The following is a 55,641-nucleotide window of genomic DNA, read 5'->3' as shown; positions in this document are numbered from 1 at the left end:
CGAGGACGACCGCCTCGACTGGCAGGCCAATGCCGAGGCGCGCCATGTCGGCATCCGCCTGCCGAACGGCGTGCGGCTGGAGAATGTCTATATCCCGGCTGGCGGCGACGTGCCCGACCGCGAGGTGAATCCGAAATTCGGCCAGAAGCTTGATTTCCTCGGCCGCATGATCGACTGGTCGGGCAAGCTCGACTGCCCCACCATCCTGACCGGCGACTTCAACATCGCGCCGCTCGAATCGGACGTGTGGAGCCACAAGCAGCTGCTCGACGTGGTCAGCCATACCCCCATCGAGGTCGAGACGCTGGCGCGGTTGCAGGCGTCGAACGACTGGGTCGATCTGGGCCGCCACTTCGTCCCCGCGCCCGAGCGGCTCTATACCTGGTGGAGCTACCGCGCGAAGGACTGGGCGGCGTCGGATCGCGGGCGGCGGCTGGACCATATGTGGGCGACACGCGACGTGGCCGAGAAGGCGGTGTCGCATCAGGTGTTCGAGGGGTGCCGCAGCTGGCTGAAACCCTCCGACCATATCCCGATCATGACGGAATTTGATTTTTGAGCGCTGATGCCAAGGCCGCCGCGCGCGCAATCGACGCGCTGCGCCGTGGCTGGCCGATCGCGATTGCGGGCCAGCCGCTGCTCGCGGTCGAGACGGCCGATCCGTTGCGGCTGGCCGCCTTCGATCCGGGGGCCCGTGCGCCGGTGCTGATCTCGGCGGGGCGCGCCGCGACGCTGAAGCTGACCAACCAACTCGACGCCGCCGATCCCGACGCCGCCGTGCTGGTCGAGCGCGCGCCGTGGATCGACTTCGCCGCCGCCACCGCGCTCGCCGATCCGCAGTTCGACCTCGCGACGCCGCTCAAGGGCCCCTATCGCGCGCTCCCCCTGCCCGATCCGGCGGTCGCGGCGGCGGCGGTGCGATTCGCGCGTATCGCAGGGATGCTGCCCGCCTTCTTCGTCGGCGGGACCGGCGTCGAGGCCGAGCTGTCGCTCGCCGATATCGCCGCGCATGAGAATGCCGAGGCGCTGGCCATCGCCACCCGCGCGCGGCTGCCCGTCGCGGGCGCCGAGAATGCCGAGATCGTCGCCTTCCGCTCGCCCCATGCGGCGGGCGAGCATGTCGCCTTGCAGATCGGCCAGCCCAATGGACAGCCGCCTTTGGTGCGGCTGCACAGCGAATGCCTGACCGGCGACGTGCTGGGCAGCCTGAAATGCGATTGCGGGCCGCAGCTCCATGCCGCGATCCAGGCCATTGCCGAGGCAGGCTGGGGCATCCTGCTCTATCTGCGGCAGGAAGGGCGCGGGATCGGTCTGGTCAATAAGCTGCGCGCCTATCAGCTTCAAGATCAGGGTTTCGACACGGTCGACGCCAATACCCGGCTGGGCTTCGCGATTGACGCGCGCGATTTCGGGGTGGCGGCGCGGATGCTGACCCTGATGGGGCAGGACCAGGTGCGGCTGCTGACCAACAACCCGGCCAAGGTCGCGGGGCTGGAAGCGGCGGGGGTACGCGTGGTCGAACGCGTTGCGCACAGCCTGCCGCCCAATCCGCACAACGAACGCTATCTGGCGACCAAGCGCGACCGGACCGGGCACCAGCTCTGATATGTGTCGCCCCGGCGCAGGCTGGGGCCTTTCGAGCAAGGTGGGTGCGGGGCGCGGACGATCCCAGCTTTTGCGGGGCTGATGTCACCAGCCTCCGTTCAGCCTGAGCGAAGTCGAAGGCCATGGGCTGACCTTATGGCACGGTGCAGGGCGTGCACTTCGACTTCGCTCAGTGCGAACGGAGGGCAGGAAAACGGGACGGCGGGTTCAGAACCCCAGTTCGCGCCGCACATCGGCATAATCCTGCGCGATCGCCGCGACGCCGATCTCGCGCAGCCGCTGGTCGTGGCCGATGCCGCAATGCGTCCCCATGCACATGCCGATGACATGGCCGCCGCTGGCCACCGCGCCGGTCGCGCCGACGGGGGAGTCCTCCAGGATCGCGCAATCCTCGATCCGCACGCCCAGCCGGTCGGCGGCAAAGAGATAGAGGTCGGGCGCGGGCTTGCCGCGCGTCACATGCTCCCGCCCGCTATAGACATGGTCGCCGAACGCCTCGCGCAAGCCCAGATGGCGCAAATGCCGGTCGAGCCAGACGGTCGGGCTGGACGACACCACCGCGCGTGGGAAATCGGCGGGCAGCAAGCGGACGAAATCGACCGCCCCCGCGATCGCCGCGACGCCCTCTTCCATCGCACGGACATCCTCGACGCGACGCGCCTCGTAAAAGGCCTCGGGCAGCGTGCGGCCGATCCGCGCCTCGATCGTCGCGACGAAGTCCTTCCCCGCCAGCCCCATATAATGGTGCATCGCCTCTTCGGGCGTATGCGGGTGGCCATTGGCGGTCAGCCATTGGGCGAGGTGGCGATTGCCCTCATATTCGCTGTCGATCAGGACGCCGTCGAAATCGAACAGCAGCGCGGCGAAGCGGCTCATCCGCGTACTCCGAACAGGGCGCTGCCGACGCGGACATGGGTGGCGCCCAGCATCGCGGCGACCTCATAATCCTCGGACATGCCCATGCTGAGCTTCGTCAGCCCCAGCTCGCGCGCCATCTTGGCGAGCAGTGCGAAATAGGGCGCGGCGTCCAGCCCGTGCGGCGGGATCGCCATCAACCCGACGATCGGCAGCCCGGCGGCGCGCGCTGTCTCCAGCATGGCTGGGGCCTCCGCGATGGCGCAGCCGCCTTTCTGCTCCTCCTCGCCGATATTGACCTGAAGGAAACAGTCGGGCCGCCGCCCGCTCTTTTCCATCGCCTCGGCCAGCGCGGCGATCAGCGAGGGGCGGTCGACGGTGTGGATCGCATCGAACAGCGCGACCGCGTCACCGGCCTTGTTCGACTGGAGCTGTCCGATCAGATGGAGTTCGACGCCCGCATAATCGTCGCGCAGCGCGGGCCATTTGGCCGCCGCCTCCTGCACGCGATTCTCACCGAAGACACGGTGGCCGGCATCCAGCAGCGGGCGGATCGTGTCGGCATCATGCGTCTTGGACACCGCGATCAGCGTCGGGCTGGGGTGATCGCCCAGCTTCGCAGCACGCTGGAGCTGGGTGGAGACGGTGGAGAGGCGGGAAACGCTGTCGTCGGTCATGCCCCGCGCTATAGTGCCCGCAATGGCCGACCGATACCCCGAGACATGGCTGATGACCGACGAGCGATTGGGGGACGGGCTGTGGTCCGCCTTGCGGCGACTGCCGCCGGGATCGGGGGTGGTCTTTCGCCACCATGCCACGCCCCCGGCCGCGCGGCGGGCGATTCACCAGCGGGTGTTCCGAGTCGCGCGCGCGCGGCGGCTGCTCCTGCTGGTGGCGGGCGGTGGCCTGCCCGGCGACGGAGTGCACAAGCGCGGCCGGGGTAAGGGTCTGCGGAGCTGGCCCGCACATGACCGGGCGGAGGCGGTCGCGGGATGGAAGGCCGGGGCCGACCTGCTGTTCGTATCGCCGCTATTCCCCACCCGCTCGCATCCCGGCGCGCCGAGTCTGGGTCTGCCACGCGCCGCGCGGATCGGGCGGGGGCTGGACCTTCCCCGAATCGCGCTGGGCGGGATGACCGCGAAACGCTTCCGCCGGTTGCGCGGGCGATTCGAGGGCTGGGCCGCGATCGACGCCTGGGCGGCGGTTTAACGCGGCGAGCCGCCTCGCCCTATGATCCGTTGCGGCTTTCAGATTCGGTTCGCGCGGAGGCGCAGAGGACGCGGAGAGAAGGGCATCCCCCTCATTCCCATTTGCAGGGCAGAGAATAACGCGTCGTCCGAAGCGTCGACGGGCCAGCCAATCTGAAGATCCCAGCCTTCGCTGGGATGACGAACAAGGGCCGATGACTATTCAGCGCTGCCTTTCCTTCCCTCGCCCCTCGCAGAGGGGAGAGGGTTGCGCAGACTTGGTCTTTGCGTAGCAAAGGCTTAGTCGGAGCTGGGTGAGGGGTGGGCGCTCGCGAAGCGAGCGCGCGAGCCGGTCAGATCTAGAGAGACGCCTCGGAACCGCTCGCTACCAAGCGGTTCGCGCTTAGAAGCGGAAGGCCGTTCCCAGATACACCGCCTGGCTGTTGCGGCGATCATCGTCGAGTCGCGCCAAGCGCTCACGGTCCGAGCGATAGCGAACACCCGCCGTCACATCGAGGTTGCGCGTCAGCGAATAGGACCCGCCCATGTCGAGCGAATAGCTGGACGGCATGTCGACCAGCTTGGCCGTCGCGTCGATCGGGCGATCGGTCGATGCCTTCACCCGGCCGGTGAAGCGATTCGCGGTATAGCTGACCGCGACATCGGCGCTCTCGCGGCTGCCCGGCATGCCCCCCAGGTCGACACGGGTCACGTCACCCGACACCGCCAGCCGCTTCCAGCCGACCGCGACGCCCAGATTGTAGGAGATCGGCGCCAGGCCGACCGTCGGCGCGGTGTTGGCGGCGATCCGCTCGTCATTGGTGCGGCTGGTCCGGGCACGCACCGCGACGGTCACCGCACGGCTGACGCCGCGCTGGCTTTCCGCCGGGGTGAAGCGCAGGTCGCCCGCGTCGAGCCCGCTCTTGGCGAACAGCGCCGCCAGCCGGGGATCGGCCGCCGCCGGCGTGAAGCCGCCGCTGGCGCGCAGCGACAGGCTGCGCTTGATGGGCTTGCCCCCCTGCTCCACCGCGCCGATGGCGGGCGCGACCAGAGCCGTCGTGGCGGCGAGCGCCCCGATAGCAATTCCGATCACCACACGCCCGAACGACACGGTCCACCCCTTTATGGAAACCCCTTTGTAGGGATCGTCCTAACATGAAAAGGCAGGTGAGCGATCCCATTGTTACGCCCCCATGGGCGAATCTTGTCCGACTGTTGCGCACGATCCACAGAATCGGGGAAACGCCGCCCATCGTCCGGGCGCTTGCCGGGGTGGCGGGGCCCCTGTAGAGGCTATAGCCAACCCTTATTCCCAGTCAGGACAATGCCGATGCTTCGCCGTTCCGCCACCGCGTTCGCGGTTATCGCCGCCCTGTCGCTCGGCGCCTGTGCCGGCAAGAAGGATCGCCCGCAGGCCGATCTGGCCGCGTCGAAGGTCACGACGATCGGCGTCAATTCCTATCTGTGGCGCGCCAGCCTCGACACACTCAGCTTCATGCCGCTGGCCGAAACCGACTCGAACGGCGGCGTGATCGTCACCGACTGGTATATCAACCCGCAGGTCCCGACCGAGCGGATGAAGGTCACCGTCACCATCCTCGACCAGGATCTGCGCGCCGACGCGCTGCGCGTCACCGCGCTGCGTGAGGTGAACCGTGGCGGCCAGTGGGTCGAGGCGCCCGTCCAGGCCGCGACCATCCAGAAGCTGGAAGACATCATCCTGACCAAGGCGCGCGACCTGCGCCGTGCGTCGATCACGAAGTAAAAGACGAGAAGAATGGCCTCGCGTTTCAACGCCCTGAAATCGGATTCGACCTGGCAGCGGATCTGGGAGGAGCGGCGCACCTTCGCCGCCGACGATCACAGCCCCAAGCCACGTAGCTATGTCCTTGAGATGTTTCCCTATCCTTCGGGGCGCATCCATATGGGGCATGTCCGCAACTACACGATGGGCGACGTGCTGGCGCGCTATCGGCGGATGATCGGGCATGAGGTGCTCCACCCGATGGGCTGGGACGCGTTCGGCATGCCCGCCGAGAATGCCGCGATGGAAAAGGGCGTCCATCCGGGCGGCTGGACCCGCGACAATATCGCGACGATGAAGGCACAGCTGAAGCGGCTGGGCTTCGCGCTCGACTGGACGCGCGAGATCGCGACCTGCGAGCCCGATTATTACGGGCATGAGCAGGCGCTGTTCCTCGACCTGTATGCGGGCGGTCTGGTCTATCGCAAGGAATCGGCGGTCAACTGGGACCCGGTCGACATGACCGTGCTCGCCAACGAGCAGGTGATCGACGGGCGCGGCTGGCGTTCGGGCGCGCTGGTCGAGAAGCGCAAGCTGAACCAGTGGTTCCTCAAGATCACCGACTTCGCCGACGATCTGCTGGAGGGTCTCACCACCCTCGAGCATTGGCCCGACAAGGTGAAGCTGATGCAGGAGAACTGGATCGGCCGCAGCCAGGGTCTCCAGTTCCGCTTTGCGCCGGTCGCCCCCTTCGCGACGCCGATCGAGGTCTATTCGACCCGCCCCGACACGATTTTCGGCGCCAGCTTCGTTGCGATCGCGGCCGATCACCCGATCGCGCGGCAGCTGGCCGAGACGAATGCCGATGGGGCGGCGTTCATCGAGCGTTGCAAGGCGGGCGGCACGACCGCGGCCGAGCTGGAAACGCAGGAAAAGCTGGGCTTCGACACCGGCTATCGGATGCAGCATCCGATGGACGAGAGCATCACCCTGCCCGTCTATATCGCGAACTTCGTGCTGATGGATTACGGCACCGGCGCGGTGATGGGCGTGCCGGCGCATGACCAGCGCGACCTCGACTTCGCGCGCAAATACGGCCTGTCCGTCACCCGCGTCGTCGCCGATGGCGATACGACCGCGCCGGTGTTCGAGGGCGACACCGCCTATACCGGCACGGGCCAGCTGGTGAACTCGGGTCCGCTCGACGGGCTGGATGTCGAGGCCGCCAAGGCCGCCGTCATCGCCGGCGCCGAGAGCGAAGGCTGGGGCCAGGGCCAGACCGTGTACCGCCTGCGCGACTGGGGCGTCAGCCGTCAGCGTTACTGGGGCACGCCGATCCCGATCATCCATTGCGAGGATTGCGGCGCGGTGCCGGTGCCCAAGGACCAGCTGCCGGTGACGCTGCCCGAGGACGTCACCTTCGACGTTCCCGGCAACCCGCTCGACCGGCATCCGACCTGGAAGCATGTCGACTGCCCCAATTGCGGCAAGCCCGCTCGGCGCGAGACCGACACGCTCGACACCTTCGTCGATTCGTCCTGGTATTTCATCCGCTTCGCCAGCCAGCCCAAGGATCGCCCGTTCGATCCCGAGGTCGTCAAGAAATGGCTGCCGGTCGGGCAATATATCGGCGGCGTCGAGCATGCGATCCTGCACCTGCTCTATGCCCGCTTCTGGACGCGTGCCTTGAAGCATATCGGCCTGATCGACGTGGCGGAGCCCTTTGCGGGCCTGTTCACGCAGGGCATGGTCACGCACGAAAGCTACAAGTCGTCGGACGGCCGCTGGCTGGCGCCGGGCGAAATTCGCGACGGAATCGAGATCGCGACCGGACAGCCGATCACCGTCGGCCGCGTCGAGAAGATGTCCAAGTCCAAGAAGAACACCGTCGATCCCGAACCCATTGTGGATCAGTACGGTGCGGACGCGGTGCGCTGGTTCATGCTGTCCGACAGCCCGCCCGAGCGCGACCTGCCCTGGTCCGAATCGGGCATCGAGGGATCGTGGCGCTTCGTCCAGCGCTTGTGGCGTCTGTTCGACGGCTCGGAAGCCGCCGAGGGCGAGGACAAGGCGCTGTCCCGGAAATTGCACCAGACCATCGCGGGCGTGGCGGCGGATATCGAGGCGCTCGCCTTCAACAAGGCGGTCGCCAAGCTGTACGAACTGGTCAACGCGATCGAAAAGGCCAAGCCGTCGGCCGCCCGGAACGAGGCGATCCGCACCACCATGCTGCTGGTCGCGCCGATGGTGCCGCATTTGGCAGAGGAAGCCTGGGCCGGGACGGGCCAGGACGGCCTGATCGCCGACGCCGCCTGGCCGGTGGTCGATGAAAGCCTGCTGGTCGAGGACGAGGTCACCGTCGCGGTACAGGTCAACGGCAAGCTGCGCGACACGCTGACCGTCGCCAAGGGGCTGCCCAAGGACGTATTGGAGGCGACCGCGCTGGCCTCGGACAAGATCGTCCGCGCGCTGGACGGCGCAACGCCCAAGAAGGTGATCGTGGTGCCCGACCGTCTGGTGAACATCGTCGCATGACCCGCCCCCTCCCCCTTCCCCTGATCGCCGCCGGTCTGGTGCTGACGCTGGGCCTGTCGGGCTGCGGGCTGCATCCGCTTTATGCGGGGGGCGGCTCGGGCTCGGTCGCGACCGCCTTGTCACAGATCGAGGTCGCACCGATTCAGGGGAAGGCGGGCTGGCTGATGGCCAATGCGCTCAACGACAGGCTGGGCGGCAGGACCGGGAATGCGCGCTATCGGCTGGACGTGAAGCTGGACGACCAGATTCGCGGGCTTGGCGTGCGGCGCGACGACTCGGTGGTGCGTGAGCGGCGAATCCTGCGCGCGCGCTATCAGTTGGTCGACCAGACGAGCAATGCGGTGCTGGTCGATGCCACCGCCGGATCGGATGCCGGGATCGACGTGGTCCGGTCCGAATATGCCACCATCGCGGCGGAAAATACCGCGCTGGAACGGCTGTCGGTGATCGTCGCGGACGAAATCGTCGCGCGGTTGGCCACCTATGCCCGGTCGCGCCCCGGCGAGGCGATGGCCCCCGCGCGGCCGTGACGGCGCGATCGCTGTGAAAGCCCCCACCCGTTGAAAGCCAGCGCCAACCAGATTCGCCAGGCGCTGGGCCGCCCCTCGCCCGACATCCGCCTTTATCTGTTGCACGGCCCGGACGAGGCGGGGGCCGCCGAACTGGCCCGGTTGTTGGCCAATGCGATGGGGCGCGATGCCGAGCGGATCGATCTCGATTCGGCGACGCTCAAGAGCGATCCCGCCCGCCTGACCGACGAAGCCGCCGCGCTGTCGCTTTTCGGCGGGCCCCGGCATATCCGCATCGCCAGTGTCGGTGAGGAAGGGCTGGCGGCATTCACCGCGCTGCTGGAAGCGGAATCGGCGGGCAATCCGGTCGTCGCCATCGCCCCATCGGTCAAGACGACCGCCAAGATCGTCAAGCTGGCGCTGGAATCGCCGCGCGCCATGGCCTTTGGCTGTTACGCCCCCACGGCGGCGGATGCCGAGCGGCTGGCAGCGACCATGGCGGGCGAAATGGGGCTACGGCTGGCGGCGGGCGTGGCGGCGCGGCTGGTTGATGCCGCCGCGGCCGATCGCTCGGTCATGACCCGCGAGCTGGAGAAACTCGCCCTCTATGCCGACGCCGCCCCCGATCGCCCGCGCGAGATCGACCATGGCGCACTGGACGCCATCGGTGCCGATCTGGGCGAGGTCGAGATGGGCGATGCAGTCGAAGCGGTGGTCGAGGGCCGCGTCGCCGATCTGGGCGGCGAACTGGCCTTGCTGGACGAAGGTGGCGCCTCCCCCATCCCCTGGCTGCGCGCGCTGGCCCGCCGCCTGGTCGCGCTGGCCGAAATGCGCGCCGATATCGACAAGGGCGAGCCGGTCGACGCGGTGATGAAGCGCCACCGCGTCTTCTTCCGCGACGAGGCGCGCACCGCCAAGGCGTTGCGCCGCTGGACCCCGGCGATGCTGGCGCGCGCACTGGCCCGTATCCGGGCGGCGGAGCGGGCGGTGATGGCGCCGGGCAATGCCGGTGCCGTGCTGGCGGAGGCCGAGGCGACGATCATCGCACAGGGCATTGCCCGGAGGGGGTGATTCCGGCTTCGCTCAGCCTGAACGGGGCTTGGGGATCTTTACCAATACCCGTTCAGGCTGAGCGAAGCGCGGACCACACCCCATTCAGAATTCAAAAGCGAGTTGCGCCTGTCTGCGGAACAGACCAGCGTCCCCCTTTCAAATACCCTCACCGGTCAGCCGCTGGCATACCATGTCGAGCTGATCGAGCGTCGAATAGCTGAGGGTCAGCGTGCCGCCCTTCTCGCCATGCGCGATCCGCACCGACAGGCCCAGCAGATCGGCGAGTTGGCCCTCCAGCGCCGCGATATCCGCATCCGCCGCGTCCATCCCATTGCCGCGCGGACCCGATTTGTCCGACTCCGCCGCCGCCTTGCGCCCACCGCCCTTGGCCTCGCGGGTCAGCTTTTCGGTCTCGCGCACGCTCAGCGCGCGTCCGATCACCTGATCGGCCAGCGCCTCGACATCCTCCGCCCCCAGCAGCGCGCGGGCATGGCCCATCGACAGGGCGCCGGTGACGACCTGCTTCTGCACCGATTCAGGCAATTCGAGCAGCCGCAGCAGGTTCGCGACATGGCTGCGCGACTTGTGGACGATCTTGGCCAGCGCTTCCTGGGTATGGCCAAACTCGCCCGCCAGCCGCTGATAGGCCTGCGCCTCTTCGATCGCGTTGAGGTCCTGGCGCTGGATATTCTCGATCAGCGCGATTTCGAGCGTCTGGGCGTCGTCAAAGTCGCGGACGACGACCGGCACCTCGTGCAGCCGGGCACGCTGCGCCGCGCGCCAGCGGCGCTCGCCCGCGACGATCTGATAATCCTTGCCATGCGGACGCACGACGATCGGCTGGATCAGCCCGCGCGCCGCGATCGAGGCGGCGAGTTCGTCGAGCGCGGCTTCCTCGAAATGGCGACGCGGCTGGTCGGGATGCGGCGACAAAGCCCCTACGGGCAGCATCCGCACGCCGCCGGGTATCTGCTGGTCGCCCGGCTGGATCGGCGTCTCGCGCGCAATGTCACCGAGCAACGCCCCCAGTCCGCGCCCGAGGCCGGGACGCGGGCGCTTGGCGGCTTCCGTGCTCATGCCGCGGCCGCTCCCGGCTGGGTGGTCAACGGCAGGCGCGCGATCAGCTCGCGGGCCAGCGCGATATAGGCCTGGCTGCCGACGCAGCGATGGTCATAGATCAACGCAGGAAGTCCATGGCTGGGCGCCTCCGACAGCCGGACGTTGCGCGGAATCACCGTATCGAACACCACACCTCCCAAAACCGCGCGCACATCCGCCGACACCTGATCGGTCAGCCGGTTGCGCCGGTCGAACATCGTCAAAGCCACGCCGAGAATCGCCAGCCCCGGATTGAACCGCGCGCGTATCCGCTCGACCGTGGTCAAAAGCTGCGACAGGCCCTCCAGCGCGAAGAACTCGCATTGCAGCGGCACGAACAGCGAATCGGACGCCACCATCGCATTGATCGTCAGCAGCCCCAGCGAGGGCGGGCAGTCGACCAGCACGATATCCCAATTGCCCTGCGAGCGGCGCATCGCATGATCAAGCCGATGGGTGCGATTCTCGTAATCGACCAGCTCCAGCTCGGCCCCGGACAGGTCGACTGTCGCAGGCACGACGTCGAGGCGCGGCACCTGGGTATGGACGACCGCGTCGTCGATCCGCGCTTCCCCCAGCAGGACGTGGTAGCTGGAGAACATGCGCTGGCTGTTGGGAATACCCAGCCCCGTCGAGGCATTGCCTTGCGGATCAAGGTCGATCAGCAGGACATGCAGCCCGGTCGCGGCCAGCGCGGTCGCTAAATTGATGGCGCTGGTGGTCTTGCCCACCCCACCCTTCTGGTTCGCGATGGCAACGCAGATCATCGGGCCCCTACTCGGTCGAGGATCACGATCGACGAGTCCGCCGAGGTGATGCTATGTTCCACGTGAAACACGAAGCGCCAGTGCCGCTTGAGGGTCTTGATTTCGCGCTCGTCCAGGCGGCCGCGCGGGAGCAGCCACCGCGTATCCTGTTTGCCGCAATGGGCGGCTGCGCGCAAAAGATTTTCGACTGTCGCCACGGCGCGAGCAGAAATAATATCCGCCTTGATCTCCACCGCCTCGATCTTGGAGGCATGGACGCTGACCCGGTCGGCAATCCCCAGCGTCTCGGCACAGTCGCGCAGGAAGTCGGCGCGGCGCTTGCGGGGCTCGACCAGCGCGACCTTGCCTGGCCAGGCCAGCGCCACGACCATACCGGGAAAGCCACCCCCCGTGCCGATATCAACCCATTGCCCATCAGGCCGATCCGCCAGCGGAATCAGCTGTACCGAGTCGAGCGCGTGCCGCGACCAGATGGTGGAGATGGTCGAAGGCGCGATGAGATTCTGCTGATCGTTTTCCACGACCACCAGATTGAGGAAATGGTCGATCCGGTCGGCGGCTTCCGCCCCGAAACGCGCGACGACCCAGTCGCGGGCCTGGTCTTCGGTCATGCCGCCATCTTTCGTGCGTGGAGAAGAACCGCCGACAAGGCGGCGGGAGTGATGCCGCGAATGCGCGATGCGGCGGCCAGCGTCGCGGGACGCGCCAGACCCAGCCGGTCGATCATCTCCTGCGACAGACCGGGGATGGCGGCATAGTCGATCGTGGCGGGCAACAGGATCTGCTCGTCGGCGCGCAACCGCGCCACCTCCTCGGCCTGACGCTCGACATAAGGCGCATAGCGCGCATCCTCGAGCGTCTCGGCAACGACCGCCGGGTCACACCCCTCGGCCGCATCGGGCGCGACATGCGCCAGCGTGACGCCATCGAAGCGCAGCCATTCATAGGCGGACCGGCGGGCGCCATCCTGTGCGATCGCCGCTCCGCTGCGCGCCAGATCGGAGGCGGTGCGGATGACCGCCAAACGGTCGCGCAGGGTCGCCTGCTGCGCCTGCCGCCGCCGCCGATGCGCCAGCCGCTCGGGCGACAGGCATCCCGCCGCCTCGGCGATGTCCCCCAGCCGCGTCTCGGCATTGTCGGCCCGCAGCGACAGCCGATATTCGGCGCGCGCGGTCAGCATCCGATAGGGTTCGGTCACGCCCTGCAATACCAGATCGTCGATCATCACGCCCAGATAGCTGGAAGCGCGGTCGAGGATGACGGGGGCCAGCCCACAGGCCAGCGCCGCCGCGTTGAGCCCGGCGATCAACCCCTGCCCAGCCGCTTCCTCATACCCCGTCGTGCCGTTGATCTGGCCCGCGCAGAACACCCCCGGCAGCGCCCCCAGCGCCAATCGGGCGTCGAGCGCGCGCGGGTCGATATGGTCATATTCCACCGCATAGCCGGGCAGCGTGATGACCGCGCGCTCCAGCCCCGGCATGGAGGCGATCATCGCCGCCTGCACATCGGTCGGCAGCGAGGTCGACAGGCCGTTGGGATAGACGATCGGATCGTCCAGCCCCTCCGGCTCCAAGAAGATCTGATGGCTGTCGCGGTCCGCGAAGCGCTTGATCTTGTCCTCGATCGACGGGCAATAACGCGGGCCGTTCGCCTCGATCGCGCCGGTAAACAGCGGCGAGCGGTGAAAGGCCGCCGCGATGATCGCATGGGTCTCTTCGGTCGTCCGGGTGATCGCGCAGGCGATCTGCGGCAGCGGCCGTGCCGCCGTCATGGGCGACATGGTCCAGGGATCGGTGTCCGACGGCTGCTCGTCCAGCCGAGCCCAATCGATGCTGCGCCCGTCCAGACGCGGCGGCGTGCCGGTCTTCATCCGCGCCATCGGCAGGCCCAGACCACGCAGCTGCTCGGCCATGCGGGTCGCGGCGCGCTCGCCGATACGGCCGCCTAGATGCCGCTCCTCGCCCCGGAATAGCCGTCCGCCCAGGAAGGTCCCGGTCGCCAGCACCACCGCGCGACAGGCCAGCACCGAGCCGTCCGCCAGCTGCACGCCGGCCACCCGGCCACCGTCCAGCACCAGCGCCTCGGCCTCGCCCTCGACGATCGTCAGGCCGGGTTGCGCCGCCAGCATCGCCTGGATCGCCCCGGCATAGCGCCGCCGGTCCGCCTGGACGCGGGGGCCCTGCACTGCCGTCCCCTTGCTCCGGTTGAGCATCCGATAGTGGATCGCGCCCTGATCCGCCGCGCGACCGATCAGCCCGTCAAAGGCGTCGACCTCGCGCACAATATGGCCCTTCCCCAATCCGCCGATCGCCGGATTGCAGGACATGGCGCCCAGGCCATGACGATCGAAGGACAAAAGGGCCGTCTGCGCGCCCCGGCGCGCGGCCGCTGCGGCGGCCTCGGTTCCCGCGTGACCGCCACCGATCACTACGACATCAAACATGCCCCCGCCCTATCGCAAGAGGCGCGCAGCGTCAAAGCGATCCGTGGCAAAACGTTCCACGTGGAACATCACTTGCCCAGGCAGAAGCGTCCGAACAAGGCGTCGAGCATCGTCTCAGTCGCGCTGACCCCCAGTACCGCCGCCAGCGCCTGCCGCGCCACGCGCAGCTCCTCGGCGATCAACAGCACGTCATCGCCCTGAGCGGTGAGCAGCGCCTGTGCCGCTCGGCGGCATTGGTCCTGCTGGTGCCGCTTGAAACCCAGCGCATCCTCGCGCGGGAGCAGGGTCGCCGCATGCGCCGCAATCGCGTCCCAGACCATGGCCACCGACGTCGCATTGTCCCGCCGCACCGCCAGCGCCCGCCCCTCGGGCAAAGCCTCGCGCCCCGGCAGATCGGCGCGTCCGTGCAGCCAGATCGCATCGTCGCGCGGCGGTGGAGCATCGGCCATCCATAGCAGGATGTCGGCTTGTCCGATCGCCTCCTGCGCGCGCGTGACGCCGATCGCCTCGATCACATCGTCGGTATCCTCGGCCAGCCCCGCCGTGTCGGTCAGCACATAGGCGATGCCGCCGCGCAGCACGCTCGCCTCGATCCGGTCGCGCGTCGTCCCCGCAATCGGCGAGACGATCGCCGCCTCGCGCTCGACCAGCAGGTTGAGCAGGGTCGACTTGCCGCTATTGGGCGGCCCCGCCAGTACCACCCGGATACCGTCATGCAGTCGGTCGACCGGCGGCTGGTCGACCGCCGCCAGCATCGTGGCGGCCAGCGCGGTCATGTCGCTCCTGATCCGCGCCACCATGGCGGCGTCGAGCGGGACGTCATCCTCCTCGGCGAAATCGAGCATCGCCTCGATCCCGGCGGACAAGGCAGAGAGCCGGTCCATCCAGCCGCGCAGCGCCTGGCTCACCCGACCCTCGACCGCGCCGATCGCGGCCCGCCGCTGTCGCTCGGTCTGGGCTTCGAGCAGATCGGCCAGCCCCTCCGCCTCGGCCAGATCGATCCGGCCGTTGAGCAGGGCGCGGCGGGTAAACTCACCCGGCTCGGCCCGGCGGACACCGGGTGATGTCGCCAGCGCCGCCTCGACCGCCGCAACCACCGCGCGGCCGCCATGGCAATGCAGCTCGACCAGATCCTCGCCGGTCGCCGTCGCCGGGCCGGGGAAACAGAGCATCAGCGCCGAGTCCAGCACCGCCCCCGCCGCGTCGCGCAGGGTCCGCAGCCCCGCCCGACGCGGCGCGGGCAGACGCCCGCCCAGCCGCTCGGCCGTCGCGAACGCCGCCGGGCCGCTGACCCGGATCACCGCGATGGCCGCCGGGGGCTGCCCGCTCGATACGGCGAAGATCGTGTCGCTCACCGGATCAGCCCTTCTGCCCCTCGAACATGCGCCGCCACATCGCCATGCCCGCCTCGCCCATCGGGGCCCAGCTGCGCATCATCGCCTCGACCATTTCGGGCTTCACCCCCGACTGCATCGTGTCGAGCATCATCTGGACATAGCGCTCATGAATCGGCGTCAGGTCGGGCAGGCCCATCGCACGCCGCGCTTCTTCGGGCGTGCAGTCGATTTCCACATTCACTTTCATGCGCCATTCTCCATCGCGACCAAGCCGGGCATAAGGCGTTATGATCGCGTGGACCACAGGAGACCAGTAGACATGACCGGGACCAAGACCATCGCCGCCGACCACGGCGACGGCCAGTTCAACGCCTATCACGCCGAGCCGCAGGGACAGCCGGGCGCGGCGATCATCGTCATCCAGGAAATCTTCGGCATCAATGCGGGCATCCGCCGCAAATGCGATACGCTGGCCGAGGCGGGCTATCTGGCCGTCGCGCCCGATCTCTTCCACAAGATCGCGCCGGGCATCGAGCTGGATCCCGACGTCCCCGACGAGATGCAGCAGGCGCTCGACCTGATGGGCCAGTTCGACCAGGATGGCGGCATTCGCGATATCGAGGCGACGATCAAGGCGATCCGCGACGAGCATGGCGCGGACTTCAAGGTCGGCGTGGTCGGCTATTGCCTGGGCGGACGGCTGGCCTTCATGACCGCGGCGCGGACCGATGTGGATGCCAGTGTCGGCTATTATGGCGTCGGCATCGACGGGCTGCTCGGCGAGAAACATGCGATCGCCAAGCCGGTGCTGCTCCACATTCCGGAGGAGGATCATTTCGTCGACAAGGACGCGCAGAAGCGGATGCACGAGGGGCTGGACGATCACCCCAAGGTGACGCTGTACGACTATCCCGGCGAGGATCACGGCTTTGCCGCCGAATTCGGCCAGCGCCGCTCGGAGGAGTCGGCCAGGCTGGCGGACGAACGCACCATGGCGTTCTTTGCGGAGCATCTCCGCTGATACGAAAAAGGGGGGAGCCGGTCGGCCCCCCCCTTCCCTTTTACGCCACCTTGGCGAGGGCCTCGGCGATCAGTTTGCGGCTGTTGTCCACACCGTAGAGCGCGATGAAGCTGCCCATGCGTGGCCCCTGCGCCGATCCCAGCAGCGTCTCGTACAGCGCCTTGAACCAGTCGCGCAGCGACGGGAAGGCGTCGGTCTTGCCGATCTCATAGACGATGTTCTGGATATCCTCGGCACTCGCCCCCTCGGGAAGCGCGGCCAGCTGCGCGTCGAGCTGGCGCAGCGCCTCGGCCTCATGCGGCTCGGGTGCGCGGCGCTGGAGCGTCGGGGCGACGAAGTCACGCGCATAGGCCAGCGCATGGTCGATCAGCCGGTCCAGCTCGGGATATTTCGCGGCCGAGGCTTCCGGCACATAATTGGCGAGATAGCCCCAGACCTGCTCCTTGGTCGCCTCGCCCATCACGCCGACCAGGTTTAGCAGCAGGCCGAACGTCACTGGCAGCTCACCCTCGGGCAGCTTGCCGTCATGGATGTGATGCACCGGATTGCCCAGCTGCTCCTTGAGCGACTGGTTGGGATAGTTGACCCGGAACTGCCAATATTCGTCCACCGCGCGCGGGATGACGCCCATGTGCAGCTGCTTGGCCTTTTTGGGTTCGCGGTAAGCGAAGAAGGCCAGGCTCTCTTCCGGCCCATAGGTCAGCCACTGGTCGAGGCTGAGGCCGTTGCCCTTGGACTTGGAGATCTTCTCGCCATGTTCGTCGAGGAACATCTCATAATTGAAGCCCTCGGGCGGGCGGCCGCCGAGCACGCGCGCGATCTTGGACGACTGGGTGACCGAGTCGATCAGGTCCTTGCCCGCCATCTCGTAATCCACGCCCAGCGCGACCCAGCGCATCGCCCAGTCGACCTTCCATTGCAGCTTGGACAGGCCGCCCAGCGCCGACTGGACGATCCGCTCGCCCTCATCCTCGAACGCGATCAGGCCCGCCTCGGCGTCCACGACCTCGATCGGCACCTGAAGGACGATGCCCGACTTGGGGCTGATCGGCAGGACCGGCGAATAGGTGGCGCGGCGCTCGGCGCGCAGGGTCGGGAGCATCACATCCTGGATGCCCTGGAAATGCCGGAGCACCAGCCGCAGCGCATCGTCGAACCGGCCCGAGGTGTAATAGTCGGTCGAGGAGGCGAACTCGTAATCGAAGCCATAGCGGTCGAGAAACTGGCGCAGCATGGCATTGTTGTGCGCGGCGAAGCTGTCGAACGTCTCGAACGGATCGGGCACCTGGGTCAGCGGCTTACCGAGATGCTCGCGCAGCATCTCCTGGTTGGGGACATTGTCCGGCACCTTGCGCAGCCCGTCCATATCGTCCGAAAAGGCGATCAGCCGGGTCTTCTGGTCCGACAGCGCGTGAAAGGCATTGCGGACCATGGTGGTGCGCAGCACTTCGTTGAACGTCCCGATATGCGGGAGCCCCGAGGGGCCATAGCCGGTTTCGAACAGGATCGGCTCGCCGCCCGGTTTGCCGTCGGGATAGCGTTTGAGGAGCTTGCGGGCCTCCTCATAGGGCCAGGCCTTGGACTCGAGAGCGGTGGAGCGAAGTTCGTCTGTCATGATTTTGCCTCTGGCAAGCCGGGGGGCAATTCACAACGTATTTTGCGATTTCCACCAGCTATCCGCTCTTTGCCCACAGAGTTATCCACATTGCGGGTTGTTCCACGTGGAACAGGTTGGGTGGTCCTGTTTGGCTTTCCCTCCCCCATCCCCTCCCGCTTGCGGGAGGGGCGTGCGTTGTTGAGCGTTGTGCGCGCCATGAATGGTAGCCCTGCTGGGAGGGTCGGACAGCAAACCCGTTGGCCTGAACGATTCAACACCCATTCCCCGTTGCCAACCTGTTCCCACTCCCCCAAATCATCATCGTGACCGCGCTTCCCCACCCCGCTCTTCACGCCAGCCATAGCGGTGTGTGGATTTCCACCGGCGGACAGACCCGCGCCGTCTCGCGCGGCGAGGCGATCGGGCTCGCGTCGGAAACCCCGGTGATCCTTCTCAACGCGCCGTTGATCGGCCAGCGGCTGGGCTATGCCGAATTGTCGGGGCTCGACATCCTCGAGCTGTTCGCATTCCTGCGCCCCGCCCAATTCGCGGTCCCGACCCCGCATGGCCTTGCCCGTGCCTGCGGACTCGAGCCGCCGGAAAGCGATGCCGATGTCGCCGCCTTCCTCCTCCGCGCGACCGAGACGTTGCTCGCCATGCCCGACGGCGCCTGGCCCGAGCGCGAGGGTGCCTGGACCGCCGCGCAGAGTCTGGCGCGACTCCGCTGGCCCTGGGCGCCGCTGATCGGTCCGCGCCTGACCCGGCCCGAGCGCAACGAACGCTGGCTGTTCAGCGCGCTGCCCGAATGGGAAGAGGATGCCCCCCGCCCCGCCCCGCGCACCATCGACCTGCCGCCGCAGGATTCGGAGGAGCGGCTGGTCCGGCTGACCGGCGACGGGGCCGAGGAGCGGCCGGGCCAGCGCGCCTATGCCGCCGCGGTCACCGCCGCCTTCGCACCGCGCGCGGTCCGCGACACGCCCAACATGGTCCTGGCCGAAGCGGGGACCGGCATCGGCAAGACGCTGGGCTATCTCGCCCCCGCCAGCCTCTGGGCCGAGCGGGCGGGCGGTGCGGTGTGGATCTCGACCTATACCAAGGCGCTGCAACGCCAGCTGAGCGGCGAGACCGCGCGCATCTTCCCCGACGCGGTGCTGCGCAAGGAACGCGTCGTCACCCGCAAGGGGCGGGAGAATTATCTCTGTCTGCTCAATCTGGAGGACGCGCTTCAGGGTGGGTTCGCGGGACGCGCGGCGGTGCTGGCGCAGCTGGTCGCGCGCTGGGCGGCCTATACCGGCGATGGCGATATGGTCGGCGGCGACCTGCCCGGCTGGCTGACCACCCTGTTCCGGCGCAACGGATCGGCGGCGCTGACCGACCGGCGTGGCGAGTGCGTCTATGCGGGCTGCCCGCATTATCGGAAATGCTTCATCGAGCGGGCGGCCCGCGCCTCGGTGCAGGCGGATATCGTCATCGCCAACCATGCGCTGGTGATGGTCAACGCCGCGCGCGGGCGCGAGACTCAGACCCGGCCGACCCGCTATGTCTTCGACGAGGGCCATCACCTGTTCGACGCGGCGGACTCGATGTTCGCCACCGCGCTGACCGGATCGGAGACGATCGAGCTGCGCCGCTGGATCCTGGGCCCCGAGGCCGGGTCGCGCGGACGGCGGCGCGGTCTGGCGGCGCGGCTGTCCGATGTCGCCAGCTATGACGAGGGCGGCAATCGCGCGATCGGCGATGCGGTGCAGGCCGCGCAGGCGCTGGCGAGCGAAGGCTGGCTCGGCCGACTGGCGGAGGGTCAGCCCTTCGGTCCGATCGAGACGCTGTTGGCGGCGGTGCGGGGGCTGGCCTTTGCACGCGCCGAGCAAACCGGCGATGCGGGCTATGGTCTGGAGACCGAACTCGCCGACCCCTCCCCCGAGCTGATCGATGCCGCCGGTCCCGCCGCGCACGCGCTCGACGCGCTGCTGCGCCCGCTGGTCACGCTGGGCCAGCGGCTGGAGGCGGTGTTGCAGGAAGCGCCCGACTGGCTCGACGGTCAGGCGCGTGCGCGGGTCGAGGGCGCAATCGCATCGATCGCCTGGCGCGCCGAGACGGTCGCCGCCTGGCTGTCGCTGCTCGCGCGGATCGGCGGCCCTGCCGATCCCGACTTTGTCGACTGGCTGGCGGTCGACCGGGTCGAGGGGCGCGAATATGATATCGGGCTGCACCGTCACTGGCTCGACCCCACCCGCCCCTTTGCCGAAATCGTGCTGAAGCCCGCGCATGGCGCGCTCGTCACCTCGGCGACCCTGCGCGCGGGCGGCGACTGGGACGTGGCGGAGGCGCGGACCGGCGCGCCGCATCTGGCGCGTGGCCCCGCCCATTTCGTCGCCCCCAGCCCGTTCGATTATCCGAGCCGGGCCGAGGTGCTGATCGTCACCGACGTCAAGCGCGGCGACATTCCCCAACTGGCCAATGCCTATGCCCGGCTGATCGCGGCGTCGCGCGGGGGTACGCTGGGGCTGTTCACCGCGATCCGACGGTTGCGCGGCGTGCATGGCCGGATCGCCGACCGGCTGGCGCGCGAGGGGCTGGCGCTGCACGCGCAGCATGTCGATCCGATCGACACGGGGACGCTGGTGGATATCTTTCGCGACGATCCGTCGGCGTCGCTGCTCGGCACCGATGCGCTGCGCGACGGGGTGGACGTGCCCGGCGCCTCGCTGCGGCTGGTGGTGATGGAGGGCGTACCCTGGCCCAAGCCGACCGTGCTTCATGCCGCACGCAAGCTGGCGGGGGGCGGCAGCGCCTATGACGACCGTATCGTCCGCGCGCGACTGGCCCAGGCGTTCGGCCGGTTGATCCGCCGCGCCGACGATCGTGGTGCCTTCGTGCTGCTGTCCGCCGCCATGCCGTCGCGCCTGCTCGACGCCTTTCCACCGGGCGTGGCGATTGCGCGCGTCACGCTCGACGAGGCGGTCGCGCGGGTCGCGGCCCGGCTTTCCTCCGACGCCGGGATCGGGCATGGATCGGTCGACACCCCGCTGGCCGCCGCGACGGAGAATCCGATCCGATGAAGACGCTGACGCTGCTTCGCCATGCCAAATCGAGCTGGGACGATCCCGTCGCACGCGACTTCGACCGGCCGCTCAACGCCAAGGGGCGGCGCGCGGCGGCGATGATGGGACGCCATCTGAAATCGCTCGACATGGCCTTCGACCATATCCTCGCCTCGCCCGCCGTCCGTGTGATCGAGACGCTGGACGAAGTGTGGAGCGGCTATGGCCGCAAGCTGGCACCGGTCTGGGACAAGGCGCTCTACCTCGCCTCCTCGGCCAGCCTGCTCGATCAGGTCCATGCGCTGCCTGATGCCTGCGACCATGTCCTGATGGTGGGGCATAATCCCGGGCTGGAGGATCTGGTCCTCGACCTGACCTGCGATGGCGAACTGCGCGAACGGGTCGAAGAGAAATATCCCACCGCCACCGTCGCGCAGCTGACCTTGCCGATCACCCGGTGGGCGGATGCCGCTTCACACAGCGCGACCCTGATCGCCTTTATCCGCCCGCGCGACCTGGACCCGACGCTGGGACCCGACACACCCTGACCTGACCCCTGATAGGCTGTGGGCCAATCTGTCGGAAAATGGCCCGAAAAACCGTTGGCAACCTGTTAGCTATCTGTTGATAGCCTGTGGATAATCGGGAAAAACCGGCGCAAGTGCGAGAGGTTACTCCTTCCCCTCCAGCTTGGCCTTCAATCCCGCCAGCGCACCGAACGGCCCGGCCTCGTCCTCGCTGATAACCCCCGCTTCCTTCAGGGCCGCCGCCGCATGGGGGCTGCGCGGAAACGGGTCGAGCGAGAGCGCCATGGTCTCGGCCGCGGCCTCTCCCAGATCGATCGTGCCGCCCTCTATCTCGATCGTGTCGAGCGAATCCTCGGACAGCTCGATCTCCTCGTCGCCGCCATGGCCCGAAGGTTCGACGAAGCGCAACGCCACCGGCTCGTCCACCGTGGCGGGCACCGGGTCGCCGGTCACCGAACAGGGCTGGGCCACCTTTGCGCGGACCGTGCCGGTGACGAGGATGCCCATCGCATCGCGCCGGACGACCAGATCGGCGGCAAGGGCGTCGATCGACACCAGTCCGAACCGCCCGGCCAGCGCGCGGCGCTCCTCTTCCGAGGCCTGGATCGTCACAGTCTTTTCACGCTCGCCGATCGTGTCGATCTTTTCGGGGCGGCTCCATTCGGGGGTCACGGCAATTCTCCCATTCTCAATCGAGCCAGCGACACCGCCGCCAGCCGCTCAGACAGATCGCGCATCCGATCGCGCACATGGGCGACGGCATCCGGACCGGCGGGCGCGTCCCCCCGATACAGATTGCGGAGCAACGCGGCATCCAGCGCCGCCCCCTCCCCCGCCAGTCCGTCGCGATAGGCGGTCAGGCGGCCGCCGAGCATCGCCATCATCCGGCCGATATGCTTGCCGACCACGATGTCGCCGATGCCCAGCTCGCGCAACTGCCCGTCCATGTCGGTGACGAAGCGTTCGGTCAACCGCGCGGCCAGCGCCGCCCCCTCGGACTCCCGCTCCAGCCGGATCAGGACCAGCGAGAGGATCGCCGCGATCATGTCGAACCGGCCATCGACCGTGTCGGGCACCGCGCCCTCGACATACCAGTGCGGTTCGCGTGCGCGCAGCACCACCGCATTGTAGAGCGGCAACGCCTCGTCCCCGTCGCGCCCGAAATAGCGCGCCACCATCCGCTTCAGCCAGCCCGCGGCCATCCGCCCCTCCCTCGCCTTGCGCGATCACACCCGCGCGAGTGCTTGTATGCGTCTTTCCCTTGGCATATCGAGGGGGTGACGGTCGAGCGGATCGACCGCCTGTATATTTGCCTGTGCGGCCGATCCCCCGGCCCGGAGATGATGATGAGCGTTTCTTCGACCCGCGCCCTCGGGCTTGGCCTGGCGATGGCCTTGGCCGCGTCGGCCTGCACGCCGCTGCGGTCGCATCAGGGTTATGTGGTCGACACCGATCTCGTCAACTCGATCCAGCCGGGCGTGGATAACCGCCAGTCGGTGCTCCAGACGCTGGGCACGCCGACCATCTCCAGCCAGTTCGGCGGCGGCGACTGGTATTATGTCGCGCGCGACAGCCGCAATCTGGGCTTCAACCTGCCCAAGCCGGCGTCGCAGATCACGCTTCAGATCAGCTTCGACCAGGCGGGCAACGTGACGACGATCCGCCGTTCGGGCGTGGATCAGGTCGCCGACATCTCGCCCTATGGCAAGACCACCCCGACGCTGGGCCGCAAGCGCGGCTTCTTCCAGGACCTGTTCGGCAATATCGGCGCGGTGGGCGCACCCGGCGCGGGTGGCGGTCAGGGCGGTGGCATGGGCGGCGGACGCACCCGGCCGTAAGGGCCGGAGCGCCTCTCACCTACCCTTCCGTTCCCGCGGGGCGACGTCGAGGCGCAGGGCTCGCGTTTGGCCAACGGAGACCCTTGGCCTTCGACTTCGCTCAGGCTGAACGGAAATTGGCGTGCCCCCCGTTTGGCCGCGTCGCCTGGTAAGCAACGACGCGGCCGTGCCGTGCTTGGACCGGCACGATCCCGAAAGGGGGTGGGATCGGGCCTGCTAACGCCCCAAAACGAAAATGGGTTCGCAAGCGGGACCAATTCCGCCGGCGAACCCCTATTTCCGTAGCGTCGCGGGGCCGGATGACCCCGCCGAGCGCCGATTACTGGTTCATCGAGTCGAAGAAATCCTCGTTGGTCTTCGAGTTCTTCATCTTGTCGAGCAGGAACTCCATCGAATCGATCGTGCCCATCTGCATGAGGATGCGGCGCAGCACCCACATCTTGGACAGCTTGTCCTTCTCGACCAGCAGCTCTTCCTTGCGGGTGCCCGACTTGCCCACGTCCATCGCCGGGAAGATGCGCTTGTCGGCGACCTTGCGGTCGAGGACGATTTCCGAGTTGCCGGTGCCCTTGAACTCTTCGAAGATGACCTCGTCCATGCGGCTGCCGGTGTCGATCAGCGCGGTGGCGATGATCGAGAGCGAGCCGCCCTCCTCGATGTTGCGCGCCGCACCGAAGAAGCGCTTCGGCCGCTGGAGCGCGTTGGCGTCCACACCGCCGGTCAGCACCTTGCCCGACGAGGGCACGACGGTGTTGTAGGCGCGGCCCAGACGGGTGATCGAGTCGAGCAGGATGACCACATCCTTCTTGTGCTCGACCAGGCGCTTGGCCTTTTCGATCACCATCTCGGCGACCTGGACGTGGCGCTGCGCCGGTTCGTCGAAGGTCGAGGAAACGACCTCGCCGCGCACCGAGCGCTGCATGTCGGTGACTTCTTCCGGACGCTCGTCGATCAGCAGGACGATCAGGAAGACTTCGGGATGGTTGTCGGTGATCGCCTTGGCGATGTTCTGCAGCATCACCGTCTTACCCACGCGCGGCGGCGCGACGATCAGCGTGCGCTGGCCCTTGCCTTGGGGGCTGACGATGTCGATGACGCGCGCCGACTTGTCCTTCTGGGTCGGGTCGGCGGGGTCGAGGATCAGCTTCTGCTCGGGGTAGAGCGGGGTGAGGTTGTCAAAATTGACGCGGTGGCGGACGGCCTCCGGGTCGTCGAAATTGACCGAGGTCAGCTTGGTCAGCGCGAAATAGCGCTCGCCGTCCTTGGGCGCGCGGATCTCGCCTTCCACCGTGTCGCCGGTGCGCAGGCCGTGCTTGCGGACCTGGTTGGGCGAGACATAGATGTCGTCGGGCCCGGCGAGATAGTTCGCTTCCGGCGAGCGCAGAAAGCCGAAACCGTCGGGCAGCACCTCGATCGTGCCCAGGCCCATGATCTGGTCGCCCTTTTCCGCCTGCTCCTTCAGGATGGCGAAGAGCAGGTCCTGCTTGCGCAGCGTCGACGCGCTCTCGACCCCCAGTTCCTCGGCCAGCTGCACGAGGTCGGCGGGGGTCTTCTTCTTCAGGTCTTTCAGATGCATGGGGATCGGTCCGGATGGTCGGAGGGCGTCGGTCGGCGAGGATCGCGGCGAAACGAGGCTGTCGATAAGGAAGCGTACGCGACGCGAGGACCGCGCCGTACAAGATTTGAGTTAGGATTCGGGGAACCCCAAGTCAATGGGGAAAGGGCCCACCCCCATGAGACTCACGCCCCTCCCGCAGGCGGGAGGGGATGGGGGAGGGAAGGCCGCAGGGGTTGGTCTCGGTGAGACTCCCTGCCCTCCCCCAACCCCTCCCGTTTACGGGAGGGGAGCAAGAAGGTCAGAACGGCTTGATGACCACCAGGACCACGATCACCGCCGCCGCCAGCGCGGGGACTTCGTTGATCATGCGCAGCTGCTTGCCAGACAGCGTCATCCGCCCCCGCGCCAGCTTTTTGGAATAGCCGACCATCCAGCCATGATAGCCGCTGAGCAGCAGCACGAAGAACAGCTTGGCATGCAGCCATCCCAGCCCCGGCACACCGGAAAACACCCCCAGCGACGCCCCCAGCAACAGCCCCAGCACCCACACCGCGATCATCGCGGGCGTCAGGATGATGGCACGCAGCTTGCCCTCGCGCTCGACCCAGCGCGCGGCGTCGGTCGCATCGCCCGCGACCAGCGCCTCCTGGTGATAGACCAGATAGCGCGGCATCATGAACAGCCCGGCCATCCAGAAGATCACGAAGATGATATGTGCCGCCTTCACCCATTCATAGGCGGCGCCGAGCAGTCCGATCATGATGCGCTCCGTACACGGGCGATCAGCCGCTCGACATGCGCGATCGGCGTGTCGGGCAGAATGCCGTGGCCCAGATTGAAGATATGCGGCCGCTCGGTGAACGCCGCCAGGATGCGGTCGACCGCGCCGTCCAGCGCCTCGCCGCCCGCAATCAGTGCCAGCGGGTCGAGATTGCCCTGCACCGGCAGGTCCTTGGGCAGATAGGTGTCGGCCCAGACCGGATCGACCGTCTCGTCCAGCCCGACCGCATCCACCCCCGTCTCACGGGCATAAGCGGGCAGCTTGCCCCCGGCCCCCTTGGGGAAACCGATGACCGGCACGCCGGGGCAACGCTGGCGGAAACCCTCGACGATCGCGGCATTGGGGGCGATCACCCAGCGCTCGAACTGCGCCGGGCTCAACGACCCCGCCCAGCTGTCGAATAGCTGCACCGCCTCGACGCCGTTTTCGACCTGGCCCGCCAGATAATCCACGGTCATCGCGACGATCGCATCGATGATCGCGCCGAAGCCTGCCGGATCGGCATAGGCGAAACGCCGCGTCTCGCCCTGGTCCTTCGATCCCTGCCCCGCCACCATATAGGTCGCGATCGTCCAGGGAGAGCCCGCAAAGCCCAGAAACGTCGTCTGGAGCGGCAATTGCGCCTTCACCCCCGCCACGGTGGCATAGACTGGGTCGAGGCGCTCAGGGACGCGCTCGAGGGCATTCAGCGCATGATCGACCAGCGCGGGCGCCAGACGTGGCCCCTCCCCCGCCCCGAAGCTCAGGTCCTGGCCCAGCGCCCAGGGGACCATCAGGATGTCGGAGAACAGGATCGCGCCGTCGAACCCGAAGCGCCGGATCGGCTGCACCGTCACCTCGGCCGCCGCCGCCGGATCGGTGGCCAGGGCCAGGAAGCCGCCCTTCTGCGCCCGGAGTTCGCGATACTCGGGCAGATAGCGTCCGGCCTGTCGCATGAGCCACATGGGCGGTGTCGCCTGCCGCTCTCCGTTCAGCACGGCGAGCAGGGGCTTTTGAATCGCAACGTCGGTCAGGAGACCCCCCTTCTTCTAAATAAGAAGATTCTAAGAATGGATTGTTGAAGTGGTTGGCACGTTGGTTGTCGGGATTATGCGGCTCTCCCCGATATGCCAACACGTTGACTCATGGGGAATCGCCGATTCAACGGGATTCGGATTCATGACCCCCGTAACTCACAGGCTGTGGAAAAGAATCGGGCCTGTGAGATTCATTGTGGACGAATCGGTCGTTATCCACCGCCGGTCCGGCGCTTGGCCGGTCGGCGAAGTTACGCTACCGATTCTTCCCATGTTATCCACAGAGTCATTAGGCCGGTCATGACGACGCGGCTCCACCTCCACCTTTTGTCCGATTCCACGGGCGAGACGCTGGAGAACATCGCCAAGGCGGCGCTGGCCCAATATGACGATGTGGAAACCGTCCGGCACTTCTGGCCGATGGTCCGCACCGAGAGCCATCTGGAGCGCATCCTTCAGGAGATCGCGCAGAATCCGGGGCTGGTGATCTATACGCTGGTCAATCCGACCACCCGGCGCGTGCTGGAGAGCCGGTGCCATGCGCTGGGCCTGCCCACGGTCGCGCCGCTCGACCCGGTCAATGCCGCGCTGTCGGGGCTGTTGGGTGTTCAGGCCAAGATGCGGCCCGGTCGCCAGCACGTCCTCGATGCCGCCTATTTCGCGCGGGTCGATGCGATCCAGTTCACCATCGCGCATGACGACGGCATCGCGTGGGAGGAATGGGAGGAAGCCGATATCGTGCTGGCGGGCGTCAGCCGGTCGTCCAAGACGCCGACCTCCATCTATCTCGCCAATCGCGGGTTCAAGACCGCCAACATCCCGATCGTGGTCGAAAGCCCCCCGCCCCCCTTTTTGTTCACGTTGAAAAAGCCGCTGGTCGTCGGTCTGACCACCAGCGCCGACCGGCTGATCGCGATCCGGCGCAACCGGCTGCTCTCGCTGAACCAGGCGCCCGACACCGATTATGTCGAGCAGGAGGCGGTCAATCGCGAACTGACCTTTGCCCGGCGGATGTTCGCTGACAATGACTGGCCGGTGATCGACGTCACCCGCCGCTCGATCGAGGAGACGGCGGCGGCGATCATCTCGCTGGTGAATCAACGAAAGGCCGAAGCATGATCATCCTCGCCTCGCAAAGCGCCTCGCGCCGGGCGATGCTCGACGCCGCCGGAGTGGCCTATGAGGCGCTGCCCGCGCGGGTCGACGAAGCGGGCGTGAAGGCGGCGATGGCGGGCACCTCCCCCCGCGACCTGTCCGACGCGCTGGCCGAGATGAAGGCAGTGAAGGTGTCGGCGAATGCCGGGCCGGTCCCGGTGCTGGGATCGGATTCGATCGTCGCGCTGGCCGACGGCACGCTGCTCGACAAGCCTGAGAGCCGCGAGGAAGCGGCCGAGCATCTCGCGCGGATGAGCGGCGGCAGCCACGAATTGTGGAGCGCCGCCGTCATCGCCGAACATGGCCGCCCCGTCTGGCGGCATGTCGAGCGCGCGAAACTCCATGTCCGCCCGCTTTCGGGTGCCTTTATCGACCGCTATCTCGATCAGGAATGGCCCGAAATCGCGGGCTGTGTCGGCTGTTTCCGGATCGAGGGGCCGGGCGTCCAGCTCTTCTCGCGGATCGAGGGGAGCCATTTCACCATTCTCGGCATGCCGCTGCTGCCCGTGCTGGGCTATCTGCGCGAGCGCGGCTGGATGGCCGCCTGACAGGATTCATGATGACCAAGCCTTATGCAGAGGTGATCGGCGACCCGATCAGCCATTCCAAATCGCCGATCATCCACAATTTCTGGGCCGAGGCGCTGGGTCTCGACGTGGAGTATCGCGCGGTCCACGTCGCGCCCGAGGGGCTGGCGGCCTATTTCGCCGAGCGCAAGGCCGATCCCGATTGGCGCGGCTGCAACGTCACCGTGCCGCACAAGGTCGAGGCGCTGGCGCATGTCGAGGATCGCGGCGACGTCCGCACCACGATCGGCGCGATCAACACGGTGATCCGGGCCGAGGACGGCGCGCTGGTCGGCACCAATACCGATGCGGCGGGATTCTATGCGCCGCTGAGCGGGCTGGATCCCGCGGGGCAGCCGGTGACGGTGATCGGGGCAGGGGGGGCGGCGCGCGCTATCCTGTTCGCGCTTTCGCGCATGGGCGTCGGCCCGGTGACGCTGTTCAACCGCAACGTGCTCAAGGGCGCGGCGCTGCTGTCCTCCTTCGGCCTGAAGGGACAGGCGCTGCCGATCGGCGCGGCGGTGCCGCCCTCGGCCCTGGTCGTCAACGCGACCAGCCTGGGGATGACCGGCCAGCCGCCGCTGACCCTCGACCTGTCGGCGCTGCCCGAGGAGGCGGTGGTCTATGACATCGTCTATGCCCCGCTGGAGACCGATCTGCTGGCGGCGGCGCGGGCGCGCGACCTCGACACGATCGACGGGCTGGAGATGCTGATCGGCCAGGCGGCGGTGGCGTTCGAGCTGTTCTTCGGTGCCGAGCCGCCTCGCGACCGCGACGAGGAACTGCGCGGCCTTCTGCTCGGATGATCGTCCTCGGGCTGACCGGCTCGATCGGCATGGGCAAGTCCACCGTCGCGCAGATGTTCCGCGACGAGGGCGTGCCGGTGTTCGACGCCGATGCCTGTGTCCACAGGCTCCAGGGGCCGGGCGGGCGGCTGGTCGCGGCGATCGAATCGGCCTTTCCGGGCACCACCGATGCGAACGGGGTGAACCGCGCGGCGCTGGGTCGCGCGGTGCTGGGCGATGATTCGGCGATGCGGCGGCTCGAGCGAATCGTCCATCCGGCGGTCCAGGCCGAGCGCGCCGCCTTTCTCCACCGCCATGCCGACGCGCCGCTGGTCGTCGTCGACGTGCCTTTGCTGTTCGAAACGGGCGGGGATAAGGCTGTGGATAAGGTGTTGGTCGTATCGGCAGAACCTGCCGTGCAGGAGGCCAGGGTGTTGGCAAGGCCCGGCATGACGCGCGAGAAATTCGACGCGATTCTCGCACGTCAGCTGCCCGATGCCGACAAGCGCGCGCGCGCCGATCACGTCATCGCGACCGACATTCCCATCACCGACACAAAGCGCGCGGTGCAGCGGCTGATCACTTGCATGCGGGACTCCGAAGGCCGATAGTCGGGGCATGAGAGAGATCGTTTTCGACACCGAAACGACAGGGTTCAAATTTTCGGAAGGCGACCGGCTGGTCGAAATCGGCTGTGTCGAACTGGTAAACCGGGTCGAGACGGGGCGGACCTATCACGCCTATTTCAACCCCGAACGCGCCATGCCCCCCGAGGCGCAGGCGATCCACGGCTTGTCCGACGCCTTCCTGAAGGACAAGCCGGTCTTCGCCCAGGGCGTGGCCGAGTTTCTCGACTTCATCGGCGACGCGCCGCTGATCGCGCACAATGCGACCTTCGACTTCGGCTTCATCAATGGCGAGCTGGGCGCGCTGGGCTTTCCGCCTGTCTGCGAGAAGACGCGGATGGTCGATACGCTGGCCATCGCGCGCAGCAAGCATCCGGGGGCCAAGCATACGCTCGACGCGCTCTGTTCGCGGTACGGCGTCGACCGGTCGCACCGCGTGCTGCACGGCGCGCTGCTCGACGCGCAACTGCTGGCACAGGTCTATGTCGAGCTCATGGGCGGGCGCCAGATCGGGCTAGGCCTGCTGGCCGAGACCATGGTGGAGGCGGGGCCGGTGGTCGTCGCCCGCGCGCCCGCCAAAGTCCGGCCGCCGCGCATCTTCCGCCCCAGCGAGGGGGAACTTGCCGCCCATGCCGCGTTTCTAAAGGGTATCACCGATCCGATTTGGGGGGCCGAGGCGTCCGGTTGACGCCACGGGACAGGCCAAAAGGACCGTCCCAGTCGTGTAAGACAAGGAGAAGACGATGGATATCCGGATTTCTGGTCATCAGGTCGAAACGGGCGACGCGCTGCGGACCCATGTGACGGACCGGCTTCAGGGTATCGCCGAGAAATATTTCGCCCGCGCCATGTCGTCGGAGGTGACGTTCGGCAAGGGGCCGCACGATATCGGCTTCAAATGCGATATCGTCATGCACGTGACCCGCGGCCTCGTCCTGAAGGGCCGCCACGATGCACAGGACGCGCATCTGTCCTTCGACGGTGCCGCCACCAAGATCGAAAAGCAGCTGCGCCGTTACTCGCGCCGCCTGAAGGATCGCAATGCGGGCCAGGCGATCGAGCTGGCCGAGGCGGGGGCCTATGATGCGGGCTATACCCTGTTCGCCGAACAGGTCGACGAAGATGAGGCGGGCGATGCGCCCCTGATCATCGCCGAAACCCGCGTCGACATTCCCGATGCCAGCGTGTCCGATGCCGTGATGATGCTCGACCTGCGCAATACAGCCGCGCTGTTGTTCAAGAATTCGGGCACCGGATCGTATAACATGGTGTATCGCCGTGGCGATGGAACCATTGGCTGGGTCGAACCGCAGCGGGGCGGCTGACCTTTAAGCCCCTATCGTTCTTCCGCGTGGCCCGCTAATAGCCGGGCCGCGCGGGGGCGCACCGGAAAAAACGATGAACGACTTTAGCGATCTGTTGCGCCACGAAACCGTGCTGGCCGGTGTTACGGCCGCGAACAAGAAAAGCCTGTTTCCGGTTCTGGCGACGGCGGCGTCCGGTCCTGCCGGACAGAGCGCCAAGATACTGACCGACGTGCTGGTCGAGCGCGAGAAGCTGGGTTCGACCGGTTTCGGCGGCGGTATCGCCATTCCGCATGGCAAGGTCGCCGGGCTGGACCAGATCGTCGGCGTGTTCGCGCGGCTGGCGCAGCCGGTCGATTTCCAGGCGGTCGACGACATGCCGGTCGACCTGGTCTTTGCGATGTTCTCCCCCGCCGATGCGGGCTCCGCGCATCTCAAGGCGCTGGCGCGGGTCTCGCGGCGGCTGCGCGACAAGGGCTTCGTCGCCAAGCTGCGCGGGGCCGGGTCGCCCGACGCGATCTGGGCGCTGCTGACCCAGGACGAGGCGCGTGACGCCGCGGCCTGAAGGCGAGGCCGCGCATTTCCGGGCGCTGGAGGCGCTCTATGCCGAGGCGCCGATCAACCGGCTGTTCGACTCCACGCTGGAGATTCCCGAACCCGGCGTCGCGCGCATCCGCTTCCGGGTCGACGAACGCCATTATCACGCGGCGGGGGCGGCGCATGGCACCAGCTATTTCAAGATGCTGGACGATGCGGCCTTCTATGCCTGCAACAGCCTGGTCACCGATCGCTTCCTGCTGACGACGCAGTTCAACCTGCTGCTCACCCGGCCGATGCGGGCGGGGGCGGTCGTCGCCGAGGGGCGCTGGGTCAGCGGACGGCGCCGGGTGTTCGTCGCGGATGCGCGATTGATCGACGCCGATGGCGAAGAGGTCGCACGCGGCACCGGCACCTTCATGCGCTCGCAGATCGCGCTGGCGGGGCTGCCCGGCTATCGGGCGGGTTGAGGCGATGGACGGTCGCCTGCCGAGCGGGATGCTGGTCACCGCGCTGCTCCGCCGGATGAACGATAGCGGCGGCATGGGCATGGTGCTGGCCAAGGGCGATCCGCAGGCGGGGGGCATATTGGTGATCGTCGTCGATACCGACCCCGATACCGCCGAGCGCCGCGAGCGCGTGCTGGAGCGGGGGCTCGGCTCCGATGGCCGAACCGCGCTGATCGATTCGACGCCTGCAAACGATATTTTAAGCTATTGGCGCCGCCGCCGGTCGCGCGATCCCGACCTGTGGGTGATCGAACTGGATGGCGCTGCGGCGGAACGCTTCACCGCTGAAACGATCCTGCAACATTGACGAACGCGGCCGGATCGGCCACGAGCCCCCCATCTTAAAGTCGCGTTGTGCCGCGCTGGGTGCGATCCGGTCGGTTACGCAGTCGGGGGGAAGCCCGGACGAGTGCCCTTTGGGCTGCTCGGGTCCGTGATCCAACCGCATGTCTGTTCGAGTGAATGACGGTTTTCAAGCGAGTCGCGGCTACTGCGGCCATGGCTCTTTCCCTGGCGGGACTTCTCGCCACCAGCACCCCCAGCCTGGCGACCAATGTCGCCGCCAATGCTGCCGGTGGTGCCGTACCAGCCACGGCGATGGCTGTTTCCGGGATCAACGCCGCCGATCTGGCGATGGTTCCGCAGAGCGCCCGGGCCACCATGTCCGCGCTTCCCGATCTTTCCCAGGTTTCTGAAGCGGATGACGCCGGCGAATATGAAACGCTGGCCGAGGCCGTGGCCGCCCAGGACGAGATGGCGTCGAGCGAAGAGCTCCGCTGCCTTGCCGGTGCGATTTATTTCGAGGGTCGCGGCGAACCGCTCGCCGGTCAGCTCGCCGTCGCCCAGGTCATCCTGAACCGCACCAAGTCGGGCCGCTTCCCGACCAGCGTGTGCGACGTCATCAAGCAGCGCGGGCAGTTCAGCTTCGTGCGCGGTGGCGAAATTCCTTCGGTCAGCCCGTCGCGCGCCGCCTATCGCACCGCCATCGCGGTCGCGCAGGTCGCGCTGTCCCAGGCGTGGGACAGCACCGCGGGCAAGGCGCTGTACTTCAACACCCCCGGCAACCGTCCGGGCGTGCGAGTGCAGAAGGTCGCCGCGATCGGCAATCATATCTTCTATCGCTGATCCGGTCCCGCTCTGGCGGGGCTTTGCGTTTGTTCGTCAAATGTTCTAAGCGGGTGGCATGTTGGACATGCCGCCCGCTTCGTGTGTCGACGATCCCGCCTCGCCGCTCTGCGCCGCCGATGTCGCGCGCGGCGTGACGCGGATGCTGCTCCGCCACGATCTGATCACCATCCCCGAGGTTCCGCTGGAGGGCGGCCGCCGTGCCGACCTGATGGCGCTCGACGCGCGCGGGCAGGCGTTGATCGTCGAGATCAAGGTGTCGCGCGCCGACATGCTGGGCGACGGCAAATGGCCCGACTATCTGGCGCATTGCGACCGCTTCTACTGGGCGGTGCCCGCCGGTTTCGACTGGTCGCCGCTGGAGGGCGCGGCCTTCCTGCCCGAGCGGACCGGGATCATCGTCGCCGACCGCTATGACGCGGCGATCGTCCGGGAGGCGCACAGCGTGCCGCTGGCCGCCCATATCCGCAAGAAGGTGACGCTGAACTTCGCCAGGCGGGCGGGGCGGCGGATGATCGGGCTGACCGATCCCGATGCGGGGATGTGAGGCTGGTGGCCCCGGCAGGACTCGAACCCGCAACCTAGCGGGGATGTGATTCCCTTGGCCTTCGACTTCGCTCAGGCTGAACGGGGTTTGGGGGGCATCTCTATTCCCTCACGCCGTTCAGCCTGAGCGAAGTCGAAGGCCACGCCCCGACCGTTCCGAACTACCGCGTCAAAACTAGCGTCACGATCGAGCGCGGCGGCGCCACCGTCGAATCGACCGCCTCGGCATGATGCCCCGCATCGGTCAGGAATACCCGCCGCTGCCACCGCCCCGGCACCGCGACGGTCAGCGGGCGCGGGGATAGCCCCGGATTGACATGGACCAGCACCAGCCGCCGTCCGTCGGACGAGAGCGCCGCGACCGTGTCCATATCGTCCACCGGCACCAGCCGATCCCCCGGCCGAATGAAGCGGCTGAACTGCGCCATCGCCCAATATTTGCCGGTGACGTGAATCGCATGCGGACGATCCGCCGCGCCTTGCAGGTCGGCCTTGACGATGCCCCAGTTCGATCCCTTCTGCCCGTCGCGGGTGCTCAGATCCTCGACCGCCTGCCAGAAGACCCAGGCGGCGGGTTCCAGCCGCTTGATGTCCCCCACGACATGCTCGGCAAAGGCCAGCGGCGTCGCCATGCCGGTAAAGTCCTCGGGATCGCGCGACAGCGGGGTGTCGTTCTCGCTCATCCACAGCCGGATGCCCGAGGATCGCGCAATGTCGCGCACCGCCGTCTGGTGGACGCTGCCATAGCTGTGGACGTTGAGCTGGCCGATCGCCGCGCGGGTCGCGGGCGGATAGGCGGCCCAGTCCTCGACGAACAGATGCGAGGCGGTCTCGTCGGGCGCGCCGACCACGGTCGCCAGGCCCTGCGCCTTCAGCGCGGCGGCGGTCGCGTCGATCATCATTGCCTGTCGCCGGGGCGACCAGTGCGCGCCCTCCTGCGTGTTGGCGGCGAACCAGTAATCGGTGTTGGGCTCGTTGACCGGCGACAGGGTGCGAAAGGCGATATGGTGGCGCTGCTGCAATTCGCGGGTCGCGCGGACCAGATAGGTGGCGAAGGCGCCCTCCATGCCGGGGCGCAGATTGTCGTCGGTGCCCTTTTCCGCGCCCGACACGCGGCCGCTGACCGTCATGAACCAGGGCGGCGAATTGGAGAAGGCCTCGAAGATCGGCTGCTTCACCCGCACCCGGATCGCGTCCAGCCACCAGCGCTGGTTGGCGTCCTGATTCCAGTCCCACATGGCGGGGTCCTCGGGCCGCCACCAGTCCTTGCCCGTCACACCGGCGGGCTGCCGCCAGAAGCCCGGCACCGCGCGGCCGACCTTCATATAGGGCTTGGTATCGGCGGCATTGCCGCCCCCGATATTGTAGCGTGCTATCGTCCAGCCCAGGCCGCCCGGTCCATAGAAGAGATCGGCCAGCCGCGTCCGCTCCGCCTCGGGCCAGCCGCCGGTGACATGCGCGAACCAGGCGAGCGCGGTGCCCCAGCCCTCGAACACGGTCGAGGGGCGATCGATGGCGGGGCGCAGCGTGACGGGCACCGGCCGATCCGGCGCGGGCGACTGCGCCGCCACCGACGACGCCGACAAAATCATCCCCAGCATGGCCGCGACCCGACCACCGCGCCTTGCCCGATCCGCCCAAAACCCCATCGCCTGCTCCCCGCCTGACCCGATTACGCAGGCATCTTAGCGGACGAGGGGATGATCGCGTCAATCCATGGTGGAAAGGGGGCTGTTTTTTACTCGGACAATAATCCATCATGCCCGCATCAGGCAGAGGAGAATCCATGAAAAGGGCAACCAAGTTTCTGTTCGCGGCGGCGTTCGCCACCCTGTCGCTGAACGGAGCGTCGGCAACCGCGCAGACGGCACCGACGAGCGGCGGCGATCAGGTGGCGGTGCATGGCGACCGTCCCGGCGCGGTCTATGACCGCCACATCTTCGGCCAGTTCGCCGAGCATCTGGGCACCGGCATCTATCCGGGCATCTGGGTGGGCAAGGGCAGCAAGATCCCCAACATCAACGGCTATCGCCGCGACGTGATCGACGCGCTGAAGGCGATTCGCGTGCCGGTGATCCGCTGGCCGGGCGGCTGCTTCGCCGACGAATATCACTGGCGCGAAGGCGTCGGTCCGCAGGCGAAGCGCCTGACCAAGGTCAACACCAACTGGGGCGGCGTGACCGAGGACAACAGTTTCGGCACCAACGAGTTCATGAACTATACCGAGCTGGTCGGCGCCGAAGCCTATGTCTCGGGCAATGTCGGCTCGTCCGCGCCGTCCGAAATGGCCGAGTGGGTCGAATATATGACCTTCCCGTCCAAATCGACCTATGCCGAGGAGCGCCGCCGGAACGGCCGCGACCGCCCATGGAAGCTGGCGATGTTCGGCATCGGCAACGAGCTGTGGGGCTGCGGCGGCAATATGCGCCCCGAATATGCCGCCGACGTGACGCGCCGCTATTCCACCTTCCTGAAGGTGCCCGCGGGCGAGAAGCTGATGAAAATCGCCAGCGGCGCCAACAGCGACGACTATAACTGGACCGAGGTGATGATGCGCGAGGCCGGCAACCACTTCGACGGCATCGGCGTCCATTATTACACCATCCCCGGCTCGTGGGAAAAGAAGGGCGCGGCGACCGGCTTCGACGAGGAGGCCTGGGCGCGCACCCTGTCCAAGACGCTGAAGATGGACGAGCTGATCACCCGCCACGCGGCGATCATGGACAAATACGACCCCCGGAAGCGGGTCGCGCTGCTCGTCGACGAATGGGGCACCTGGTATGATGTCGAGCCCGGCACCAATCCCGGCTTCCTGTTCCAGCAGAACAGCCTGCGCGACGCGATGGTGACGAGCCTGAACCTCGACATCTTCGCCAAGCATGCCGACCGGGTGCGCGGCGCCAATATCGCGCAGATGGTCAATGTGCTCCAGGCGATGCTGCTGACCGACGGCGCGCGGATGGTGAAGACGCCGACCTATTGGGTGTTCGACATGTACAAGGACTATCAGGACGCCACCGTCCTGCCGGTCGATGTCCAGTCGCGCTGGTACAGCAAGAACCAGTGGGTGATGAAGGCGGTCAGCGCCTCGGCGGTGCGCGACAAGGCGGGCGTGGTCCATGTCGGCCTGACCAATGTCGATCCCAACCAGCCCGCGACCGTCACCGTCAAGCTGGACGGCCTGAACGCCGCGCAGGTGTCGGGCCGTATCCTGACGGGGGCGACGATGGACGCGCACAACACGTTCGACGCGCCCAGCCAAGTCGCGCCGCAGCCGTTCAGCGGCGCGACGCTGTCGGGGGGCACGCTGAGCGTGCAGATCCCGGCCAAGTCGGTCGTGATGCTGGACCTGCGCTGATGAAGGTCCGCGCCGGGGCGCTGCTCGCCGCCATCCTGTTCGCCCCTGTGGCGTTCGTCGGGACGGCGGGGTCCGCCACGCCCCGGCGCGACCTTTCATGGAACAGTCCGGGAGCGGGAAATCCGCTGCTGCCCGGCTATTTCGCCGACCCCTCCATCGTGCGCGATGGGGGGCGTTGGTATATCTTCGCGACGGTCGATCCCTGGGGCGACGACCGGCTGGGGCTCTGGACCTCGGACAATGGCCGCGACTGGACCTTTTCTCAGCCGAACTGGCCGACCAAGCAGGCGGCGACCAGCCCGACCTCGGGCGATGCCAAGGTCTGGGCGCCCTCGGTGGTCAAGGCGGCGAACGGCCGCTGGTACATGTATGTCTCGGTCGGCAGCGAAGTGTGGGTCGGCTCCGCGCCGTCGCCGGCGGGGCCCTGGGCCGATGCCAATGGCGGCAAGCCGCTGATCGCGCGCGATTTCGCGCCCCAATATCACATGATCGACGCCGAGGCGTTCGTCGACGATGACGGCCAGGCCTATCTCTATTGGGGATCGGGGCTGAACTGGGTCAACGGGCATTGCTTCGTCGTGAAGCTGAAGCCCGACATGGTGCATTTCGACGGCGAACCCCGCGACGTGACCCCGGCCAATTATTTCGAAGGCCCCTTCATGGTGAAGGAGAAGGGCCGCTATCTGCTGACCTATAGCGACGGCAACACGACCAAGGACACGTACAAGGTCCGCTATGCGGTCGGCCGCTCGCCGATGGGGCCGTTCACCGAGGCCGCCGACAGCCCGATCCTGCAGACCGATGCGGGCAAGCAGATCATCAGCCCCGGCCATCACGCGATCTTCGCGGACCAGGGGCGATCCTATATCCTCTATCACCGACAGGCGCTGCCCTTCGTGATGGGCAGCGAGCGGGTGTTGCGGCAGGTGGCGGTCGATCCGCTGACCGTGCGCGCCGACGGGACGCTGGCGCAGGTCGCGCCCAGCCATGACCCGGCCATCCCCGCCTTCGCCGCGCAGCGGACGCGCGGGCTGCGCTGGACGGGGCAGGGGGCGGCGGCGCTGGCGGCGGACGACAATTATGCGACCGCCTGGCGGCCCGAAGCGGGGCAGCCGCCGGTGCTGACCGCCGATCTCGGCCGGATGCGCGCGATCCGCGAAAGCCGGATTCGTCCGGCCTTCGTGATCCAGCCGCAGGATATCCGGATCGAGGCATCGCCCAACGGCCGCCAGTGGCGCGAGGTCGCGGCGGCGAAGGGGGTGAGCGGGTCGCCGATCGTGCTGCGCCATCCGGTCACGGCGCGCTTCCTGCGCATGACGGTGCAGGCCAGGGAGCCCGCCATCCTGGAATGGTCGCTCTTCTGATCCGCCTGTCATAAAAAGCGGCGGGAAGGGCGGTAGCGACCGGACTCCGTCCTCCGCCGTGAAGGGAAAGTCCGTGGCGCCATCACCGCACTGGTCCGCCGAATGGCTGTCCACCTGGGAAGCCCCGGACGGCTGGGTGCATCGGCGCTATGATCGTCCGCACGCAGAGGGCAGCGTGCGGCGCGGGCGGTTGCTGTTCCAGACCGGGCGCGCCGACATGATCGAGAAATATGGCGATGCGATCGACTATTTCCGCACCCTGGGGTGGGATGTGACCGCATTCGACTGGCGCGGGCAGGGCGGATCGGGGCGGTTGGCCGAAGGGGATACCGGGCATGTCGAGGGGTTCGACCGGCTGATCGACGATCTGGCCGCCTTCCATGCCGATTGGGTGGCGCAGGGCGAGGGGCCGCATGTCGTGCTGGGCCATTCCATGGGTGGGTTCGTCACGCTCGCCGCGCTGGCGGCCGGGCGGATCGCGCCCGATGCGGTGGTGCTGGTCGCGCCGATGATCGCGATGCGCTCGCCGATCGGGCAATGGGCGGGGACGCGGTTCGCCCGCTGGCAGGCGGGGCGGGGCGATCGCTTCCGCCCCGCCTGGCGTCGGCTGGAGACGCCCGCCGCCGCCACCGCCCGGCAGAAGCGGCTGACCCATGACCTTGCGCGCTTCGCCGACCAGCAGGCGTTTCGGCGGATGCGGCCCGAACTCTGTCTCGGCTCGCCCAGCTGGCATTGGGTGGCGGAGGCTTTCCGCGCGACGGCGGCGCTTCGCGACGATCCGGGGCTGGCGCGGATCGAGACGCCGGTGCTGATGCTGGTGGCGCAGGCCGACCGGCTGGTCGATGCGCGCGCCGCCGGGCGGGTGGCGGCGCGGATGCCGAACGCCACTTTGGTCTGTTTCGGCCAGGGATGCGCGCATGAGATCTTGCGCGAGGCCGATCCGGTCCGCGCCAACGCCCTGGCGGCGATCGACGCCTTTCTGGCGCGGCGGGTGGGGGCGCCCGTCTGATCCTATCGCGCGCCGCAGCGGGTCGTGCCGCCGCCGCCGCCGAGGATGCGGCATTTGGGCGTGCCGTCGACCGTCACTCGGCCCAGCCCGTTATTGGCGATGGTCGCGCTATAGCGGGCCCGCGCCGTCACCTCGCCCGGTCCCTCCAGCGTGACGGCCAGGTCGCCGACCTCCAGCCCCTCGGCGGCGATGGTCACGGTGCCGTTGCCCGCCAGCCGCGCCTTGCCGACCCGCCCCCCGCCGATCGCCAGCCTGCCCGATCCCATCAGCGACACGGCCAGCTGCTCGCCCTCCACCCGGTCGATCCGGACATCGGAGGGTCCCGCGATCGATACGCTCAGGCCGGGGCCGCGCAGCGCCTGCGCGGTGATCCGCGATCCGCCGATGACGGTGATCGCCGACAGCGGCGGCGCGGCGAGGGTCAGCGTAACCGGCTGGCTCGCCGGGCGTCGCATGGCGGGATCGCCCGGCATCATCCGGACGACCAGGCTATGCCCGGCGACATGCGCATCGACCCGGCGCAGCGTCTCCGCATCCCCCGACAGCATGGCGCGCGGCGAGGGCGCGGTGGTCAGCGCGACGACGAACGCCCCCTCGACCCGCAGCGAGTCGAAGCTGCTCAGGTCGACCCGTCGATCCGCCGCCCCGGCGCCGGTGACGGGGATCAGGGCGGCCAGGATCAGAGCGGACGGCAAAAGGTGACGCATCGCCCTATCCTCGTCCCGATCGCGCCGCTCGGCAAGCGCCGCCGGGCGGTCCTTATTGCCGTCCGCAGCGTACCGATCCCGAACCCGCCTTGCCGACCGTGCAGACCGAATTCGGACCCAGATCGGCACTGCCCGACCCGGTCAGACCCACTTGGGCGGGACCATCGACCCGGACGGTCACATCACCCGATCCGCTGATCCCGACCTTGGCCTTTCGGGCGTGCAGACCGGCGGCGTTGAGGCTGCCCGATCCGGCGACCCCGATCTTCAGCGTATCGGCGGTGCCGGCGGCGCTGATCGAACCCGATCCGGCGATCCCCAAATCCGCATCGCCCACCCGCATCGCGGCGATGGCGAGATCGCCCGAGCCCGCGACACCGCCCTTGAAGCTTGCCCCCTCGACCCGGTCGATCGTCATCCGGCCCGATCCGCCGACTCCGGCGCCGGTCAGGCGGGGCAGCGTGACCAGTACCCGGACGCCGGAGCGCTTGCCCCAATGCACGCCGTTGTTCAGCCCGATCAGCAATTTGTCGCCGTCGCGCGCGACGCGCAGCTGGTCGAGTTCGGCGCTGGGCCCCTCGGCCCGGACCGAGAAGTCGCGGCCGACCCGGATGTCGACCGGATCGCTGCCGCTCGACTCGACGCTGGTGAAGGCGGTCGCGGCATAGCTGCGCGCACCGCCCGATCCCTGTGCGGGAATGTCCTGCCCCCGCGCCTCGCTTTCAAAGGAACAGGCGGCGGTGGGGATGGCCAGCGCGACGATGGCCAGGAGCGAGGGAAGAGCGAGGGACTTCGTCATGGGCGACCTCCTGTGTATTGCACGTACAATACACGCGGTCGGGGCAGGGGCGCAAATAAAAAGGGCGGCCCCATCGGGACCGCCCTTTTCGGTTCGGAAATGGCGAACGGCCTCAGGCCGCAGGCTTTTCCTTGTTGTAGATGGCGGCGGCGGCGCGCAGGATTTCCAGGATCTTTTCCTGGGCGCGGGGCTCGTCCACCTCTTCCATCGCGGCGAGTTCGCGCGCGAGGCGGCTGGTGGCGGCCTCGAAGATCTGCCGCTCGGAATAGCTCTGCTCGGGCTGGTCGTCGGCACGGAACAGGTCGCGGACCACCTCGGCGATCGACACCAGGTCGCCCGAGTTGATCTTGGCTTCATATTCCTGCGCGCGGCGCGACCACATGGTGCGCTTCACCTTGGGCTTGCCCTTCAGCGTTTCCATCGCCTCGCGCATGGTCTTGTCCGAGGACAGCTTGCGCATGCCGACCGACTCGGCCTTGTTGGTGGGAACGCGGAGCGTCATGCGCTCCTTTTCGAACCGCAGCACATAGAGTTCGAGCTGCATCCCTGCGATTTCCTGCTTTTGCAGCTCGATGACGCGGCCCACGCCATGTTTGGGATACACGACATAGTCACCGACGTCGAAGTGGAGCGCCTTGGCAGCCATTGGGGGCCTTTCCGGATCAAGGCCTTCGCGCGAGCGCCGAACGAGTGGAAATGGGTCCACTGATCAAGCCGGCCTCGGGAAGGAAGGGTCGAACACATCAAGGCGGGCCGTCGCGAGAAAAAGCTAGGCCCGTCGCGGAACCATATAGCATGGTCGCAACAAAATTACCAGCATATCCGCATGGCTACCCGTCGCAGGACGGCGCCGGTGCGGATCGGTCGACTCCGGTCGTTATCCCCGCTCAGTCGCCCCGCTTAGTCACCCTTACCGGGTTCGGGGCTGAAGAACTGCTCATATTTGTTCTCGACCCCCTTCATCGCATCGGCGTCGGGCGGGGTCTGGTCCAGCTTGCGCGTGACGTTGGGCCATTGGGCGGAGAAGGTGTTGTTCAGCTCCAGCCACTGTTCCAGACCGCTCTCGGTGTCGGGCAGGATCGCCTCGGCCGGGCATTCCGGTTCGCACACGCCGCAGTCGATGCACTCGGACGGGTTGATGACGAGCATGTTCTCGCCCTCATAGAAGCAGTCGACGGGACACACCTCGACACAGTCCATATACTTGCAGCGAATGCAGGCATCGGTGACGACGTAGGTCATGACAACTCCCAAGGTACGAACGCGTGCTGCTATGCCGCGTATGGCGATCCGTCAACGCTTGAAACCATAACAGGGCTTGAAACCGGGGAAGTGACCAGATCGCAGTAACAGGCGCGCCCCTCGGCGGGCGGTCCGCGCCGGACGGGGAGCGATTCGACCCGCAGCACGCGCACCTGGCCATGATGCGCGAAGGTCAGGATGCTGCCGATCCGTACCGGCGCATGCGCCCGGTCGATCGCGCGCCCATCCATCCGGAAATGCCCGTCACACGCCATCGCCTGCGCCGTATCCCGCGACTTGGCGATCCGCGCCCACCAGAGGAAACGGTCGAGCCGCATCGACTCGGGGGCAGGGGCGCGGTTCGTCATGGGGTCAGCCGGTCCTTTCCATCAGAAAAATCCAAAACATATTATCCGCCCCGGCGGAGGCCGGGGCCCAGTCGCCATGCAGCCGGGTGGCGAGCCATGACTTTCATCGCAACTGGACCCCGGCTTTCGCCGGGGTGGCGAGGTGAAGGGGACTCACGAAGGCCGTCCCCAGTCGGCTAGCGCGGCGAAGGCGTTGCCGGGGCGTGCCTCGACGCGCGGCGCGGGACGGGCAGGGGGGCGGCCCCGCCAGATCCAGCGGGGGGCTTGGTCCTCGACGTCGCCACGCACCTTGCGGAAACCCAGATCGCCCATCAGCCGGTCGAGCGTCGCGGGTTCCAGCCCGATCGAGGTCGCCAGCGCCGGGTCGGGTGCGAACGGTCCGCGCCCCTGCCGCGCGTCATGGGTGGCGCGCGCGATTCGCTCGACCAGATCGATCCGCACCGCCTGGTCGCCCAGCGGGCGGAAGCCCGAGGCGACGCTGCGCCCCGGCTCGTCACGGCGCAGGGTGGTCGCACCGATCCGCGCCAGTTCGGGGCTTTGTCCCCAAAGCGTCATCAGCGTGCGCCGCCACGCCGCCGCGGCGGGCTTGAGTAGCCGCGCATCGAAGATGTCGAGCGTCCCGATGGTGATCCCCAGCCCGCGCAGCCGTCGCCGTTCCTCGGGCGACAGCGCATCGATCATCAGCCGCAGCGGCTGGCGCGGGACGATCCCGCCCGCATCCTCCAGCGCGGCGGCGACGGCGCGCAAGGCGGGCGACGCCTTGGCCTCGCGCGCCAGGGCGGCGAGCCGGACGAGCGCGGGCACGTTCCGGTCGAGCGCCCGCGCCACCCAGCCGTCGAGGCGCGCCTTCACTCGCTCGCGAAGCGGCTGGCTCAGGCAATCGAGATCGCGCTCCAGCCGCACGACCGGCCGCCCCAGTGACGGGCCCGCCACCAGCCGGGCCACGCCGTGCCCCTCCCAGACCAGCCGCTCCTCGACGATCGCAATCGCGTCATGCTCGGCGGCGATCAGCGCCTCGGCCCGGCGCGACCGCTCGGTGCCGAGCCGCTTTTCGGCCGCCGCCAGCAACAGCCTCTTGTCGTTCGCCCGCGCCCCCGCCTCGACGGTGAAGCGGAACCCCTCCAGCCGCCCGATGGCATGATCCTCGACCAGCACCTCGCCCTCAGGGCCGATCGTGACGGGTAGCGCGCCCGCATCCGCGCCGATGCGGCGGATCAGTGCGGTGGTGCGCTTGTCGACGAAACGCTGGGTCAGGCTGGCATGGAGCCCGTCGGACAGTCGCTCCTCGATCTCGCGGGTGCGCTCGGCCCAATGTTTCGGGTCGGCCAGCCAGTCGGCGCGTTGCGCGATATAGGCCCAGCTGCGGATCGCGGAGAGTCGCCCCGCCAGCGTCTCGACATCGCCCGCCATGCTGTCCAGCCGCGCGATCTCGTCGGCGAACCATTGGTGCGGGACATGGCCCAGCCCCTCGGACAGATGGCCGAACACGCGCGAGACGAAGCGGGCATGCGGATCGATGCCGACCTTGCGGAAATCGGGAATCCCGCACGCCGCCCACAGCCGCGCGACCATGGCGGGCCGCCGCACCCGGTCGCGGACCCAGGGCTCGTCGGCCAGCCGCTTGAGCACCTGCAAATCGGTGGCGAGCGGCGCGGCGCGCAGCACGCCGGGTTCGGGCTTGCGCTCCAGGCTCTTGATCAGCGCATCGATGCTCGACAGGTCGGGATCGCCGTCGCGCCAATAGAGATGGTCGAGCCGGGGGAAGCGATGCTCCTCGATCGCCAGCATCTCTTCGGGAAGAAAGGCGTCGGGGCCTTCTTCGGCCAGCGCGCCGAAGGTGCCGTCGCGGTGATGCCGCCCGGCGCGGCCCGCAATCTGCGCCATTTCGGAGACGGTCAGGCGACGGCGACGGCGGCCGTCGAACTTGTGCAGCCCGGCAAAGGCGACATGCGCGACGTCCATGTTCAGCCCCATGCCGATCGCGTCGGTGGCGACGAGATAATCGACCTCGCCCGCCTGGAACATCTGGACCTGCGCGTTGCGGGTGCGCGGGGACAGCGCCCCCATCACCACCGCCGCGCCCCCGCGCAGGCGGCGCAGCATCTCGGCGACCGCATACACCTCCTCGGCGGAGAAGGCGACGATGGCCGAGCGCTTGGGCAGGCGGCTGATCTTCTTGGCGCCCGCATAGGACAGGGTCGAGAAGCGCGGCCGTGCGACGATCTCCGCCTCGGGCACCAGCGCGCGGATCATGGGTTTCAGGGCCTCGGAGCCCAGGATCATCGTCTCGTCCCGGCCGCGCGCGTGCAGCAACCGATCGGTAAAGACATGACCGCGCTCGGGATCGGCGCCCAGCTGCGCCTCGTCCAGCGCGACAAAGGCGACGTCGCGGTCGGGCATGGATTCGGCGGTGCACAGGAACCAGCGGGCGTCGGGGGGAACGATCTTTTCCTCGCCCGTCACCAGCGCGACCTTTTCCGGTCCCTTCAGCGCGACGACGCGGTCATAGACCTCGCGCGCGAGCAGGCGGAGGGGAAAGCCGATGATGCCGCTGCTATGCGCGCACATCCGCTCGATCGCGAGGTGCGTCTTGCCGGTGTTGGTCGGCCCGAGAACGGCCGTCACGGTGCCCGATACGCGGCTGGTCATGATCCCTACATCGGGCTTTGCGCGGCCGGTTGCAACGGCATGAAGCAAGATGGCGGATGTCGGGCCGGTTTCGGCCCGAACCGGCCACGCCCGGTCGCAGCATCGGGGCGGGGGGCGGCGCGGGCGTTTGACTTTGCGGCCCCGGGTTCGCACGGCCCTTTCGTGCGCCGGGGGGATCGGCGACGCTGATCGACGACAGACGGACGCATCACCCACCCATGTTCCTGACCACCGACGATACACTGATGGCCTCGGGCGGCTTCGGCTCGGGCGGAACGGCCGTCCGGCTGCCGGGCACCGCGCTGGCGCCGATCCCCGGCGGATGGCTGGCACGCTGGCGCGCGGAATTGCGCGGCATCGACTGGGTGCCCGATCTGGGCGCGCAGATCGGCAGTCGTGCCTGGTGGCGCGGACTGGCGACGTGCACCGGGCTGTGCGCCGCGACGATCGCGATGACGCCGGGCTTTCATCGCCCGATCCTGTCCCCCTCGCCCGCCGCATGGACCGGAGAGGCGCGGAGCAATGCCCGGGCGCAGGCGATCGCACCGCTGGCGCTGGGGGCCGATAGCGGTCGGCACATGGCGGCGAACGAACTGGTGGCCAATCTGGCCGAAGCGCCTGAGCGGCCGGTGGTGGAACTGTCCGCCACCGTCGGGTCGGGCGACCGGCTGGCGCGCGTGCTGCAACGCGCCGGGGTGGCGCGCGACCAGGCGCAGGCGGCGGCCGATCTGGTCGCGCAGGCGACGGACGGTGCGGACATCGCCTCGGGCACCCGCGTCATGCTGACGCTGGGGCGGCGACCCAGCCGGACGGTCGCGCGGCCGCTGGAATCGATGACGCTGCGCGCGCGCTTCGACCTGGCGGTCACGCTGACCCGCACCGCGCAGGGGCTGGCGATGACGAAGCAGCCTATCGCGATCGACCGCACCCCGCTGCGCCTCCAAGGGCTGGTCGGATCCAGCCTGTACCGTTCGGTCCGCGCGGCGGGCGCCCCGGCCAAGGCGGTCGAGGCCTATATCAAGGCGCTGTCGGCGCGGCTGTCGGTCGGGCGCGATGTCCGGCGCTCGGACAGTTTCGACCTGATCATCGAACGCGAACGCGCCGCCACCGGCGAAACGCGGCTGGGCAGGCTGCTGTTCGTCGGGCTGAACCATGGCGGTCGCCAGATGCAGCTCGCACGGCTGGCGGGGGACGAGGACAGCCCCTGGTATGACGTCAACGGCCAGGGCGAACGGCGCAGCGCGATGGCGGTGCCGGTCGCGGGGCGTATCACCTCGTCCTTCGGCAAGCGGATGCACCCGATCCTGGGTTTCATGCGGATGCACAAGGGGACCGATATCGGCGCCCCTTACGGCGCGCCGATCCATGCGATCATGGACGGCGTCGTCCAGTTTGCCGGGCGATCGGGCGGCTATGGCAATTTCGTGAAGCTGACCCATGCGGGCGGGATCGCCAGCGGCTATGGCCATATGAGCCGTTTCACGGTCCGCTCGGGCGCGCGCGTCCGCCAGGGGCAGGTGATCGGCTATGTCGGCTCGACCGGCATGTCGACCGGGCCGCATCTGCACTGGGAGGTGTGGAAGAACGGCGTGACCGTCAATCCCTATAGCCTGAAGCTGACGAGCATGGCCGCGCTGTCGGGCGCCAGGCTGCGCGCCTTCCGCCAGGAAGTTCGCGCGCTGCTGGCGGTTCAGCCGGGTCGCTGAGCCGCTATTTCCCCGCCCCGCGCCAGCGGGCGACGGTGTCGGCCAGCATCGCATCCCCGCGGGCGGGACGCGCCCATAGCTCGGTGATCGTCATGTCGCCGGAGGCGGGGCAAAGCTCTTCGTCCAGCGTGTCCAGGCTCGCGCGCATCGGCAGGGCGACGCCCTCGCCGCACAGGATCGCCTCGCGGTTGCGCAGCGCCGAGATGGTGTCGAGCAGGCCGCGCCCGCCCTCGGGCATGGCCGCGCGGACCACCGCCTGATCGCGTTCGTTGTTCAGCCGCATCGCGATGATCGTGCCGCATTGCGACAGCACGCCCTCGGCCAGATCGGACGGACGCTGGGTCACCAGCCCCAGCGAGACGCCATATTTGCGCCCCTCCTTGGCGATGCGCGACAGGATGCGCCCCGCCGCCGAATGGCGTTCGGCATGCGCGGGGATATAGCGATGCGCCTCCTCGCAGACCATCAGCACGGGGCGGCGATCCTCGGGCCGCGACCAGATCGCATGGTCGAAGATCATCCGCGCCAGCATCGCGACGACCACGCTCGTCACCTCGGAGGGGACGCCCGACAGGTCGATGATCGAGATCGGCCGCGATCCGCCCGGCATGCGCAGGATGCGCCCCAGAAACGCCGCCATGGTGTCGGCGACCAGCATGCCGGAGAACATGAAGGCATAGCGGGAATCGCCCTTCACCTCCTCGATCCGCGCCTTCAGCCGCTGATAGGGCGCGGTGTCGCCCGCGCGGTCGAGCTTGCCCATCTCCTGCGCGATCGCGGCGGTCAGGTCGGACAGCAGATAGGGGATGGGGGTGTCGATGGTGACGCGGGGCAGCTCGGCCGCCGCCCGGTTGCGCATCCGCGCGGCGAGCAGACAGCGGGCCAGGATGTCGACCTCCGCCTGGCGTTCGGCCGGACCGGCGGAGAGCAGCATTTCGGCATGCTCTTCGAAGGTCATCAGCCAATAGGGCATGCGCAGATTGCCGACATCGTGGATCTCGCCCCGGTCGGAAAAGGCGCGGGCATATTCGCCGTGCGGATCGATCATCACGACATGGCCCAGCGGCGCGAGCGCGCAGATGCGGTGCAGGATCAGCGCGGTCGCGGTCGACTTGCCGGTGCCGGTCGACCCCAGCATCGCGAAATGGCGGCCCAGCAGCGCGTCCACCGCCAGCATCGCGGGCACGCTGCGCCCCGGATGGACGGTGCCGATCCGGACGGTGGTGGCATGGCGCTGGCCATGGATCGCCGCCAGCTCGGCCACCGAAACCGCATGGACGGTGCTGCCCGGCATCGGATAGGCGGTGACGCCGCGTCGAAAGCCGTACAGCTCGCCGGTCTCGGGGTTGCGCATCGCCTCGCCCATCAGCTCGATCTCGGCGGCGATGGCGGCGGCGTCCTGTGCCGGGTCGAGCGTCAGCGAGCGGATGCTGCCCACGATCCAACGCTCGCCATGGCGCAGCTTGACCGGGGTCGCGACCTGCCCGGCCTGTGCCAGCACGGGATCGGCATGGCCGGACAGCAGGGCCAGTGCTTCGCGGTCGAGCAGGACGCGCCCGCCCGCCCCCGCGATGCCGAGCAGCCAGCCGATCGCGGGTGTGTCATGGGAAAGCGTATCGGACGGTCGGGGCAGGGGGGCGTGCATCGGCCAGCACATATCCGGTCAGGGGAGGAATCAGCCCCGACCGTTAGGGATCAAAGACTTAAGAAGCCGTATCGATCCCGCCTCAGACCCGCCGCGCGATCCACCCGGCGGTCCAGCCGAGCAGCACCGAGAGCGCGACCACGGTCAGGCCATAGGGGATGGCGGCGCGGTCGGCGGCGCGCGCGACGAACCGCTCGAACCCCGATTTGCGGATGTCGATATCGCGCACCGCGGCGGCCAGGACGCGGCCGTCGCGGATCAGGAACGTCTCTGCGGTGAAGCGTCCCACCGGCACGCGCGCGGGGATGGTCACGCGCGCGCGGTAGAGGACATTGTCGGTGATCTCGACCGCGCGCGGCGCCTCGACATATAGCCCCGCCCGGCGGCGCTGGTCGACCAGCCCGGCCTGGAACCGCGCCTGCACATTGGCGGGGGCGTTGGAGGCGGGGGAAAGCTGCAGGCTGTCCAGCCCCAGTTCGTAGATGGCGCGCGTCCGGTCGTCGACGATCCGGTTGATCGGGCGGGACGAGGCGATGGCGTAGAAGGACGGCGCCGACTGATAGCGCAGCCGCCCGGCATTGACCCAAAGCCCGGCGATCTTCTCCTTCTCGCGGATCAGGATCGACTGGGTCGGGCCCTTGACCACCACGACGATGTCGGTCGGCCGGTCGTCGCTGGGCGGGCGACCGCCGGGATAGAGGATCGCGCCGAACAGCAGCAGCTCGGCGCCGGTGAAGCTGTACACGATCTCGATATCGCGCTGCGACACGTCGGGGACCAGCACCGGCTTGGCCTGCCCCATCAGCAGCGGCGCGAGCAGCGTCAGGAGCGCGGCCTTCCTCACATCAGCTGGACCGTGAAGATCTCCTCGGGCCGCCAGACCAGCCCCAGCAGGATGCGCAACCCGACGAGCAGGACGATGACCGCCAGCGCCAGGCGGAGATATTCGGGTTTGACGTTGGTCGCCAGCTTCGCCCCGACCTGCGCGCCCGTCACCGAACCGATCAGGAGCAGTGCGGCCAGCACGATGTCGACCGCCTTGGTCGTGGTCGCATGAACCATGGTCGCGGCGGCGGTGACGAAGAGCGTCTGGAACAGCGAGGTGCCCAGCACGACATTGGTCGCCATGCCCAGAATATAGATCATCGCAGGGACAAGGATGAACCCGCCGCCCACGCCCAGCAATATGGTCAGGATGCCGATGAAGAAGCCCAGCAGCAGCGGCGCCAGCGGCGAGATATAGAGCCCCGAGGCGTAGAATCGCGTGCGAAAGGGCAGGGCGGCAACCATCGGGTGATGCCGTCGCCGCGCCGCGCGCTGGGCCACGCCCCGACGCTGCGCGATGATTGCGTTCGTCGCCTCGCGGGCCATGACCGATCCGATCCAGCCGAGCATCAGGACATAGACGATGGCGATGACCGTATCGATCTGCCCGCTCGCCTGGAGCAGGCGGAAGATCCAGGCCCCCGCGAACGACCCGACGATGCCGCCCGCGACCAGCACCCCGCCCATCTTCACATCGACCCCGCCGCGTCGGAAATGCGCGAACACGCCCGAGACGCTGGCCCCCGTCACCTGGCTGGCGGCGGAGGCGGCGGCGACGGTGGGAGGAATGCCATAGACGATCAGCAACGGCGTGGTCAGGAACCCGCCGCCGACCCCCAGCATGCCCGACAACAGGCCCACGCCCGCGCCCAGCGCGACGATGACGAGCGCGTTGACCGACAGGTTGGCGATCGGAAGATACAGGTCCACGGCGGCGTTATAGCCCGATAGGCCTTGCCGAACAGTATCGGCGGATCAGAAATCGCCCGTCAGCGACAGGGCCGGGCCCGAGTTCGGCGCGGCGCGCCCCGCGATCCTCTGTCGCCAGTCGAGCGACAGGCGCACCCACCGCCCGGCGAGCGGCACGCCCACCCCCAATGTGGGACCGATATCCAGCCGCCGCACCTCGCGCTGCGCCCCGCCCCACAGGCCGAAACCGAGGTCGATGCCGGCCGCCAGCGGCGTCGTCACCCTGGCCGCGCCGTCGGCAAAGGGCTCGATCCGGGCGCGGGCCACCGCGCCGCCTTGCGCATAGGCGGTAACGATCATCCCCGGCGCCACCGGACGCGGGCCGAAGCCGGTCACGGCGAGCATCGCGGTGCCGTTCTTCCCCGAATCGAGTGCCAGCCGCTGTTCGACGATGATGCGGAGCGGAAGTGCGCGCGCTGGCCGCCAGTCGAACCCCAGCCCTATCTCCGACCCGATCCCGTCCAGCGGTGCGGAAACCCGAAGGCTCGCCGCGAGGTGTGCCTCGCGGTCCAGGCGTCGTAGCAGCCGCAGTCCCGCCTGCGATCCGCCCAGCTGACCACCGGGCAAGGGCGCACCATTGCCCGGACGCGCGACCGCCCACAGGCTGGCGCTCCATCGGTCCGGCGGCGCCGGTTGGGCGGGCCATGACGGCAGGACAGAAGAGGGCGGGATAGGAGAGGAAGGCAAGGGGTGAAGTTCGCCTTCCGGAGGCATTTCCGGCTCCGAAGCATGCGGGGCTGCCGTCGATGATGCGGACGGCTCTGCGAGCGCAGGGCTGTGGGCCCGCGTCCTCGGGATCGCTTCTCGATCTGCCATGATGACCGGCTGCCGAACCGGCTTTGCCCTTTGTCCCGGCGATGTCGCTTTGGCAGGAGGGATCGGGCTGGCCAAGACCAGCGCCTTGTCGGACGGCAGGAGGAAGGCGACCCGTCCCAGCGTCCACAGCGCCAGCGTACCGCCCAGAAAGCGCAGCGGCCGCCCGCTCATGGCGGGGTGGCCATGTCCGGAAAGACATGCCGGGTCTTGTCCCACATCACCGGCCGTCCGCGCAGGATCAGCAGATAGCGGATCATCGCCCGCGGCGCGGCGGCGAGCGCCACGAAGTTTCCCACGATGAACCGCGGCAGCGACCAGAACGCCTCACGGACCCCGTACGTCCGCCCGGTAAAGCGCATCCGCACCGCCAGTCGCCACCAAAGCAGCAGTCCGTTGGCCAGGAACAGCCAGCGCAGTCCGGCATCGATCGGCGGCCGGGCGACATTCTCGACCGCGTGCAGGACGATCGCCAGCGCGTCGGCGAACAACCCCAGATAGGCCGCCGCCAGCACCAGCATGGCCAGCGGTCCGCGCCGGTCGCGCAGCCGCCACCAGTGATCGCCCAGTGCCATCGGCCGACCCCAGCCGGTCCTGTCCCATCCGACCAGCGCGATGCCTGTCATCCACCGCGCCTTTTGCCGGACCGAGGCGACCAGGTCGGCGGGAAAGAAGGCGCGGACGGCGACGATCTTGCCGTCTGTGTCCGTCACCCGCGCAAACAATCCCTCGCCGCCCAGCTCGGCGATCCGCAGCCCCAGTTCATAATCCTCGGTCAGGCTGGTCGAATCGAACGGATCGCCGCCGCGCCGTGCGGCGATCTCCGCCAGCATCGCGGGCGCGATCGCGCACCCGGTTCCCGCCAGCGGCATCCCCGCCCCGATCCAGGTCCGGACGACCAGCTGTTTCCGATGGCTCTCCGAAAACTCGTCGGCATAGTGGCCGGACACCAGCCGCGATCCGGGCACCACCAGCGGCAGCACGGGCAACTGCACCACCGCGCGGCCCTCGATCAGCGAGTCGAACACCGACAGCTCGGCCGGATGCACGACATCCTCGGCGTCGTGCAGGACGATCGCCTTGACCGCAAAGGCTTCGACGTCGCGGTCGCGTTCGAGCGCGTGCCACAGGCTATTGAGGCAATCCGCCTTCGTCGTCGGTCCGTCGCGACCACCGATGACCAGCCGGACGCGCGCATCCCGCTCCGCGACATCCGCCGCCGCGCCAATCGTAGCGGGGTCGTTGGGATAGAGCCCGACATAAAGCCGGTAATCGGCATGATCGAACCGCGCGAGCGCGGTCGTCAGCATCGCACCGATCACCTCGGCCTCGTCCCAGGCGGGAATGAAGACGATCATCCGCCCCGACGCGGTCGGCGGCGGCAGATCGTCGCAGCAAAGCGGGGCCGCGTCCCGAAACCCGATCCGCCGCACCAGATACAGCAGGTCGACCAGCAGATCGTCCAATCCCCCGATCAACAGCCCCGCGCCCGCGAAGAGCAACAGCTCACGCGTGACGACATCGATCCCCGCGATGATCCCGTCCACCCCCGGCAATCTCCCCTTGCCGACCGGAAGACTGCCTGTCCGATTTGGCCGGTTCAACGTCAAAATCGCGGCCGTACCGGGCGAACCGGTATCGCGACCCCGGGGGACGAAAAATCCCCTTCAAAATCAGAAAGAAGCTTCTCCCCGGTTGCACCCTGTGCTGCGGTGCAACATATGGGTTCGCGAAAGGACTGCATGATGGCGCGGACATTTCCCCCCGGCATCGTCCATACCGCGTTGGCGGTGGGCGGCTTTGCGATCGGCACCACCGAATTCGCCGCGATGAGCCTGGAGCCCGATCTGGCGCGCGGGCTGGGCATCGATGCGCCGACCGCGGGCCATGTCATCAGCGCCTATGCGCTGGGCGTGGTGGTGGGCGCGCCGATGCTGGCGGTGCTGTCGGCCCGGCTGGCGCGGCGCACGCTGCTGATCGCGCTGATGCTGATGTTCGCGGTCGGCAACGGCCTGTCCGCGCTGGCGCCCGATTATCACTGGATGCTGTTCTTCCGCTTTCTTAGCGGCCTGCCGCACGGAGCCTATTTCGGGATCGCCGCGCTGGTCGCCGCCTCGCTGGTGCCCGAGGATCGGCGGACAGTCGCGGTCGGGCGGATCATGCTGGGGCTGACGGTGGCGACGGTCATCGGCGTACCATTGGCGCAGATGCTGGGGCAGTGGCTCAACTGGCGCTGGGTGTTCGGGGTGGTCGCGGGGCTCGCGCTACTGACCGCGACCCTGGTCTGGATCGCCGCGCCGCATGACCGGCCGGACGAGGGCGCGACCATCCGGCGCGAACTGGCGGCGCTGGGGCGCGGGCAGGTCTGGTTGACGCTGGCGATCGGGGCGATCGGCTTTGGCGGCATGTTCGCCGTCTATACCTATCTGGCCGCGACGCTGACCGAGGTGACGGGCACGTCCACCGCGACCATCCCGCTGGTGCTGGCGGTCTTCGGGCTGGGGATGACGATCGGCAATATCGTCGTGCCGCGCTTCGCCGACCGCGCCTTGATGCCGACGGCTGGGGGGCTGCTGCTCTGGTCGGCGGCGATGCTGGCGCTCTATCCGCTGGCGGCGGGAAGCCTGTGGACGATCCTGCCCAATGTCTTTGCCATCGGGCTGGGCGGCGCGCTGGGCACGGTGCTCCAGACGCGGCTGATGGACGTGGCGGGCGAGGGGCAGGGGCTGGCCGCCGCGCTCAACCACTCGGCGTTCAACACCGCCAACGCCATCGGCCCCTGGGCGGGCGGCCTGGCGATCGCCCACGGGCTGGGCTGGACCTCGACCGGCTATGTCGGCTGCGGGCTGGCGCTGGGCGGTTTTGCGATCTGGCTGGTCGCGATGCGATTCGCCGGAGACACGCTCAGCGGGCCAGCGGATCGATCGAATCGTCCGGTGCTGTCGCACTGAGGCCTTTCGCCACCGCCTCGACCTGCGCCATCACGCGCAGGATATTGCCGCTGGTCAGACCCGCCAGATCGGCATCGCTCCAGCCGCGCCGGACCAGTTCGGCCAGCACCAGCGGATAGCCGTCGACGCCGGTCATCCCCTCCGGCCCGGTGCCGTTGATCCCGTCATAATCGCCGCCGAAGCCCACCGCGCCGCGCCCTGCGATCCGGGCGATGTGCTCGATATGGTCGGCGACCATCGTCGCGGTCACACGCGGGGCGGGGTTCGCGGCGTCCCAGGCGATCAGCGGCGCTGGGGAGCGCGCGCCATAGACATTGGCGGGCACGCCGACCGATTTCGCGAATGCCGTACGCCGCGCGTCCCAGGCCCGCCAGGCGCTCGACAGGAAAGCGGGATAGCAATTCACCATCACCACCCCGCCGCCCGCGCCGATCCGGCGGAGCAGATCGTCAGGGATGTTGCGCGGCGCATCGGCCAGCGCGCGCGCGTCGGAGTGCGAGGCGATGACCGGCGCCTTGCTGACGTCCAGCACCGCCGCCATCGTCGCGTCCGAGACATGCGCGACATCGACGATCATGCCGATCCGGTTCATCTCGGCCACGACCGCGCGGCCAAAGGCGCTGAGCCCGTTGGCGTGTGGGGCATCGGTCGACGAATCGGCCCAGGCCAGGCTGCGGCCATGGGTCAGCGTCAGATAGGCGACGCCGAGCGCCTTATACTGGCGCAGCACCGACAGCCGCCCGTCGATCTGATGCCCGCCCTCGACCCCGATCAGCGAGGCGATGCGGCCCGTCTGCGCGATCCGGCGGACGTCCCCGGCGGTGCGCGCCATCGCCATCCGGTCGGGATGCGCGGCGACGAGGCGGTGGACGCGGTCGATCTGTTCCAGCGTCATCTCGACCGCGCGCGGGCCGGCGACGTCGGCGGGAATCCAGACCGACCAGAATTGCCCGCCGACCCCGCCGCGCTTCAGCCGGGGCAGGTCGGTCTGGAGGGGATGGGGCAGCGCGGCGGTGTCGGTCGCGAGCGAGGGCGAATCGGGGGTGACGCCCGTGTCGCGCAGCTCCCAGGGCAGGTCGTTATGCCCGTCGACGATCGGCGCGCGGGCGAGGACCGAGTCGACACGCCGCGTGACGGCGGGATCGGCGGCCTGGGCGAGGAAGAGCGCGATCAGCATGTCGGCCGCTGCTCGAATCGGGTGAGCATGGCATCGACCGGCTGCCCGGTCGTGTCGACCTGATCGACCCGCGCGGCGGGTGGTCCCGACCGGGCCTCGGCGACGATTGCCGCGACCTTGTCCTCGGGCCCCTGGACCACCGCTTCGACCGCGCCGTCGTCCCGGTTGCGGACCCAGCCGGTCAGCCCCAGCGTTTCGGCACGACCCAGAAACCAGTAGCGATATCCGACGCCCTGCACGCGTCCGGTGATGCGAAGATGACGGCCGATCATGGCGGCGAGTGTCGCGCGGCCGGAGACGAAAGGGAAGTTCCAAATCCTCCCCTTGCAGGGGGACTGTTTACACCGGCCGCATTGTGGATTCTTGTCTGTTCCTGTGATTTGAGGCGGGGGGA

At 68.2% G+C, this 55,641-nt stretch carries 56 protein-coding genes (1 of these 56 only partly in view); 27 read left to right on the top strand and 29 right to left on the bottom strand.

Going from position 1 to position 55,641, the window contains the following annotated elements:
* Window positions 1-559, top strand: the 3' portion of a protein-coding gene (locus ACFX59_RS15570; RefSeq protein WP_387433467.1) for an exodeoxyribonuclease III. Its footprint begins 278 nt before the window's first position; 559 of the gene's 837 nt are visible here — the last part of the coding sequence; its start codon lies off the left edge, out of view; its stop codon occupies window positions 557-559.
* A complete protein-coding gene (gene ribA, locus ACFX59_RS15565; protein WP_307101842.1) occupies window positions 556-1,605 on the top strand; it encodes a GTP cyclohydrolase II in 1,050 nt (349 codons plus the stop codon). Before ACFX59_RS15570 ends, ribA begins: the two co-directional genes overlap by 4 nt.
* A 207-nt stretch (window positions 1,606-1,812) precedes the next feature.
* Here ribA and ACFX59_RS15560 read toward each other — a convergent pair whose 3' ends face one another.
* Together ACFX59_RS15560 and ACFX59_RS15555 are read right to left on the bottom strand one after the other, a co-directional pair.
* Window positions 1,813-2,481 (bottom strand): HAD family hydrolase, encoded by a 669-nt coding sequence (locus ACFX59_RS15560; RefSeq protein ID WP_387433464.1) that lies wholly within the window; start codon window positions 2,479-2,481, stop codon window positions 1,813-1,815.
* A complete protein-coding gene (locus ACFX59_RS15555; RefSeq protein WP_387433462.1) occupies window positions 2,478-3,137 on the bottom strand; it encodes a YggS family pyridoxal phosphate-dependent enzyme in 660 nt (219 codons plus the stop codon). The genes ACFX59_RS15560 and ACFX59_RS15555 overlap by 4 nt, the downstream gene beginning before the upstream one ends.
* Window positions 3,138-3,159: 22 nt before the next feature.
* Between ACFX59_RS15555 and ACFX59_RS15550 the strand changes: the two genes are divergently transcribed.
* A complete protein-coding gene (locus ACFX59_RS15550; protein WP_387433460.1) occupies window positions 3,160-3,669 on the top strand; it encodes a thiamine phosphate synthase in 510 nt (169 codons plus the stop codon).
* Between the two features lie 381 nt (window positions 3,670-4,050).
* Here ACFX59_RS15550 and ACFX59_RS15545 read toward each other — a convergent pair whose 3' ends face one another.
* Window positions 4,051-4,758 carry a hypothetical protein gene (locus ACFX59_RS15545; RefSeq protein ID WP_387433458.1) on the bottom strand — a complete coding sequence of 236 codons (708 nt, stop codon included), beginning with the start codon at window positions 4,756-4,758 and terminating at the stop codon, window positions 4,051-4,053.
* 219 nt (window positions 4,759-4,977) lie between these two features.
* Here ACFX59_RS15545 and ACFX59_RS15540 point away from each other — a divergent pair, with 219 nt between their 5' ends.
* Genes ACFX59_RS15540 through holA form a run of 4 tightly spaced genes read left to right on the top strand, consistent with a single transcriptional unit; the run spans window position 4,978 to window position 9,506 of the window.
* Window positions 4,978-5,412 carry a DUF3576 domain-containing protein gene (locus ACFX59_RS15540; RefSeq protein ID WP_387433456.1) on the top strand — a complete coding sequence of 145 codons (435 nt, stop codon included), beginning with the start codon at window positions 4,978-4,980 and terminating at the stop codon, window positions 5,410-5,412.
* A 12-nt stretch (window positions 5,413-5,424) separates the two neighbouring features.
* Window positions 5,425-7,926, top strand: a complete 2,502-nt coding sequence (gene leuS, locus ACFX59_RS15535; RefSeq protein ID WP_387433453.1) for a leucine--tRNA ligase — start codon at window positions 5,425-5,427, stop codon at window positions 7,924-7,926.
* Window positions 7,923-8,456, top strand: coding sequence for an LPS assembly lipoprotein LptE (lptE, locus tag ACFX59_RS15530; protein ID WP_387433451.1), 534 nt, complete (start codon window positions 7,923-7,925; stop codon window positions 8,454-8,456). The genes leuS and lptE overlap by 4 nt, the downstream gene beginning before the upstream one ends.
* A 30-nt stretch (window positions 8,457-8,486) precedes the next feature.
* Window positions 8,487-9,506 (top strand): DNA polymerase III subunit delta, encoded by a 1,020-nt coding sequence (gene holA, locus ACFX59_RS15525; RefSeq protein WP_309691364.1) that lies wholly within the window; start codon window positions 8,487-8,489, stop codon window positions 9,504-9,506.
* Window positions 9,507-9,644: 138 nt separating this feature from the next.
* On the opposite strand, the gene ACFX59_RS15520 is transcribed toward holA, so the two are convergent.
* From ACFX59_RS15520 to ACFX59_RS15495, 6 genes are all read right to left on the bottom strand, one after another.
* Window positions 9,645-10,565: a ParB/RepB/Spo0J family partition protein gene (locus ACFX59_RS15520; protein ID WP_387433448.1), complete on the bottom strand. Its 921-nt coding sequence runs from the start codon at window positions 10,563-10,565 to the stop codon at window positions 9,645-9,647.
* On the bottom strand, window positions 10,562-11,353 hold the full coding sequence (locus ACFX59_RS15515) for a ParA family protein (RefSeq protein ID WP_307101824.1): 792 nt from the start codon (window positions 11,351-11,353) through the stop codon (window positions 10,562-10,564). The genes ACFX59_RS15520 and ACFX59_RS15515 overlap by 4 nt, the downstream gene beginning before the upstream one ends.
* Window positions 11,350-11,964, bottom strand: a complete 615-nt coding sequence (rsmG, locus tag ACFX59_RS15510; protein WP_309700011.1) for a 16S rRNA (guanine(527)-N(7))-methyltransferase RsmG — start codon at window positions 11,962-11,964, stop codon at window positions 11,350-11,352. The genes ACFX59_RS15515 and rsmG overlap by 4 nt, the downstream gene beginning before the upstream one ends.
* Window positions 11,961-13,796, bottom strand: a complete 1,836-nt coding sequence (gene mnmG, locus ACFX59_RS15505) for a tRNA uridine-5-carboxymethylaminomethyl(34) synthesis enzyme MnmG (RefSeq protein WP_387433445.1) — start codon at window positions 13,794-13,796, stop codon at window positions 11,961-11,963. Before mnmG ends, rsmG begins: the two co-directional genes overlap by 4 nt.
* 68 nt (window positions 13,797-13,864) lie before the next feature.
* Entirely contained in the window at window positions 13,865-15,151 is a 1,287-nt protein-coding gene (mnmE, locus tag ACFX59_RS15500; protein ID WP_387433443.1) for a tRNA uridine-5-carboxymethylaminomethyl(34) synthesis GTPase MnmE, read from the bottom strand.
* Between the two features lie 4 nt (window positions 15,152-15,155).
* Complete coding sequence (locus ACFX59_RS15495; RefSeq protein WP_306997208.1) at window positions 15,156-15,380, bottom strand: DUF6489 family protein; 225 nt, start codon at window positions 15,378-15,380, stop codon at window positions 15,156-15,158.
* Window positions 15,381-15,452: 72 nt separating this feature from the next.
* On the opposite strand from ACFX59_RS15495, the gene ACFX59_RS15490 reads away from it, so the two are divergent.
* On the top strand, window positions 15,453-16,154 hold the full coding sequence (locus ACFX59_RS15490; RefSeq protein WP_387433440.1) for a dienelactone hydrolase family protein: 702 nt from the start codon (window positions 15,453-15,455) through the stop codon (window positions 16,152-16,154).
* 40 nt (window positions 16,155-16,194) lie between these two features.
* On the opposite strand, the gene ACFX59_RS15485 is transcribed toward ACFX59_RS15490, so the two are convergent.
* Window positions 16,195-17,769: a lysine--tRNA ligase gene (locus tag ACFX59_RS15485; RefSeq protein ID WP_387433437.1), complete on the bottom strand. Its 1,575-nt coding sequence runs from the start codon at window positions 17,767-17,769 to the stop codon at window positions 16,195-16,197.
* 305 nt (window positions 17,770-18,074) lie between these two features.
* On the opposite strand from ACFX59_RS15485, the gene ACFX59_RS15480 reads away from it, so the two are divergent.
* Together ACFX59_RS15480 and ACFX59_RS15475 are read left to right on the top strand one after the other, a co-directional pair.
* Window positions 18,075-20,810: an ATP-dependent DNA helicase gene (locus tag ACFX59_RS15480; protein ID WP_387433435.1), complete on the top strand. Its 2,736-nt coding sequence runs from the start codon at window positions 18,075-18,077 to the stop codon at window positions 20,808-20,810.
* Complete coding sequence (locus ACFX59_RS15475; RefSeq protein ID WP_309691344.1) at window positions 20,807-21,340, top strand: histidine phosphatase family protein; 534 nt, start codon at window positions 20,807-20,809, stop codon at window positions 21,338-21,340. The genes ACFX59_RS15480 and ACFX59_RS15475 overlap by 4 nt, the downstream gene beginning before the upstream one ends.
* Window positions 21,341-21,463: 123 nt before the next feature.
* On the opposite strand, the gene ACFX59_RS15470 is transcribed toward ACFX59_RS15475, so the two are convergent.
* Both ACFX59_RS15470 and ACFX59_RS15465 read right to left on the bottom strand, forming a co-directional pair.
* Window positions 21,464-21,991: a YceD family protein gene (locus ACFX59_RS15470; RefSeq protein ID WP_387433432.1), complete on the bottom strand. Its 528-nt coding sequence runs from the start codon at window positions 21,989-21,991 to the stop codon at window positions 21,464-21,466.
* Window positions 21,988-22,521, bottom strand: a complete 534-nt coding sequence (locus ACFX59_RS15465; RefSeq protein ID WP_307101804.1) for a ubiquinol-cytochrome C chaperone family protein — start codon at window positions 22,519-22,521, stop codon at window positions 21,988-21,990. The genes ACFX59_RS15470 and ACFX59_RS15465 overlap by 4 nt, the downstream gene beginning before the upstream one ends.
* Window positions 22,522-22,659: 138 nt before the next feature.
* Between ACFX59_RS15465 and ACFX59_RS15460 the strand changes: the two genes are divergently transcribed.
* Window positions 22,660-23,157 (top strand): outer membrane protein assembly factor BamE, encoded by a 498-nt coding sequence (locus ACFX59_RS15460; RefSeq protein WP_373424720.1) that lies wholly within the window; start codon window positions 22,660-22,662, stop codon window positions 23,155-23,157.
* 319 nt (window positions 23,158-23,476) lie between these two features.
* Here the strand turns inward: ACFX59_RS15460 and rho are convergent, their stop codons facing one another.
* The 3 genes from rho to hemE form a co-directional block, all read right to left on the bottom strand.
* The gene (rho, locus tag ACFX59_RS15455; RefSeq protein WP_042486922.1) at window positions 23,477-24,733 is read right to left on the bottom strand and encodes a transcription termination factor Rho; all 1,257 of its coding nucleotides are present in this window, start codon (window positions 24,731-24,733) and stop codon (window positions 23,477-23,479) included.
* 280 nt (window positions 24,734-25,013) lie between these two features.
* Window positions 25,014-25,475: a CopD family protein gene (locus tag ACFX59_RS15450; RefSeq protein ID WP_387433428.1), complete on the bottom strand. Its 462-nt coding sequence runs from the start codon at window positions 25,473-25,475 to the stop codon at window positions 25,014-25,016.
* A complete protein-coding gene (gene hemE / locus ACFX59_RS15445) occupies window positions 25,472-26,494 on the bottom strand; it encodes a uroporphyrinogen decarboxylase (RefSeq protein ID WP_387433503.1) in 1,023 nt (340 codons plus the stop codon). The genes ACFX59_RS15450 and hemE overlap by 4 nt, the downstream gene beginning before the upstream one ends.
* 318 nt (window positions 26,495-26,812) lie before the next feature.
* Here hemE and ACFX59_RS15440 point away from each other — a divergent pair, with 318 nt between their 5' ends.
* The 11 genes from ACFX59_RS15440 to ACFX59_RS15390 all read left to right on the top strand — a co-directional run bounded on the left by ACFX59_RS15440 (window position 26,813) and on the right by ACFX59_RS15390 (window position 33,666).
* The gene (locus tag ACFX59_RS15440) at window positions 26,813-27,631 is read left to right on the top strand and encodes a pyruvate, water dikinase regulatory protein (protein ID WP_307101798.1); all 819 of its coding nucleotides are present in this window, start codon (window positions 26,813-26,815) and stop codon (window positions 27,629-27,631) included.
* Complete coding sequence (locus tag ACFX59_RS15435; RefSeq protein WP_387433426.1) at window positions 27,628-28,215, top strand: Maf family protein; 588 nt, start codon at window positions 27,628-27,630, stop codon at window positions 28,213-28,215. The genes ACFX59_RS15440 and ACFX59_RS15435 overlap by 4 nt, the downstream gene beginning before the upstream one ends.
* Window positions 28,216-28,226: 11 nt before the next feature.
* Window positions 28,227-29,039, top strand: coding sequence for a shikimate dehydrogenase (gene aroE, locus ACFX59_RS15430; protein ID WP_387433424.1), 813 nt, complete (start codon window positions 28,227-28,229; stop codon window positions 29,037-29,039).
* A complete protein-coding gene (gene coaE / locus ACFX59_RS15425) occupies window positions 29,036-29,629 on the top strand; it encodes a dephospho-CoA kinase (RefSeq protein WP_387433422.1) in 594 nt (197 codons plus the stop codon). Before aroE ends, coaE begins: the two co-directional genes overlap by 4 nt.
* 7 nt (window positions 29,630-29,636) lie before the next feature.
* Entirely contained in the window at window positions 29,637-30,332 is a 696-nt protein-coding gene (dnaQ, locus tag ACFX59_RS15420; protein WP_354295216.1) for a DNA polymerase III subunit epsilon, read from the top strand.
* Between the two features lie 55 nt (window positions 30,333-30,387).
* Window positions 30,388-30,969, top strand: a complete 582-nt coding sequence (hpf, locus tag ACFX59_RS15415) for a ribosome hibernation-promoting factor, HPF/YfiA family (protein ID WP_307101788.1) — start codon at window positions 30,388-30,390, stop codon at window positions 30,967-30,969.
* A 73-nt stretch (window positions 30,970-31,042) separates the two neighbouring features.
* Window positions 31,043-31,513 (top strand): PTS sugar transporter subunit IIA, encoded by a 471-nt coding sequence (locus ACFX59_RS15410; RefSeq protein WP_307101786.1) that lies wholly within the window; start codon window positions 31,043-31,045, stop codon window positions 31,511-31,513.
* Window positions 31,497-31,955, top strand: a complete 459-nt coding sequence (locus ACFX59_RS15405; protein ID WP_307101784.1) for a PaaI family thioesterase — start codon at window positions 31,497-31,499, stop codon at window positions 31,953-31,955. The genes ACFX59_RS15410 and ACFX59_RS15405 overlap by 17 nt, the downstream gene beginning before the upstream one ends.
* A gap of 4 nt (window positions 31,956-31,959) precedes the next feature.
* Window positions 31,960-32,301, top strand: a complete 342-nt coding sequence (locus ACFX59_RS15400) for a DUF1491 family protein (RefSeq protein ID WP_387433418.1) — start codon at window positions 31,960-31,962, stop codon at window positions 32,299-32,301.
* Between the two features lie 191 nt (window positions 32,302-32,492).
* Window positions 32,493-33,119 carry a cell wall hydrolase gene (locus ACFX59_RS15395; protein ID WP_307101780.1) on the top strand — a complete coding sequence of 209 codons (627 nt, stop codon included), beginning with the start codon at window positions 32,493-32,495 and terminating at the stop codon, window positions 33,117-33,119.
* A 58-nt stretch (window positions 33,120-33,177) separates the two neighbouring features.
* Window positions 33,178-33,666, top strand: coding sequence for an MmcB family DNA repair protein (locus tag ACFX59_RS15390; RefSeq protein ID WP_387433415.1), 489 nt, complete (start codon window positions 33,178-33,180; stop codon window positions 33,664-33,666).
* A gap of 160 nt (window positions 33,667-33,826) precedes the next feature.
* On the opposite strand, the gene ACFX59_RS15385 is transcribed toward ACFX59_RS15390, so the two are convergent.
* Window positions 33,827-35,266 carry a glycoside hydrolase gene (locus tag ACFX59_RS15385; protein WP_387433413.1) on the bottom strand — a complete coding sequence of 480 codons (1,440 nt, stop codon included), beginning with the start codon at window positions 35,264-35,266 and terminating at the stop codon, window positions 33,827-33,829.
* Between the two features lie 185 nt (window positions 35,267-35,451).
* On the opposite strand from ACFX59_RS15385, the gene ACFX59_RS15380 reads away from it, so the two are divergent.
* The 3 genes from ACFX59_RS15380 (at window position 35,452) to ACFX59_RS15370 (ending at window position 39,396) form a co-directional block, all read left to right on the top strand.
* The gene (locus ACFX59_RS15380) at window positions 35,452-37,023 is read left to right on the top strand and encodes an alpha-N-arabinofuranosidase (RefSeq protein WP_387433410.1); all 1,572 of its coding nucleotides are present in this window, start codon (window positions 35,452-35,454) and stop codon (window positions 37,021-37,023) included.
* Entirely contained in the window at window positions 37,023-38,387 is a 1,365-nt protein-coding gene (locus ACFX59_RS15375; RefSeq protein ID WP_387433407.1) for a family 43 glycosylhydrolase, read from the top strand. The genes ACFX59_RS15380 and ACFX59_RS15375 overlap by 1 nt, the downstream gene beginning before the upstream one ends.
* A 73-nt stretch (window positions 38,388-38,460) precedes the next feature.
* Window positions 38,461-39,396: an alpha/beta fold hydrolase gene (locus tag ACFX59_RS15370; RefSeq protein ID WP_387433405.1), complete on the top strand. Its 936-nt coding sequence runs from the start codon at window positions 38,461-38,463 to the stop codon at window positions 39,394-39,396.
* Window positions 39,397-39,398: 2 nt separating this feature from the next.
* On the opposite strand, the gene ACFX59_RS15365 is transcribed toward ACFX59_RS15370, so the two are convergent.
* From ACFX59_RS15365 to ACFX59_RS15340, 6 genes are all read right to left on the bottom strand, one after another.
* Entirely contained in the window at window positions 39,399-40,103 is a 705-nt protein-coding gene (locus ACFX59_RS15365) for a GIN domain-containing protein (RefSeq protein ID WP_387433402.1), read from the bottom strand.
* A 52-nt stretch (window positions 40,104-40,155) separates the two neighbouring features.
* Window positions 40,156-40,902, bottom strand: coding sequence for a head GIN domain-containing protein (locus ACFX59_RS15360; RefSeq protein WP_387433399.1), 747 nt, complete (start codon window positions 40,900-40,902; stop codon window positions 40,156-40,158).
* 112 nt (window positions 40,903-41,014) lie between these two features.
* On the bottom strand, window positions 41,015-41,548 hold the full coding sequence (locus ACFX59_RS15355; protein WP_042486954.1) for a CarD family transcriptional regulator: 534 nt from the start codon (window positions 41,546-41,548) through the stop codon (window positions 41,015-41,017).
* A gap of 254 nt (window positions 41,549-41,802) precedes the next feature.
* Complete coding sequence (fdxA, locus tag ACFX59_RS15350) at window positions 41,803-42,144, bottom strand: ferredoxin FdxA (protein WP_125959090.1); 342 nt, start codon at window positions 42,142-42,144, stop codon at window positions 41,803-41,805.
* Window positions 42,145-42,173: 29 nt separating this feature from the next.
* Complete coding sequence (locus ACFX59_RS15345; RefSeq protein WP_387433395.1) at window positions 42,174-42,512, bottom strand: S4 domain-containing protein; 339 nt, start codon at window positions 42,510-42,512, stop codon at window positions 42,174-42,176.
* Between the two features lie 153 nt (window positions 42,513-42,665).
* Window positions 42,666-45,161 carry a helicase-related protein gene (locus ACFX59_RS15340; protein ID WP_387433392.1) on the bottom strand — a complete coding sequence of 832 codons (2,496 nt, stop codon included), beginning with the start codon at window positions 45,159-45,161 and terminating at the stop codon, window positions 42,666-42,668.
* 218 nt (window positions 45,162-45,379) lie between these two features.
* Here ACFX59_RS15340 and ACFX59_RS15335 point away from each other — a divergent pair, with 218 nt between their 5' ends.
* Window positions 45,380-46,867, top strand: coding sequence for a peptidoglycan DD-metalloendopeptidase family protein (locus ACFX59_RS15335; RefSeq protein WP_387433389.1), 1,488 nt, complete (start codon window positions 45,380-45,382; stop codon window positions 46,865-46,867).
* A 4-nt stretch (window positions 46,868-46,871) separates the two neighbouring features.
* Here the strand turns inward: ACFX59_RS15335 and ACFX59_RS15330 are convergent, their stop codons facing one another.
* From ACFX59_RS15330 to ACFX59_RS15310, 5 genes are all read right to left on the bottom strand, one after another.
* Window positions 46,872-48,512, bottom strand: coding sequence for an ATP-binding protein (locus ACFX59_RS15330; protein ID WP_387433387.1), 1,641 nt, complete (start codon window positions 48,510-48,512; stop codon window positions 46,872-46,874).
* A gap of 82 nt (window positions 48,513-48,594) precedes the next feature.
* Window positions 48,595-49,314: a TIGR02186 family protein gene (locus ACFX59_RS15325; RefSeq protein WP_373424719.1), complete on the bottom strand. Its 720-nt coding sequence runs from the start codon at window positions 49,312-49,314 to the stop codon at window positions 48,595-48,597.
* 38 nt (window positions 49,315-49,352) lie between these two features.
* Entirely contained in the window at window positions 49,353-50,267 is a 915-nt protein-coding gene (locus ACFX59_RS15320; RefSeq protein WP_387433384.1) for a sulfite exporter TauE/SafE family protein, read from the bottom strand.
* Window positions 50,268-50,312: 45 nt separating this feature from the next.
* A complete protein-coding gene (locus tag ACFX59_RS15315) occupies window positions 50,313-50,873 on the bottom strand; it encodes a hypothetical protein (RefSeq protein WP_387433381.1) in 561 nt (186 codons plus the stop codon).
* A gap of 416 nt (window positions 50,874-51,289) precedes the next feature.
* A complete protein-coding gene (locus ACFX59_RS15310) occupies window positions 51,290-52,666 on the bottom strand; it encodes a glycosyl transferase family protein (protein WP_387433378.1) in 1,377 nt (458 codons plus the stop codon).
* A 198-nt stretch (window positions 52,667-52,864) separates the two neighbouring features.
* Here ACFX59_RS15310 and ACFX59_RS15305 point away from each other — a divergent pair, with 198 nt between their 5' ends.
* Window positions 52,865-54,070, top strand: a complete 1,206-nt coding sequence (locus tag ACFX59_RS15305; protein ID WP_387433376.1) for an MFS transporter — start codon at window positions 52,865-52,867, stop codon at window positions 54,068-54,070.
* On the opposite strand, the gene ACFX59_RS15300 is transcribed toward ACFX59_RS15305, so the two are convergent.
* Together ACFX59_RS15300 and ACFX59_RS15295 are read right to left on the bottom strand one after the other, a co-directional pair.
* Complete coding sequence (locus ACFX59_RS15300) at window positions 54,024-55,247, bottom strand: dipeptidase (RefSeq protein ID WP_387433373.1); 1,224 nt, start codon at window positions 55,245-55,247, stop codon at window positions 54,024-54,026. The genes ACFX59_RS15305 and ACFX59_RS15300 overlap by 47 nt on opposite strands.
* Window positions 55,241-55,519 carry an acylphosphatase gene (locus tag ACFX59_RS15295; protein WP_387433370.1) on the bottom strand — a complete coding sequence of 93 codons (279 nt, stop codon included), beginning with the start codon at window positions 55,517-55,519 and terminating at the stop codon, window positions 55,241-55,243. Before ACFX59_RS15295 ends, ACFX59_RS15300 begins: the two co-directional genes overlap by 7 nt.
* Window positions 55,520-55,641 lie beyond the last annotated feature (122 nt).

Origin of the sequence: Sphingomonas sp. NCPPB 2930, from assembly GCF_042867205.1 — a bacterium.
Classification (GTDB): Bacteria; Pseudomonadota; Alphaproteobacteria; order Sphingomonadales; family Sphingomonadaceae; genus Sphingomonas.
Note: the sequence above shows the minus strand (reverse complement) of the source record. Positions and strands in the feature narration are given on the sequence as shown.

Bases quoted from the DNA above. Each gene is read 5' to 3' on its own strand.
- ACFX59_RS15560 (WP_387433464.1), bottom strand. From the start codon at position 2,481: ATGAGCCGCTTCGCCGCGCTGCTGTTCGATTTCGACGGCGTCCTGATC.
- ACFX59_RS15555 (WP_387433462.1), bottom strand. From the start codon at position 3,137: ATGACCGACGACAGCGTTTCCCGCCTCTCCACCGTCTCCACCCAGCTC.
- ACFX59_RS15550 (WP_387433460.1), top strand. From the start codon at position 3,160: ATGGCCGACCGATACCCCGAGACATGGCTGATGACCGACGAGCGATTG.
- ACFX59_RS15540 (WP_387433456.1), top strand. From the start codon at position 4,978: ATGCTTCGCCGTTCCGCCACCGCGTTCGCGGTTATCGCCGCCCTGTCG.
- leuS (WP_387433453.1), top strand. From the start codon at position 5,425: ATGGCCTCGCGTTTCAACGCCCTGAAATCGGATTCGACCTGGCAGCGG.
- lptE (WP_387433451.1), top strand. From the start codon at position 7,923: ATGACCCGCCCCCTCCCCCTTCCCCTGATCGCCGCCGGTCTGGTGCTG.
- ACFX59_RS15520 (WP_387433448.1), bottom strand. From the start codon at position 10,565: ATGAGCACGGAAGCCGCCAAGCGCCCGCGTCCCGGCCTCGGGCGCGGA.
- ACFX59_RS15515 (WP_307101824.1), bottom strand. From the start codon at position 11,353: ATGATCTGCGTTGCCATCGCGAACCAGAAGGGTGGGGTGGGCAAGACC.
- rsmG (WP_309700011.1), bottom strand. From the start codon at position 11,964: ATGACCGAAGACCAGGCCCGCGACTGGGTCGTCGCGCGTTTCGGGGCG.
- mnmG (WP_387433445.1), bottom strand. From the start codon at position 13,796: ATGTTTGATGTCGTAGTGATCGGTGGCGGTCACGCGGGAACCGAGGCC.
- ACFX59_RS15495 (WP_306997208.1), bottom strand. From the start codon at position 15,380: ATGAAAGTGAATGTGGAAATCGACTGCACGCCCGAAGAAGCGCGGCGT.
- ACFX59_RS15490 (WP_387433440.1), top strand. From the start codon at position 15,453: ATGACCGGGACCAAGACCATCGCCGCCGACCACGGCGACGGCCAGTTC.
- ACFX59_RS15485 (WP_387433437.1), bottom strand. From the start codon at position 17,769: ATGACAGACGAACTTCGCTCCACCGCTCTCGAGTCCAAGGCCTGGCCC.
- ACFX59_RS15475 (WP_309691344.1), top strand. From the start codon at position 20,807: ATGAAGACGCTGACGCTGCTTCGCCATGCCAAATCGAGCTGGGACGAT.
- ACFX59_RS15465 (WP_307101804.1), bottom strand. From the start codon at position 22,521: ATGGCCGCGGGCTGGCTGAAGCGGATGGTGGCGCGCTATTTCGGGCGC.
- ACFX59_RS15460 (WP_373424720.1), top strand. From the start codon at position 22,660: ATGATGATGAGCGTTTCTTCGACCCGCGCCCTCGGGCTTGGCCTGGCG.
- rho (WP_042486922.1), bottom strand. From the start codon at position 24,733: ATGCATCTGAAAGACCTGAAGAAGAAGACCCCCGCCGACCTCGTGCAG.
- ACFX59_RS15450 (WP_387433428.1), bottom strand. From the start codon at position 25,475: ATGATCGGACTGCTCGGCGCCGCCTATGAATGGGTGAAGGCGGCACAT.
- ACFX59_RS15440 (WP_307101798.1), top strand. From the start codon at position 26,813: ATGACGACGCGGCTCCACCTCCACCTTTTGTCCGATTCCACGGGCGAG.
- ACFX59_RS15435 (WP_387433426.1), top strand. From the start codon at position 27,628: ATGATCATCCTCGCCTCGCAAAGCGCCTCGCGCCGGGCGATGCTCGAC.
- aroE (WP_387433424.1), top strand. From the start codon at position 28,227: ATGACCAAGCCTTATGCAGAGGTGATCGGCGACCCGATCAGCCATTCC.
- coaE (WP_387433422.1), top strand. From the start codon at position 29,036: ATGATCGTCCTCGGGCTGACCGGCTCGATCGGCATGGGCAAGTCCACC.
- dnaQ (WP_354295216.1), top strand. From the start codon at position 29,637: ATGAGAGAGATCGTTTTCGACACCGAAACGACAGGGTTCAAATTTTCG.
- hpf (WP_307101788.1), top strand. From the start codon at position 30,388: ATGGATATCCGGATTTCTGGTCATCAGGTCGAAACGGGCGACGCGCTG.
- ACFX59_RS15410 (WP_307101786.1), top strand. From the start codon at position 31,043: ATGAACGACTTTAGCGATCTGTTGCGCCACGAAACCGTGCTGGCCGGT.
- ACFX59_RS15400 (WP_387433418.1), top strand. From the start codon at position 31,960: ATGGACGGTCGCCTGCCGAGCGGGATGCTGGTCACCGCGCTGCTCCGC.
- ACFX59_RS15395 (WP_307101780.1), top strand. From the start codon at position 32,493: ATGGCTCTTTCCCTGGCGGGACTTCTCGCCACCAGCACCCCCAGCCTG.
- ACFX59_RS15390 (WP_387433415.1), top strand. From the start codon at position 33,178: ATGTTGGACATGCCGCCCGCTTCGTGTGTCGACGATCCCGCCTCGCCG.
- ACFX59_RS15385 (WP_387433413.1), bottom strand. From the start codon at position 35,266: ATGCTGGGGATGATTTTGTCGGCGTCGTCGGTGGCGGCGCAGTCGCCC.
- ACFX59_RS15380 (WP_387433410.1), top strand. From the start codon at position 35,452: ATGAAAAGGGCAACCAAGTTTCTGTTCGCGGCGGCGTTCGCCACCCTG.
- ACFX59_RS15375 (WP_387433407.1), top strand. From the start codon at position 37,023: ATGAAGGTCCGCGCCGGGGCGCTGCTCGCCGCCATCCTGTTCGCCCCT.
- ACFX59_RS15365 (WP_387433402.1), bottom strand. From the start codon at position 40,103: ATGCGTCACCTTTTGCCGTCCGCTCTGATCCTGGCCGCCCTGATCCCC.
- ACFX59_RS15360 (WP_387433399.1), bottom strand. From the start codon at position 40,902: ATGACGAAGTCCCTCGCTCTTCCCTCGCTCCTGGCCATCGTCGCGCTG.
- ACFX59_RS15355 (WP_042486954.1), bottom strand. From the start codon at position 41,548: ATGGCTGCCAAGGCGCTCCACTTCGACGTCGGTGACTATGTCGTGTAT.
- fdxA (WP_125959090.1), bottom strand. From the start codon at position 42,144: ATGACCTACGTCGTCACCGATGCCTGCATTCGCTGCAAGTATATGGAC.
- ACFX59_RS15345 (WP_387433395.1), bottom strand. From the start codon at position 42,512: ATGACGAACCGCGCCCCTGCCCCCGAGTCGATGCGGCTCGACCGTTTC.
- ACFX59_RS15340 (WP_387433392.1), bottom strand. From the start codon at position 45,161: ATGACCAGCCGCGTATCGGGCACCGTGACGGCCGTTCTCGGGCCGACC.
- ACFX59_RS15335 (WP_387433389.1), top strand. From the start codon at position 45,380: ATGTTCCTGACCACCGACGATACACTGATGGCCTCGGGCGGCTTCGGC.
- ACFX59_RS15330 (WP_387433387.1), bottom strand. From the start codon at position 48,512: ATGCACGCCCCCCTGCCCCGACCGTCCGATACGCTTTCCCATGACACA.
- ACFX59_RS15325 (WP_373424719.1), bottom strand. From the start codon at position 49,314: ATGGGGCAGGCCAAGCCGGTGCTGGTCCCCGACGTGTCGCAGCGCGAT.
- ACFX59_RS15305 (WP_387433376.1), top strand. From the start codon at position 52,865: ATGGCGCGGACATTTCCCCCCGGCATCGTCCATACCGCGTTGGCGGTG.
- ACFX59_RS15300 (WP_387433373.1), bottom strand. From the start codon at position 55,247: ATGCTGATCGCGCTCTTCCTCGCCCAGGCCGCCGATCCCGCCGTCACG.
- ACFX59_RS15295 (WP_387433370.1), bottom strand. From the start codon at position 55,519: ATGATCGGCCGTCATCTTCGCATCACCGGACGCGTGCAGGGCGTCGGA.